The following is a 54,813-nucleotide window of genomic DNA, read 5'->3' as shown; positions in this document are numbered from 1 at the left end:
GGCTGGCTGATCGGTTACTATGCCTACGACACGATAGCACGGCCGATGCTGGAGCACTTTGGCGGCCTTGACGCGTTCGAGAGGTGGCAGTCGGCCGGCACCGGGCTGATGCTGGTGCTGCTTGTCACATCGGGTGCCGCCCACTTGCCGCCGATCAAGGTGGTCACCATTCTGGCAGGCGCCCTCCACGTCAATCTTGTCGTCTTCATCGTCTCCGCCATCCTGGCGCGTGGCGCTCGTTTCCTGCTTCTTGCCTGGCTGCTGCGCCGCTATGGCGAAGAGATCAAGGAATTCATCGAGAAGCGTTTGGGATTGATCGTCGGCGCCGGCGCCGCCGCCCTGATTTTGCTCTATATCGTCGTCAAATACGCCTTCTGACCGCCCAAGGCGGGCGGTGGTTTCAGGACTATGCCGGCGGACGGCGAATTCAACGGACGAAACATGACAGCCACGATGACAGCCGATACCGGACGCCAGCGCACGCGCACCGCTTTGTTTCTCGCCGTCGCCATGGCCGCCACGGTCGGCTCCGCGCTCGCCTTCCAGCACATAGGCGGCTACATCCCCTGCCATCTCTGCCTGGAGCAGCGCACGCCCTATTATATCGGCGCCCCGCTGATGCTGCTGGCGGTGATCGCCTCGATGTTCAGCGCACCCGCATGGCTGACGCGCGGCCTGCTTGCCGTCGGCGGCCTGCTGATGCTCTATGGCCTCTATCTCGGCGTCTATCATTCGGGCGTCGAATGGGCCTGGTGGCAGGGCCCGGCCGATTGCACGGCCGGCGCCGGCCCGGTCGACACCGGCGGCAAGGGCGTGCTCGACGCGCTCGACAAATTCGTGCCGCCATCCTGCGATAAGGCAGCCCTTCGTATCCTCGGCCTGTCGCTGGCCGGGTGGAACGCCATCGCCAGCTTCATCCTCGCCGCCGTCGCCTTTCGCGGGGCAATGGCGCGCGATTGAGCTAATTCGATCGAGCGCCACGACGCAGAGTTCGAGCAAAAATTCTGCAGACTGGTTCGCGTGGCGCGGCTTTCGACGTCCGAGCCAGGTCGACCCCCACTCCGTCTCGGCTTCGCCGAACCACCTCTCCCCCGATCGACGGGGTAGAGGAAAGGCGCGAGCCTATTACAGCCGGCGCTACTCTACAGCCAGCGCTCCTCCAGCGGGGCTCCCTTCCTCTCCCTCCGGAGGGGGGAGAGGTGGCGCTGCGAAGCAGCGACGGAGTGGGGGAAGCCGGTCCTTAAAGGCGATGCCGCCGATAAGTGAGCGCAGCCGAGCTGTTCCGATATGGTCTGGCAGGCGTGTGAGCATCGGAAGCGCAAAATCGCTTCAGGCGGCCAGCCTTGCGAATTCTCGAACGATCCCTACGGTTCGAGTTCCACATCCCAGTAGAGATAATCCATCCAGCTTTCATGCAGATGGTTGGGCGGGAACAGCCGGCCATTGTTGTGCAGGTCGTGCACGGTCGGCTGGTAGGGCTTCTGCAACGGCCACATCTTGGCGTGCGCCGGCATCATGCCGCCCTTCCTCAGATTGCAGGGTGAACAGGCGGCCACGACATTCTCCCACGTCGTCGCCCCGCCGCGATGGCGCGGGATGACGTGGTCAAAGGTCAGATCCTCGGGCGTGCCGCAATACTGGCACTGGAAGCGGTCGCGCAGGAACACGTTGAAGCGGGTGAATGCCGGGTGCCTCGACGGCTTCACATAGGCCTTCAGGCTGACGACGCTGGGCAGCTTCATCGAAAAGGTCGGCGAAGACACCGCATGCTCGTATTCGGCGACGATGTTGACCCGGTCGAGGAACACCGCCTTGATGGCATCCTGCCAGGACCAGAGCGACAAGGGGTAATAGCTGAGCGGACGGTAATCCGCATTCAGCACCAGCGCAGGAAGCCCATCCGGAGATACGGCAACCGTCACCTTGTTGACCTCCTCGTTTTAAAACCGATCGGCGTGGATACTGTAAGCCCGACATGACAGGGATGTGAAGCGGATTGTCATCAGCCAAACGCGGCAAAAATGCAGGGTTTTCATGCTTTTTTGCGGTTTCAGGCCGGAGGTGCCGCGTCCCGGCCCCTGGTTTCGCGATAATAGGACCAGAAAAGCCGCGATGCGACACCTCGCCACGGGCTCCATGATTCGGCCAGGGCGATCAGCGTTTTCTCCGGCGGACGCGGCTCGATACCGAGCGCGTGGCCGACCGCGCTCTGCAGCGCGACGTCGCGCGCGGGGAAAATATCGGGGTGGCCGGCGGCAAACAGGAGATAGACTTCCGCCGTCCACGGGCCGATGCCCGGCACCGCGATCATAGCCGCGATCGCCTCTTCGGCGTCGAGCAAACAGAGGTGATGCAGGTCGAGCCCCTCAACCACGGCCTGCGCAACCGCGATCAGACCGCGCTGCTTCGGCCGCGACAGCCCGGCCTCGCGAAACATGTCCTCGCCGGCGGCAAGGATCGCCTGCGGCGTTAGCGGATCGACCAGTTTCATCAGCCGGCCGAAAATCGCATCGGCGCTCGCACGGGATACTTGTTGCGAAACGATAATGGAGGCCAGGCTTCGAAAACCGGGTTCCGACAGCCGCAGCGGCACCTCGCCAGCCATGCCGCGCACCTTTTCCAGGCGCGGATCGATTGCGCAAAGCGCATCCAACCCGCGCGCAATATCGTCCAGTGTCGCGATGCGTTGCATGTTTTCTTGTTCCTGAACCGACCGCACGGTAGCAATTGGCAAAACCGCTGCACAACCCGATTGCCGCTTGTGAGATGACGCTCCTGACATTCCGCTTCGCGCCGAGCCCGAATGGCGAACTGCATCTCGGCCATGCCTATTCGGCACTGCTCAACCAGCAACTGGCGCGTGCGGCCGGCGGCCGCCTGCTGCTGCGCATCGAGGACATCGACACGATCCGCTGCACGCCTGAATTCGAGGCCGGCATCTTTCGCGACCTCGAATGGTTAGGTCTCGAATGGGAACAGCCGGTGCGGCGCCAGGCCGAGCATTTCTCCGACTATCAGGCCGTGCTCGACCGGCTGGTCCGCGAAGAACTCGTCTACCCTGCCTTCATGAGCCGTGGCGAGATCAGGGCCTTCATCGCCGACAGCGAAAAGCGCGGCCGCGGCTGGCCGCGCGACCCGGACGGCGTGCCGCTTTATCCCGCCGCCGACAAGGCGCTGCCGGTCAGCGAACGCAACCGCCGCATCGCCGAAAATGCGCCCTTCGCCTGGCGCCTCGACATCGATGCAGCGCTGGCGCGCGTCGGCACGGATTTGTCCTGGCGCGAATTCACCAACGAGACGCTTTCGGCGACGCAGCGAGTCGAGGCGCGTCCGCAGGACTGGGGCGACGTCATTCTGGCGCGCCGCGACATCCCGACCAGCTATCACCTGGCCGTCGTCGTCGACGACGCTCTGCAAGGCGTCAGCCATGTCGTGCGTGGCCGCGACCTTTATTCCGCGACCGGCATCCAGCGCCTGCTGCAGGAACTGCTCGGCCTCGGCCAGCCGCAGTATTTCCACCACCGTCTCATACTCGGACCGGATGGGCGCAAACTGTCGAAGAGTTTTGCTGATACCGGCCTTGCCGCGCTGAGGCCGGCAGGCATGTCGCCGGACGATGTCAGGCGGCTGGTCGGGCTCTGACTAAAGCCGGGCCAGCCCCGCCTTGAGCAGCGCCAACGCGCCTATAAACGCGAAGGCGCCGCCCAGTCCCCAGGCAACCGCGAGCTTCAGATCTCTCAGGACGATGCCATGTTCGTTCGCGGCCATGACCGCGGCGAAAAAGCCGAGCGTGAACAGCAATGTGTTGCCGGTCGACCCAAAACCGTCCTCCTGCATGATGGCGTCGAGCGCTGAACCGAAGAAGAAGCCGAACACGGCCACACTGGCCACCGTCATCAAAAGCCAGCTTGTGTCGAGATGCAACAGCATGCGCGCTCCCTGTCGAAGCCAAAACGCCATGTCGCCGGATCCATCGACAGAAGTCGATTGCCCTGACGCCGCCCTTTGAATTCGGCCACCTCCTACATCAGGATGAGCTTATGTACCAATTGTTTCGCTTTGCTTGCCGGATTGAACCGCATTAGAGCAATTGCCGTATTTGTCTCTTCACCGAATCGGACCTCTCCACCGGAAACGGCTTCCCCGAAAATGCACAGTCTCAAGCGGTTCATCCCCGCCTCGTTTGTCGTCCTGTGGGCGACAGGTTTCATCGGCGCGCGCTACGCCATGCCCTGGGCGGAGCCCTTCACCTTTCTGGCGGCCCGCTTTGTCATCGCCGCCTTGCTGCTTGCCGGGCTGATGCTCGTGCTTGGCTCGAAGCGAGCCACAAGGGCAGAAGCGCTTCACGCCACGGTCGCCGGCATCCTCATGCATGGCATCTATCTCGGCGCCGTGTTCTGGGCGATCCACAGGGGCATGCCCGCCGGGCTTTCGGCGCTGATCGTCGGCCTGCAGCCACTGATCACCGCCGTGCTTGCCGGCCGATTCCTCGGCGAGGCCATCCTGCCGCGCCACTGGGCCGGCCTTACCGTCGGCCTTGTGGGGGTGATCATCGTGCTGTGGCCGAAGCTCGGCGCTCTCGGCGGCGGCGTTACGCCCGAAACCCTGTCGGCGTCGCTGGTCTCGGTGCTGGGCATGAGCGCCGGGACCATCTGGCAGAAGCGCTATGCCTCGGGTGGCGACCTGGTGGCGGCGACGATGTGGCAATATATCGGCGGCGGCTCGCTGATGATCCTGGCTTCGCTGGCACTGGAGACCCACACGGTGATCATCAACGGCGAACTGATCTTCGCCATGGCCTGGCTGGTCCTGGTGCTGTCGATCGGCGCCATCTTCCTGCTGATGGTGATGATCCGCGACGGCGAGATGTCGAAGGTCGCGTCGCTGTTCTACCTGGTGCCGGCCGTCACCGCTGTCATCGCCTGGGCGCTGTTCGGCGAACAGCTCAGCCTCGTGCAGATCGTCGGCATGGCAATCGCGACGCTCGGCGTCGGGCTGGCCACGGCTCGGCCAGCCAAAACCTAGCTGCCGACACGTGCGCGCGCTTCGAGAAAGCGGCTGATCGCCGCATTGAGTTCGCCGCCGAGGATGAAGATCGCCGACAGCATATAGAGGAAAACCACGGCGATCATGATCGAGGCGAGGCCGGCATAGGTCGTCACATAGGACGAGAAATGGTCGAGGTAGGTCGCGAACATCGTCGAGCCGACAAGCCACGCAGCCAGAGTGAAGATGATGCCAGGCACCAGCGAGACAAAGCGGCGCTTGCCCGCCGGCAGCCAGTAGTGGACGGCAAACAAGCCACCAATGATGACGGTTGAGGCGATGACGTAGCGCCACAGCGTGATCGTGCCCGTATAGGGTTTGATCCACTCGAAATGAGCTTCCGCCAGCCGCGCCAGCAAAGGCGCAAAGACCAGGAGCACGCTGATCGCCAGGAAACCGGCCGTCGCGATCAGCACGAAGAAAATGCTCTGCACCCGGCGGTAGATGATGCCGCGCGTTTCGGCGACGCGGTAGGCGCGGTTGAGCGAGGTGCGCAGCGCCTCGATGCCGTTGGAGGCGAAATAGGCCGCCAGAAGCACGCCGTAGGTCAAAAGATCGGTGCGCCGCACGGTCAGCACGTTGAGCACTTCGCGCGCGATAGGCTTGGCGATCTGTTCGGGCCAGGTGTCGAAGACCAGGTGCACGGCAGTATCGGCGAACGCCTGCGCACCGAGGAAGCTCGCCAGCGTGGTGGCGAAGATCAGGAACGGGAACAGCGCCATGAGCGAAGTGATCGCCAGATGGCTGGCCATGGCCCAGCCGTCATCGGTGTTGAAATGGCCAAGCGCGTCATAGAGCACGCGGCGCAGCACGACGATATTCCGCATCAAGAGCCGCGTTCCCTTCGATTGTCTCGACGCCGCGAATATGGGAAGGGATTGTGGCAAATGGCAACCCTTGCTCAAACCACGATGCCGCCTGCCAAAGAGTTGCGCACCATCATCGTCACCGGCGCCTCGTCCGGGATAGGCGCCTACTGCGCCCGTGCACTGAAGGCGGATGGCTGGCGCGTGTTTGCAACGGCGCGCAAGCCGGATGACATAGCCGCACTTGAAGCCGACGGCATCGAGGCCTTTTATCTCGACTACCGTGAGCCGGATTCCATCGCAGCACTTGCGGCATCGGTGCTGGAGCGGACAGGCGGACGCCTCGACGCCCTGTTCAACAACGGCGCCCATGCACAGCCCGGCGCCGTGGAAGACCTGCCGGTTGCGGCATTGCGCGAGCAGTTCGAGGCCAATTTCTTCGGCTGGCACGACCTCACCCGACGCATCGTACCGGTAATGCGTCGCCAGGGACATGGCCGCCTCGTTCATTGTTCCTCGATCCTTGGGCTAGCGCCGGTGCCTTTTCGCGGCGCCTACTCAGCCTCCAAGCACGCGCTCGAAGGCCTGATGCTGTGCATGCAGCAGGAACTCAGGGGCAGCGGCATCCATGTCTCGCTGATCGAACCGGGGCCGGTGACCTCGAAAATCGCCAGCAACGGGCTGTTCTGGTTCCTGAAAAACATCGACCGCGAGAATTCCGTCCACCACGTCGCCTATGCCGCGCAGTTGGCGCGGCTTCGGGCCGGCGGCAGCTCATCACGGCTGAAAAAGGGGCCGGAGGTGGTCTATGCGGCCTTGCGCCATGCACTTCTGTCGCGGCGCCCGCGCCCGCACTATGTGGTAACAGTGCCGGCCAGGATTGGCGTGATGCTCAAGCGCATCCTGCCGGCATCGATGCTCTACCGCGTTCTGGCCGGACGCGCCTGATCGCAACAGAACTGGGAACAGATCATGGCAACCGTCATCAAAGTCCTCCTCGTCCTCGTCATGGTCGCCGTGGTGATCGTGCTTGTCCGCGGCCTCATCAACATGATGCGCGGCGGCTCCGGTGTGAGCTCGAACAAGCTGATGCAGGCACGCGTGCTGCTGCAGGCGCTGGCGTTGGCACTGATCCTGCTGGTGGTGTATTTCACCCGCAAGTGACGGCCGTTCGGGAGGCGACGTGGTCAAGCTCAACAAGATCTACACCCGCACCGGCGATGACGGCACCACTGGCCTCGGCACCGGTGAACGCAGGCTGAAATCCGACCTGCGCGTCGATGCCTACGGCACCGTCGATGAAGCCAATGCCTGCATCGGCATCGCCCGCCTGCACACAGCGGCAAGTTATCCCGCCATCAACGCCATGCTGTCCCGCATCCAGAACGATCTGTTCGACCTCGGCGCCGATCTCGCCGTGCCCGACGACGGCAAGCCGCTCGGCTACGAGCCGCTGCGCATCATCGCCTCGCAGACCGAGCGCGTCGAAAAGGATATCGACCTTCTCAACAAGGATCTGCAGCCGCTCAAATCCTTCGTGCTCAATGGCGGCACGCCGGCGGCGGCAGCCCTTCATCTTGCCCGCACCGTGGCGCGACGGGCCGAGCGGATCATGGTGGCACTGGCGCAGAACCCGGCCGAACATGTCAATCGCGAGGGGCTGAAATACATAAACCGCGTCTCCGACTTTCTGTTCGTCGCCGCTCGTGCGGTCAATGACAACGGAAATGCCGACGTGTTATGGGTGCCCGGCAAGAACCGCTGAATTTTCTCGAAGGCGGGAAAGGGCTTGGGGCATGTTCATCCCGCTTTACGACTCCAACAGGTTGCGCCACATCCGGCTGCAATATGTGACGATCGGCCTGATCGCGGCCAACGCGTTGGTCTTTCTCATCACCACGATCGGCGGCGAAAATTTCAACAACGCCGCCGTGCTCGGCCTCGGCTTCATCCCTTCGGTTGTCCACGACACGGCAGAACTCTCGCCCCAATTCGTCGTCATTCCGGAGAGCCTGAGTTACCTCACCTATGCCTTCCTGCATGCCGATATCTTTCATCTCGGCGGCAACATGCTGTTCCTGTGGGTGTTCGGCGATAATGTCGAGGACGCACTCGGCCACATCCGCTACCTTATCTTCTACCTGCTTTGCGCCATCGCCGGCGCCTTCTTCCAAGGGCTCGTCGCCTGGAGTTCGGAGGTGCCGCTGATCGGCGCCTCCGGCGCCATTGCCGGCGTCGTCGCCGCCTATCTGGTCCTCTACCCCCGGGTGAAAGTGTGGGTGCTGGTCTTTGCCCGCATTCCGCTGCGTATCCCGGCCTTCATCCCGCTGATCCTGTGGATCGGCTTCCAGGTGGTGATGTTTGCCGCCGGCGGCGAAAACCAGATATCCTGGGCCTGCCATGTTGGCGGCATCATTGCCGGTGGCGTGCTGGTGCTCATCATGCGCAGCCGCGGCGTGCCGCTGCTCGCCGGTGACGACGGCGAGCCGGAACCCGCCGATCAGCCAGCCGCTTCTACTGGGCCGGCGCCAGCCGGTCCCGCTCCCGTGCAACCTGAGACGCGTTGGGGCCGGGGTGGCGCTTCCGGTCACAAGTGAACCGATTTGGGTGGTTTGGCCGCTGCCGTGGCATATTGACGTGTTGCGTCGCCACAACTACGGAGAGCGCCACCGCTAGGCGGCAGAAGACCAGAATTCGTCCGGCCAGGATTCCGTTTGGCCGGAATTCAGTCAGGAATGTCGGCTTTCGACAACTCTGCGGAGGCGCACGCTGCTATAGCGCGCCCGGATATCTCAGGAGAGGTGACAGACAATGAAGATCCTTGTGCCCGTGAAGCGGGTTGTGGATGCGAACGTCAAGGTTCGCGTCAAGGCCGATGGTTCGGCGGTGGAACTCGCCAACGTCAAGATGGCGATGAACCCGTTCGACGAGATCGCGGTGGAAGAGGCGCTCCGGCTGAAGGAAGCCGGCAAGGCCGAAGAGATCATCGTCGTTTCGGTCGGCCCGCAGCAGGCGCAGGAAACGCTCCGCACCGCGCTCGCCATGGGCGCCGACCGCGCCATCCTGGTCAAGACCGACGAGCAGACCGAGCCGCTCGGCGTCGCCAAGGTGCTGAAGGGCGTCGTTGACGCCGAACAGCCCGGTCTCGTGATCCTCGGCAAGCAGGCGATCGATGATGACTCGAACCAGACCGGCCAGATGCTGGCCGCCCTGCTCGGCTGGGCACAGGGCACTTTCGCCTCCAAGGTCGTGCTCGACGGCGACAAGGCCAAGGTGACGCGCGAAGTCGACGGCGGCCTGCAGACGGTGGAACTGAAGATGCCGGCGATCATCACCGCCGATCTTCGCCTCAACCAGCCGCGCTATGCCTCGCTGCCCAACATCATGAAGGCCAAGAAGAAGCCGCTCGACGAAAAGAGCCCGGCCGATTACGGCGCCGACGTCAGGCCGCGCCTGAAGGTGCTCAAGACCGAGGAGCCCAGCGGCCGCAAGGCAGGCGTGAAGGTCAACAGTGTCGCCGAACTGGTCGACAAGCTCAAGAACGAAGCCGGCGTGCTCTGAGACTGGAAGGAACAGATAAAATGACCATTCTCCTCATCGCAGAACACGACAACGCCAGCCTTTCCGACCAGACCGCGAAGGCGCTCTCGGCGGCGCTGCAGATCGGTTCGGACGTGCATGTGCTGGTCGCCGGCAAAGGCGCCAAGGGCGCGGCCGACGCCGCTGCCAAGCTCGAGGGCGTGAGCAAGGTGCTGCTGGCCGAGGCCGACGAACTGGCCGAGCGCCTCGCCGAACCGCTCGCCGCACTCGTTGTCTCGCTGGCCGGCGCCTACGACACCATAATCGCGCCGGCGACCTCGTCGGGCAAGAATGTCGCGCCGCGCGTGGCGGCCCTGCTCGATGTCGCGCAAGTCTCCGAGATCATCGAAGTGGTTTCACCAGACACGTTCAAACGGCCGATCTATGCCGGCAACGCCATCCAGATGGTGCAGTCGAGCGACGCCAAGAAGGTCATCACTGTGCGCACCGCCTCCTTCCAGGCTGCCCCGGAGGGCGGCTCGGCAGCTGTCGAGACGGTCAAGGCCGCGGCCAATCCCGGCCTCTCCACTTTCGTCGAGAACAAACTCTCGGAAACCGACCGTCCGGAGCTGACCTCGGCCAAGATCATCATTTCGGGCGGCCGCGCGCTCGGTTCCTCGGAAAAGTTCCAGGAAGTCATCCTGCCGGTCGCCGACAAGCTCGGTGCAGCCGTCGGCGCCTCGCGCGCTGCCGTCGACGCCGGCTACGCCCCGAATGACTGGCAGGTCGGCCAGACCGGCAAGGTCGTGGCGCCTGACCTCTATATTGCCGTCGGCATTTCCGGCGCCATCCAGCACCTTGCCGGCATGAAGGATTCGAAGGTCATCGTCGCCATCAACAAGGACGAAGAGGCGCCGATCTTCCAGGTTGCCGATTATGGCCTGGTCGGCGACCTGTTCGTCATCCTGCCGGAACTGCAAAAGGCGCTTTGACGCTTTCTGCCAAAGCGTATTAAATTGTGAAAGGGTGGGGTAGACGAAGCTGCCCCACCCTTTTAGTTTGCACTGCACAAAAAGCAGGCCGCAAAGGCCTTTTCGACGGGATCGCTGCAAATGGCCAAGATCGAGACGATCGGCATCATCGGCGCCGGCCAGATGGGCGGCGGCATCGCGCATGTATCAGCACTTTCGGGTTTCAAGGTGCTGATCTACGACGTCTCGCCCGACCGTATCGAGAAGGGCATTGCCACGGTCAGCGGCAACATGGCCCGCCAGGTCGGCTCCGGCAAGCTTGAGGAAAAGCTGCGTAACGAAGCGATGGCGCGCATTTCCGCAGCCCCCACCATGGCTGATCTCGCCGGTGCCGATCTGGTTATCGAGGCGGCGACCGAGGACGAGACGGTCAAGCGCAAGATTTACGCGCAGCTCTGTCCCCAGCTCAACCCGGAAGCCATTCTGGCGACCAACACCTCGTCGATTTCGATCACCCGGCTTGCCGCGCAGACCGACCGTCCTGAGCGTTTCATCGGCATACATTTCATGAACCCCGTGCCGCTGATGAAGCTGGTCGAACTGGTGCGCGGCATCGCTACCGAGGATCAGACCTTCGAGGCGGCCAAGGCCTATGTGAAACAGCTCGACAAGACCATCACCGTCTCTGAAGATTTTCCGGCCTTCATCGTCAACCGCATTCTGTTGCCGATGATCAACGAGGCGATCTACACGCTCTATGAGGGGGTCGGCTCGGTCGATGCCATCGACACCGCCATGCGGCTCGGCGCCAACCATCCGATGGGACCGCTGCAGCTCGCCGATTTCATCGGCCTCGACACCTGCCTGTCGATTATGCAGGTGCTGCATGACGGCCTGTCGGATTCGAAATATCGCCCCTGCCCGCTGCTGGTGAAATATGTCGAGGCCGGCTGGCTCGGCCGCAAGACCGGGCGCGGCTTCTACGACTATCGCGGCGAGCATCCGGTTCCGACGCGCTAACCACCAGAACGAAAGTTCCGTGCTCCCTCAGGACGCCGCTGCAAGCGGCGGCTCTGCTTGGCCTCTTGACCCGGTATCGTCAGGCGCCACGGAAACACAGCCGCGGCCGGCGGCCTTGGCCGCATAGCAGGCAGCATCGGCCCGGGCGATGATCTCGTCGACTTCACCGCTGTTGCTGTGGATTGGCGCCAGCCCGATGCTGGCATCGATCGCATGCGGCCGGCCGTCCCAGCTGAACTGCAGGCCGCGGATGGCGTCGATGACAGAGCGTGCGGCAATCCTGGCGCCGGCGCTCGGCCCGGCTTTCAGGATGACCGCGAATTCGTCGCCGCCGAGGCGGGCCACGATATCCTCCGGCCCAAGCGCACCGCGAATGGCCTCGGCAACCCGCTTCAGCAAGGCGTCGCCGGCGGCGTGCCCGCCAGTGTCGTTGACCAGCTTGAAATGGTCCAGATCGATGAACATGAAATGATGTTCGCCCGCCGACCTGGCTGTGCCGGCCTTGCGGCTCCGGTCGACCAGTTCCTCCATGGTGCGGATAAAGCTCGAACGGTTGGCAAGGCCGGTCAGCGCATCATGCGCGGCGGCATAGGCGAGCTGGCGCTGCAAGGCGCGCGCATCGGTGAAGTCCTGGAAGACGATGACAAGACCGCAGAACTCCTGGCGGTCGTTCATGATCGGCGACACCACCTGGCGGATGCTGCAGCGTGTGTCGTCGCGACGGATGAGGACGGCGCGACTGTTCTGGTCGGCAGGGCTGGCGCTGCCGAGCGCCGGCCGCGTCATGCCGATCCTTTGCCCGGTTTCTTCGTCCACCGCCCAGTAGACATGGCCAAGCGTCTTGCCGAGCGCCTCCGCGCCAACAACGCCGGTGAGCTTTTCGGCGACCGGGTTCATGAAGGTGATGCGGTTGGCGGCATCGGTGCAGATGACGGCGTCGCCGATCGACTGCAGCGTCACCCTCAGCCGCTCCTTCTCGTCGGCCAGCATTGCCGCCGATACGATGAGGCTTTCCTCGGTTTGCTTGCGCTGGGTGATATCGGTCAGGCTGCCGATGGCCCTGACCAGCCGTCCGTCCTTGTCGCGTTCGAGCGTCTTGCCGCGGTCGAGGATCCAGACCCAGTGGCCATCCTTGTGGCGCATCCGGAACTCGGCTTCGAAGAACGGTGTCCTGCCCTCCAGATGGGCACGATCGGCTTCGGCGACGTTTTCGCGATCGTCGGGGTGGATCATCGCCAGCCAGCGGTCGGGGTCGCCGTCCAGTTCGCCATCGGCATAGCCCAGCATCTTCACCCAGGTGGCGGAGTAGGTGGTGCCGCCCTTCCGCATATCAAGATCCCAGACGCCTTGTCCGGCGCTGGCCAGGGCAAAATTCCAGCGCGTTTCGGCTTCGGCTATGCGCGCCTCGGATTGCTTGCGCGCATCGATATCCTCGATCTGGGAGACCAGGTAGAGCGGGCTCCCGCTCTTCTCGTCGCGAATGACGGAACCGGCAAGATGGGCCCATACCGGCGTGCCGTCCTTCCTGAGGTAGCGCTTTTCGAAGTGGAAGGCGTTGACGGTGCCCGCCCGCATGCCGTCCATCGTCTCACGGCCGATCTGCACATCGTCGGGATGGGTGATCTGAAAGAAGGTCAGCGCCTCGATCTCCTGCTTGCTATAGCCGAGCATGGCGGCGAAGGCCGGGTTGGTTTCATGGATGCGGCCGTCGAGGCCGACAATGGCGATGCCGATCGCCGAATCCTCCATGGCGCGGCGGAAACGCTGCTCGCTTTCGGCGATCTGCCGGCGGTCGTCCAGTATCCGGTAAATGAACAGGGCGGCGAGAATCAGCGCAACGGCGGCGACCGGCACCGATATCTGCAGGCAGAGTTTCAGCACTTCGGCGCTGACATCGAGCCGCGACAGCAGGAGCGCGACCACGGCAGCGCAAAGCCCTCCGGCCGCAAGCACCAAAGCCACGTGACTGTCAGCCCGCAGGCTTTTTCGCTCTCGTCGCATCACTGTGCATGCCACCCCATGCGCAACACATTTCTGCAAAAAACACTGGATGATCGATTTTAAGGAAAGGTTGCGCCGGAGCCACCGGCAACACGGTGAACCCGCAAACAATTCCCGGCATGATTAAGGATCGGTGATTATTGGGCGATCTTGGACGGCCCGGTCACCAGCGCACGAAGAACCGTCCCCCGAGCGCGCCCAGACCGGCGAGGACGGCGATGGCGAGCGTGTACCAGGTGGCGACGAAAAGCGGCGAATCGTCGAAGCAGTGCGCGGCGTAGAAGGTCGCCGCCAGGCCGCCGGCGAGCAGTCCCGCGACCGCCCCGGCCAACACCGGCCGCGTCGGCGCTCCATAGCGCAGCATCCACAGGAAGACGGCAAGCGGGCCGATTCCGATCAGCGGGATGAAGCCCATGCAGATCATCATGTTGGAGCCGACCATGCGCGTGCTCCACATCGGCTCCGGCACCATGAACAGTTCGAGAGCCACCGCCACGGCCACCAGCAGCGGCGCCGCCAGCATCCAGGCCGCGGCTCTTGCCGTCGAAGCGCCCGGCGTCGACAACGCCCGGACCAGGCCAAAGGCGGTGACGGCGAGCACGATGGTGAACACGAACTTCGCCAGGAATCGCATCGTGTGCATGGCGGTCATGATGTCGGGACGCGGGCCGATGGTGAGAAAGAAGACCAGAGCCGCGATCACCGCCGCGGCTGCTGCCGCCATCAACCAGGCCGAGCGCAGCGGCATCGCCTTGCTGCTTGTGTCGGCGTCGAGTGCCTTGATGAGATCCTCCGTCCTCATGTCACTGCCGCCCGAAGCGCCCCTGCCCAAATCGCTTGGCGATCGCGGCAAGCCCGCGATGCAGCGACACCCGCACCGCCGTCTCGCTGACGCCGAGCCTGGCCGCCGTCTCGCCGATGGAGCGGCCGTCGACCGAGATCGAAGAAACGACGGAACGCTGCGCAGCCGGCAGTCCGTCCAGCGCCCGGTTGATGTCGCGTTCGCTGACGGTCTCGGTTTCCGGCTCGGCAAAGGTCTCGGCGATCTCGTCGATCTCGATTTCGATGCGCCGTCCGCGCCGCCGGAAAGCATCGATCAGCTTGAAGCGGGCTATCGCATAGATCCATGGCAACACCGGCGCGTCCTGGCGCCAGGTATGCCGTTTCACATGAATGGCCAGCAAGGTTTCCTGCACGACATCCTCGGGATCGACCCCGCCCTGTACGATCTTGCGCCTCGCAAAGCCGCGAACCAGCGCGGCGATCCGGTGCAAAAAGTCGGCGTAGGCCCTTTCATCTCCCGCGATCGCGGCCCGCATCAGCCGGGAAAGCTCGGCCTCATCCTTGCCGCTCACAAGAGTTCACTCCCCGATCTTCGCGCCTCGGCACCGATTTGTTACGTGTCCGGCGAAATAATGTCCAAGCCAAAGTGCCGCAAAATCACGAAAGTTTGCGGGAGCGGCGACCGATTGAAGCAGCCGAGCAATGTTGACTACTGCTGTCAGGTATCGATAGGTGCAGCCTGCGAAACCAGAACCACCGAGATTGAGGATGACGCCGTGAGATACACGCTCTCCACCCTAGCGGGGGCCACAGCGCTGGCCGTTAGCATGATCGCCGGGCCGGCGATGGCCGCGGATGCCGGCATCATCGTCTACAACGCCCAGCATGAGAGCCTGGCCAAGGAATGGGTCGAAGGTTTCACCAAGGAAACCGGCATCAAGGTCACGCTGCGCAATGGCGGCGACAGCGATTTCTCCAACCAGATCGTCGCCGAGGGCGCTTCTTCACCGGCCGACGTGTTCCTGACCGAGAACTCGCCGGCCATGACTCTGGTCGAAGCGGCGGGCCTTTTCGCGCCGGTCGACGCCGACACGCTGGCGCAAGTCCCGGCCGAATTCCAGCCGAGCAGCGGCAAATGGGTGGGTGTCGCGGCGCGCAGCACCGTCTTTGCCTACAACAAGACCAAGCTCACGGCCGAAAAGCTGCCCAAATCGATGCTCGATCTCGCCGATCCCGCCTGGAAAGGCCGCTGGGCAGCCTCGCCTTCCGGCGCCGATTTTCAGGCCATCGTCAGCGCGCTGCTCGAGCTCAAGGGCGAAGCCGCAACCGCCGACTGGCTGAAGGCCATGAAGGAGAATTTCACCGCCTACAAGGGCAACGGCACGGTGATGAAGGCGGTCAATGCCGGCGAGATCGAAGGCGGAATCATCTACCACTATTACTATTTCGGCGATCAGGCAAAGACCGGCGAAAACAGCAAGAACGTCGAACTGCATTATTTCAAGAACCAGGATCCCGGCGCTTTCGTCTCGATCTCCGGCGGCGGCGTGCTGGCCTCGAGCAAGCACCCGAAGGAAGCCCGGGCGTTTCTCAAATGGGTGACCGGCAAAGGCGGCCAGGACGTGCTGAAGACCGGCACATCCTTCGAATACGCTATCGGCAAGGGCGCGCAGTCCAATCCCAGGCTGGTGCCGCTGGCCGACCTGCAGGCGCCGAAGGTCGATCCGGCGACACTGAATTCCAAAAAGGTGACGGACCTGATGACGGCAGCCGGCTTGCTTTAGGCTGGGTTCGTCCTAAAAGGGCAACGATTGCGCTCCTGCCGGACTTTCCGCAGGAGCGCTCTGTTTTCGAGATGGCATTGTCCATGACGACACATTGCGTTTCCGGCCGCGCCTGCGGCGCCCCCGCCCCGGCGGCAGTGGCGCGGTCGAGCTGATGCAAACTGCGGTCGATCTCGCACGTTCAGGCCAGACAGTCGGGCGGTCCCGCCGGAAGCCCATGTCCTGGATCGCGCTTGCCGCCATAATCGTCTCGCTGCTGTCGCTGCTGCCGCTGGCGTTCATCATCTGGATCGGTGTGCAGACGGGCTGGGACACCGTCTCGGCTCTGATCTTTCGGCCGCGCGTCGGTGAACTCCTGGTCAACACCGTGCTTCTGGTGGCGCTCACCGTACCGATTGCCGCTGTGCTGTCGATAGCGCTGGCCTGGCTGACCGAACGCAGCGACCTGCCCGGCGCCCGCCTCTGGGCCTGGCTGTCGGTCGCGCCGCTCGCCATCCCCGCCTTCGTGCACTCTTATGCCTGGATTACCCTGGTGCCGGGGCTGCACGGCCTGTGGGCCGGCGTGCTGGTGTCGGTCCTTGCCTATTTCCCGTTCCTCTATCTGCCACTAGCGGCCGCATTGCGCCGGCTGGATCCCGCCCTGGAAGATGCGGCCGCAGCGCTTGGCCTCGGACCATGGCGCGTGTTTTGGCGCGTCGTGCTGCCGCAGCTCAGGCTCGCCATTTGCGGCGGTGCGCTGCTGGTTGGACTTCATCTGCTGGCCGAATACGGCCTCTATGTCTTCATCCGCTTCGACACTTTCACCACCGCGATCGTCGACCAGTTCCAGTCGACCTTCAACGGCCCAGCCGCCAACATGCTGGCCGGTGTCCTGGTGACATGCTGCTTCGTGCTGCTCGCTCTGGAGGTGCTGGTGCGCGGCGAAGAGCGCTATGCCCGCGTCGGCTCAGGCGCGGCGCGCCACCGGCAGCGCTCGAGGCTCGGGCGCGCCACGCTGGCTTGCCTAGCTCTGCCTACCGTCACCACGCTGCTCGCCATCGGCGTGCCCTTCGTAACCGTCGGCCGCTGGCTGGTCGCCGGCGGGGCCGATGTCTGGCGTTTGGACGAGATCGGCCTGGCGCTGGGCCAGACGCTGTTCCTGGCGCTGGCCGGCGCCTTGCTTGCGACCATCGCCGCCATGCCGATGGCCTGGATCTCGATCCGCGCGCCGGGACCGCTGCAGCGGCTGCTCGAAGGCTGCAACTACATTGTCGGTTCGCTGCCCGGCGTGGTCATCGCGCTGGCCTTGGTCACCATTACCGTGCGCATCGCCATGCCGCTCTACCAGACGCTGTTCACAATCCTGGTCGCCTATGCCCTGATGTTCCTGCCGCGCGCCTTGATCAGCCTCAGAGCCTCGATCGCACAGGCGCCGGTCGAGCTCGAACGCGCCGCCGCCAGCCTTGGCCGGCCGCCGCTGAAGGCGCTTTGGTCGACAACGATTCGCCTGTCGGCGCCGGGGGCTGCGGCCGGCATGGCGCTGGTCGCGCTCGGCATCATGAACGAGCTGACCGCCACCCAGATGCTGGCGCCCAACGGCACGCGCACGCTGGCCATGGCGTTCTGGTCCTATAGCGGCGAGATCGACTATGCGTCGGCCGCCCCTTACGCCTTCATCATGGTGACGATGTCGCTGCCGCTGACCTGGCTGCTCTATGTCCAGTCGAAACGGATGGCCGGGCGATGAGCTTTCTCGAAATCAGTGGCCTCACCAAGCACTACGGCCCGGTCGCAGCCCTTGCCGGCATCGAGCTCAGCGCCGCAAGCGGCAGTCGCACCGCGATCGTCGGCCCGTCCGGCTGCGGCAAGACGACGTTGCTGCGGCTGATCGCCGGCTTCGAGGCGCCCGACCAGGGCCGCGTCGTGCTCGACGGCGAGGTGCTGGCCAATGGCGGCCAAGCGGTGCCGGCGCACCGCCGCGGCATCGGCCTGGTGGCGCAGGACGGCGCCCTGTTCCCGCATCTCAGCATCGGCGACAATATCGGCTTTGGCATGGCCCGCGGCGAGGACCAGCGCGCCGAGCGCATCGCCGAGCTCGCCTATACCGTCGGGCTGGACAAGGCGATCCTCAAGCGCCGCCCGCACCAGCTCTCCGGCGGCCAGCAGCAGCGCGTGGCGCTGGCCCGCGCCATGGCGATGAAGCCCAGGCTGATGCTTCTCGACGAACCGTTCTCGGCGCTCGACACCGGTCTGCGCGCCTCGATGCGCAAGGCGGTCGCCGAACTACTCGAAGCCGCCGGCATCACCACCATCCTGGTCACCCACGACCAGGCCGAGGCGCTGTCCTTCGCCAGCCAGGTGGCGGTCATGCGCGACGGAAAGTTCTCTCAGATCGGCACACCGCGAGAACTCTATCTGCAGCCGAAAGACCGCATGGTTGCCGAGTTTCTTGGCGACGCCATCATCTTGCCGGCAAAGATTTCAGGCGGCTTCGCCACCTCCTCGCTTGGTCGCATAGCCGTCGACTCGAAGGAGCGGCGCGACATCGCCCGCATCATGCTGCGACCGGAGCAGGTGCAGGTAAAGCGCACGTCGCGCGAAGGCATGTCGGGTCCTGCGGGCACGATATTCGCCGAGGTGACGGACTCGGAATTCGCAGGCTCGATGTGCACCATTGCCGTGCGGCTGTTGAACAACCCCGATCCGCCGGACGCCGCGGCGATCGGCAGCACACCGCTGACCTTACGCAAGCCGGGAATCGACGCGCCTTCCGTCGGCGAGATCGTGCGCCTGACAGTTTCCGGCAAGGCGCATGTCTTCGCCTGAACTGCCGATGCGTCGGATTGGCGCGAGCGGCTGCGTCAATCGACTCGTTTCCCAGCATTGTCGAACCAATGCAGCTTCTCGGCCCTGGCCACGACGCGCAGTTGATCGCCGGGTTTGGCCGTGGCGCGGCCGGCCACACGCACGACGATGCGGTTGCCGCCGGCGGCACAGTGAAGAAAGCTTTCGGCTCCCACAGGTTCGACCGCCTCGACCGCCGCAGGCAGAATAAGCGCGCCGGATGATGCCTCGGCACTGAAGGTGACGTCGGCATCCTCAGGGCGGAAGCCAAGCGTGGCGGCGTTCGTAGGCGCGAAGTCAACCGTCTTGCCGTCGGTCAGCGCCGGACCAGCCGGTCCTTGCGAAAGAGGCAGAAGGTTCATCGGCGGCGCTCCGATGAAGGAGGCGACGAAGGTCGATGCCGGCTTCTCGTAGATGTCGAGCGGCGCGCCCGTCTGCTCGACCAACCCGCCATTCATGACGACGAGAATATCGGCCAGCGTCATCGCCTCAAGCTGGTCGTGGGTGACGTAGACCGAGGTGACACCGAGCGAGCGCTGCAAATTCTTGATTTCGACCCGCATCTGGCCGCGCAGTTTGGCGTCGAGGTTGGAAAGCGGTTCGTCGAACAGAAAGACTTTCGGATTGCGCACGATTGCGCGACCCATGGCCACGCGCTGGCGCTGGCCGCCGGAAAGCTCGCGCGGGCGCCGGTCGAGCAGCGCCGTGAGCTCCAGCACCTTGGCGGTCGAGCGAACCCTGCTGTCGATCTCGTCCTTGGGAGTACCCCGGTTGCGCAACCCGTAGGCCATGTTGTCGTAGACCTTCATATGTGGATAGAGCGCATAGTTCTGGAACACCATGGCGATATCGCGCTCGGTCGGACCGATCGTGTTGACGATCTTGCCGTCGATGGCGACGGTGCCGGAAGAAATGGTCTCAAGCCCGGCGATCATCCGCAGCAGCGTGGACTTGCCGCAGCCGGACGGCCCAACCAGCACGCAAAGCTCCTTGTCGGGAATGGCGATGGAGACACCCCTCACCGCCTCGACGCCGCTGGGATAGACCTTCTTCACATCCTTCAGATCGACGGTCGCCATCGGCTTCTCACTTTTCGGAATCGACAAGTCCGCGCACGAACCAGCGTTGCATCAGCACCACGATCAGGATCGGCGGCAGGATGGCCAGCATCGCGGTGACCATGACCAGATGCCATTGCGTATCGGCATCGGCGAAGGAAACCATCTTTCTAAGGGCGATGACGATGGTGTTCATGTCGTTGCTGTTGGTGACGAGCAGCGGCCACAGATACTGCGTCCAGCCATAAATGAAGAGGATGACGAACAGCGCCGCGATGTTGGTGCGCGACAGCGGCAGCAGGATGTCGAAAAAGAAGCGCCATGGTCCGGCGCCGTCGACACGCGCCGCTTCCACCAACTCACCTGGAATGGTCATGAAGAACTGGCGAAACAGAAGCGTGGCGGTGGCCGAGGCGATCAGCGGGACGATTAAGCCGGCATAGGTGTCGATCATGCCGAGATCGACCATCACCTTGTAGGTCGGCAGGATGCGCACCTCGACGGGAAGCATCAGCGTGATGAAGATCAGCCAGAAGAAGACCATCCGAAGCGGAAAACGGAAGAACACGATCGCATAGGCCGAAAGGATCGAGATGAAAATCTTCCCCACCGCGATGCCGAGCGCCATGATCGTGGTGTTGAGCAGCAATCGGCCGACACTGACGCCGCCGATGCGGCCGACACCGCCGAACAGCGCCTCGCTGTAATTGTTCCAGACCTGGTCGCCGGGCAAAAGAGGCAATGGCGGCTTGAGGATGGTCTGCAGCGTCTGCGTGGAGGCAACGAAGGTGTAGTAGATCGGGAAAGCGACGATCAGGATGCCCAGGATGAGCACGGCGTGGGCGATGAGGGCGCGAAGCGGGGACTGACCAATCATCGCCTGCGCTCAACCGTAGTGGACTTTGCGTTCCACATAGCGGAACTGGATGGCCGTGAGTGAGATGACGATGACCATCAGGATGACCGACTGCGCGGCCGAATCGCCGAGGATCAAATTGACGAAACCGTCATTGTAGACCTTGTAGACCAGCGTCTCGGTGGCCTTGCCTGGCCCGCCGCCGGTGACGGCATGAACGATACCGAAAGTGTCGAACAGCGCATAGACAGTGTTGACGACCAGCAGGAAGAAGGTCGTCGGTGCGAGCAGCGGGAAGACGATGGTCCAGAAGCGCTTCGTCTCCCCGGCGCCGTCCATGGCCGCCGCCTCTATCAACGTCTTCGGCACCGCCTGCAGCCCGGCGACGAAGAACAGGAAATTGTAGCTGATCTGCTTCCAGGCAGCCGCAGATACCAGCAGGATCATGGCTTGGTTTCCGTTAAGCAAGGGATCCCAGGCGATGCCGAGACCTCTCAAGGCGTAGGCCAGCGAACCGATCGAGGGGTTGAACAGAAACAGCCACAACATGCCGGCAATCGCCGGCGCCACCGCATACGGCCAGATCAGCAGCGTGCGATAAAGGCCTTTGCCGCGCACCACCTTCTCGGCCATGACGGCAAGCAACAGGGCCACACCCATGGCGACCATCGCGGTCGCCAGAGAGAACACCAGCGTAACTTTGATCGAGTTGAGGTAGGCCGGGTCGGCCAGCACCTTGCGAAAATTGGCGAGCCCGACGAACTTGCTCTTCAGCCCGAACGGGTCTTCCCTAAGCATCGACTGGTAGAGCGCCTGCCCGGTCGGCCAGTAGAAAAAGATCAGCGTAATGGCGAGTTGCGGCGCCACCAGCAGGTAAGGCAGGGTCTTGTTGGGAAAGACGACGCGTGGAGACAGGGTGATTTCCTCGCTATTCAGGAAATCGTCCACGCGGGTCCGCGTGGACGACGTTCAACTGACAATCGCTTCAGTTTCCGATCGCTTCCTGAATCGCCTTGTTGCCGCGTGCGACCGCGTTGTCGAGCGCCTGCTGCGCAGTCTGCTGGCCGGCCAGCATCTTCTCGAACTCCTCATTCTCGATGTCGCGCACCTGCGGCAGGTTGACGAGGCGCACGCCCTTCGAGTTTTCGGTCGGCGCCTTGCCCAGCATCTGCAGGATCGGCGTCTCACGGCCCGGGTTCTTGTCATAGAAGCCGGACTTCTTGGTCGCCTCATAGGCAGCGAGCGTCACCGGCAGATAACCCGACTTCTGATGCAGATACTCCTGCACTTCGGTCTTGGACAGGTAGGAGAAGAACGCCGCGACGCCCTTGTATTCCTCGTCCGATTTGTTGCCGAACACCCACAGGCTGGCGCCGCCCGGCGTGGTGTTCTGGGGCGCGCCCTTGGCGTCACTATCATAGGGAAGCTGGCCGATGCCGTAGTTCATGCCCGACTTGACGATGTCACCGAGACCCCCCGACGATTCGGTGAAGATGCCGCATTCTCCGGCAAGAAAGATCTGCTTGGCTTCGGATGTACGGCCGCCATATTTGAAGGTGCCGTCCTTGGCCAGGTCGGCGAGCGCCTGGAAATGATTGACGAAGATCGGCGCATTGATCTTGAGCTCGACGTCGGTTCCGGCAAGTCCGTTCTGGTTGGTGCCATAGGAAACGTCGTTCCAGGCCGCGAAGGCCTCAAGGTGGATCCAGGTCAACCACGTCGAGGTATAGCCGCAGGAAGCGGCGCCGCTCGCCTTGATCTTCTTGGCGGCTTCCCACACCTCGTTCCAGGTCTTTGGCGGGTTGTTCACATCAAGCCCGGCCTTCTGGAAAATATCCTTGTTGTAGTAGAGGATGGGCGACGAGGAATTATAGGGGAAGGACAGCATGGTCCCGTCCGGCTTCGAATAGTAGCCGACGATGCCGGGCAAATACTGGCTCTTGTCGAAGGTCACGCCGGCGCTGGTCAGCACATCGGCCACCGGCTTGATCGCACCTTCGGCGGCCATCATGACGCCGGTACCCACGTCGAACACCTGGATGATATCGGGCGCTTGCCCCGCACGAAAGGCAGCGATGCCGGCATTCAGCGTTTCGGGATAGGTGCCCTTGAAAACAGGGAGAATTTCATAGTCGCTCTGGCTGGCATTGAAATCCTTGGCGATCTTGTCGACCACCTCGGCATTGGCGCCGGTCATTGCATGCCACCAACTGATCTGGGTGGCGGCGAAGGCGGAGGTGGTGGAAAGCAGGGTCAAGGTGGCGGCAACACCGGCCGCAAAGCCGAACAACTTCATGTTTCATCTCCCGTTTGTCATTGGCGAAAGGGGCACTCCCGCAAAGGCAATATGTGTCGCTGATGACAATCGGACAACGGATTTGTTGCTGTTTCGTGAATTTCATACCCGGCTAACTTCGCGCCCCCTCGCCTTGCAACGAGGACAGAGAGAAATGCCAAGCCGGCTCAGCGATAGAATGGGGCATGGTGGGCCTGCAAGGATCGCCGACCGCCCAGCGATGCGTGAAGGGCCCGCGTGACAGCGCCACGCACCTGCACCGTGAGGCCGCCAAACCGGCGCTCGGCCAGATCGAGATCGGCCGAGCGGCATCGCGCCAGGCGCTGCTGTAACCGTGCGTCTGGAATGAGACAGGATCGCCGCAACGTACAACCCGAAAAACCCGCTGTAGTTGTAGTTCGCATAACCGATTCTTCGTCAAGCGTGGCATACTAATCAAGTGGACGGCTTGATTGCTGTGGGAGAGCAGGTGGGCGAGATGCTGACGGTCTATAATTGTATCGTGCATGAGCACGATCTGAGACTGGTCGCACTGGCAGCGCTCATTTGCGGTATTTCTTCCTTCTCGGCGGTCAACCTGCTTCGCCATGTCGACCGCTCGAGCGAGCGCAACCGCTATACCTGGCTGATGATAGCAGCCACTTCCACCGGCTTCGGTATCTGGGCGACGCACTTCATCGCAATGCTTGCCTTTTCTCCCGGAATCCCCAACGCCTACAATACGGAAATGTCGGCGCTTTCGCTCGCCGGTTCCGTCGCCCTGACCGCTGCGGGCATGTGGATCGCCACCTTGCGCCGGGGCATCGACTACCCTCTGGTCGGCGGCGCGGTCCTCGGCGCTGGTATCGCCGCCATGCACTATATCGGCATGGCCGCTTTCGAGGTCGAAGGGCGCATCGTCTGGAACCCGCTGCTGGTCGGCGTCTCGGTGCTGGCAGGCGTGACCCTCGCCGCGCTGGCGCTGCTGGTCGTGTTGCGACGGCCGTCCATGCAGGCCACAATCGCCGCCGCCATCCTGTTGACGCTGGCGATCTGCAGCCTGCACTTCATCGCCATGGGCGCGGTGTCGATCTTCCCGGACTCCTCCATCGAGATATCGCAGTTCACGGTCGAACCGGTGTCGCAGGCCTTCGCCGCCGCTGCAGTCAGCATGGCTATCCTGGTGCTTTCAGCCGCAGCATTGTGGATCGACCTTCGCTTCCGGCGTCACAAGCTCGAGGCCGAGCGCATGCACGGCCTCGCCAACGCCGCCGTCGAGGGGCTGATCGTCTGCGACGGCGCCCGCATCGTCAGCGCCAATGACAGCATCGCCGCGCTAACCGGCATTGCGCCGGAAGTGCTGAACGCGATGCTGCTTGGCGACCTCTTCGGCGAACGCACCGCGGCCGGCATGTCCGACTGCAGCGGACAGGCACAGGAAGCCGAACTCAGAGCCCATGACGGCGCCACCATCCCCGTCGAACTTATCGCCAGGAGCATCGATTATTGCGGCAAGCGGCACAGCGTGGTCGCCGTGCGCGACATCCGCGAACGCAGGAAGGCCGAGCAGGAGATCCTGCGCCTCGCCCATTTCGACCCGCTGACCGGGCTCCCCAACCGCCGCAGTTTCTCCGGCCGGCTCGAGGCCGAAATTGCCGCAATGGACCGCGGCGGCAAGGGTGGGCATCTTGCGCTGCTGCTGCTCGACCTCGACCGCTTCAAGGAAGTGAACGACCTGTTCGGGCATGGCGCCGGCGATGCCATGCTGCAGAAGGTGGCGCTGTGCGCCTCCGCCGTGCTCCGCCACGGACAGATGCTGGCGCGTCTCGGCGGCGACGAGTTCGCCATCATCGCTCCGAACCTTCCCGATCCGCAGGCGGCCGGCCGCATCGCCGAGGCGGTGCTGGCGGCCATGCGCGAGGAAAACCGGCTGTCGGTCGGTGGCGGGCTGGTGTCGGCCAGCATCGGCATTGCACTTTATCCGCTCGACGCCGATGAGCCGACACTCCTGGTCAGCCACGCCGACACCGCGCTCTACCGCGCCAAGGCCGAGGGCAAGGACACCTACCGTTACTTCGAGGCCTCGATGGGCGCCGAGGCGCGAGACCGGCGCGTGATGGAGCACGAACTGCGCCAGGCCATGGCGCGCGATGAGTTTCGCCTCGTCTACCAGCCACAAAAGGAGATCAGCAGCGGGCGGATGGTCGGGTTCGAAGCGCTGATCCGCTGGCGCCATCCACAGCGCGGCGACGTGTCGCCGGCGACCTTCATCCCGGTGGCCGAAGACAGCGGCGTCATCATCCAGATCGGCGAATGGGTGCTGGCGACGGCCTGCGCCGAGGCAGCGCGCTGGAAGAACCCTCTCACCGTCGCGGTCAATGTCTCGGCGGTGCAGCTCCACAATCCGAATTTCAGCCGCAAGGTGCATGAAGTCCTGCTCGGCTCCGGCCTGACGCCCGGCAGGCTCGAACTCGAGATCACCGAAACGGCGCTGGTCAAGGACATGCCGCGCGCGCTGGCGACCTTGCGCCAGGTGAAGGCGCTTGGCGTGCGTGTGGCGATGGACGATTTCGGCACCGGCTACTCCTCGCTGTCCAATCTCCGCGCCTTCCCCTTCGACAAGATCAAGATCGACGGCTCATTCATCAAATCAGTCGACAGCAACGGCCAGGTGGCAGCCATCGTGCGCGCCGTTCTGGGGCTTGGCCGCGGTCTCGGCCTGCCGGTTCTGGCCGAGGGCGTCGAGACGCTGGGCGAGCTGAAATTCCTCGACGCCGAGGCCTGCGAGATCGGCCAGGGCTACTATCTAGGCCGGCCGAGCCCGATCGAGGCGTTCAGCGAACTGACCGGCGTCGCGGCGCCGGCGGCACACGACGACGCCAGCGTCAAACAACGCGGCGGCAGCATCTTGATGCTGCCGCCGGCGGCGGCCCTGCGCTCATCCTAAGGGGCGAGTGCGGCCTCGACCAGGCGCTTGGCATCCGGTCCCGACCATTCGGCCGGTCCGTTCATATGCGCGATCAGGCAGCCTTCGCCGTCGATCAGCATGGTGACGGGGAGGCCTAGCGCCAAGCCACGCGTCTTGACGTCGTTGAACAGCGCCAGCGTCGAATCGCGGTAGTAGCCGAGCGACCCGATGCCGATATCGGCTAGGAACTTCTTCGGCTTCACATCGTCGCCGGCATCGACATTGACCGCGACCACTTCGAAGGCATCGCTGCCCTTTTCCTTCTGCAGCGTATCGAGCGCCGGCATTTCGGCGCGGCAGGGCGCGCACCACGTCGCCCACAGGTTGAGCAGCACGGTCTTGCCGACATGATCGGCGATCGTCATCGGCTTGCCGTCTGGGCCGTTGAAGGCGAGGCTTTTCAGCGATTGCGGCGGATCGGCGGGCAGCAATGCCGCCACCTGGCCGGTGGCCGCGGCGGCAACCTTTTTGGCGCGGTCGCTCTTGGCGGCGCAGGCGACATCGTCCTTGCTGTTGCCCGCGCCGGCCGCAGGTGCGCTGCCGGTGGCTGCGTTGTTGCCAGACCCGCTCTCGCTGACATATACCGCGACCGCGCCGGCCAGCACGCCCGCCAGCAAAGCGGCGAGGATCAGGCGCGGGGCCGGGAAGTATCTGTTACCGTCTGCCATTTTCTAAGACTGCTCCGGAACACGGGTTATAGCCATGAGCGACAAGAAGGCCAGCAACCAGATGTGGGGCGGACGTTTTGCCTCGGGTCCGGCCGCGATCATGGAAGCGATCAACGCGTCGATTTCGTTCGACCGCAAACTCTATGCCCAAGACATAAGAGGTTCGATCGCCCACAGCGAGATGTTGGCTGAAACGGGCATTATTTCGGCGGCCGATCAAGAAAAAATCGCTCACGGGCTGAACACGATCCTGAAAGAGATCGAGGCCGGCACGTTCGAGTTCTCGACCCGGCTGGAAGACATTCACATGAACATCGAGGCCCGCCTTGCCGATCTGATCGGCCCGGCCGCCGGCCGCCTGCACACGGCGCGGTCACGCAACGACCAGGTGGCGGTGGATCTCCGGCTCTGGGTCAAGGACGAGTGCTTTCGCGTCGCCGAGGCGCTGAAGGGGCTGATCTCAGCCTTGCTCGATCGCGCCGAGGAGCATGCGGCGACCGTGATGCCCGGCTTCACCCACATGCAGGCGGCGCAGCCGGTGACCTTCGGCCACCATTGCATGGCCTATGTCGAGATGTTTTCGCGCGACCTGTCGCGCGTCCGCGACGCCATCGAGCGGATGGATGAAAGCCCGCTCGGCGCGGCAGCGCTTGCCGGCACCAGTTTTCCGATCGATCGCCACAAGACCGCCAAGGCGCTCGGCTTCCGCGAGCCGATGCGCAATTCGTTGGACAGCGTCTCCGACCGCGATTTCGCGCTGGAGTTTTTGAGCCTGGTGGCGATCTCCGCCACGCATCTGTCGCGGCTCGCCGAAGAAATCATCATCTGGTCGACGCCGCAATTCGGCTTTGTCAGACTGTCGGACAGTTTCTCCACCGGCTCCTCAATCATGCCGCAGAAGAAGAACCCGGACGCCGCCGAACTGGTGCGCGGCAAGACCGGCCGCGTCACCGGCCATCTCGTCGGGCTGCTGACGGTGATGAAGGGCATGCCGCTGACCTATGGCAAGGACATGCAGGAAGACAAGGAATCGGTCTTCGACGCCGCCGAGACGCTCGATCTGATGCTGGCGGCGATGACCGGCATGGTGCGCGACATGACGGTCAATGCCGCCGCCATGAAAAAGGCCGCCGGCTCGGGCCACGCGACCGCGACCGACCTCGCCGACTGGCTGGTGCGCACGCTGGGCCTGCCCTTCCGTGAGGCACACCATGTCACCGGCGGCGCGGTGGCGTTGGCCGAAGAGAAGAAGGTGAGCCTTGAAAAGCTGTCGCTGGAGGATCTGCAGTCGATCAACCCCGGCATCACGGCAGACATCTTCTCGGTTCTGGCGGTGCAGAATTCGGTGAAGAGCCGCACCAGTTTCGGCGGCACCGCGCCGTCGGAGGTCAGGAAGCAGATCCGCAGCTGGAAAAAGCGCATCGCCAAGGCATGATGCTGGGGTGCAATGCGCCTAAAACTCGGTTAAAAGCGCAGCACATAAAGTTTCGGACGGATGGATCGATGACCGCGAGCAGGATTTTGGTGACGCTGACGCTGCTGACGGCGATGGCTGCCGTGACCGCTTGCGGCCGTAAGGCTGGTCTCGACACGCCCTATGAAGCGGCCGTCCAGGCCCGCAAGGACGCCGAGCGCGCCAAACAGCCGGTGCCGCCGGAGCCGGAAAAACCGGTCGTGGACAAGAAGTTCATCCTCGACCCGCTGATCTAGAGCCGATGAGACCGGCTTGGTCTTTCTGGCCAGGTCTCGTGCTAACCAGGTCTCGTGCTCCAACTTCCGGAAACACTCTCGTGAACCATTTCGACTACCGCGACGGCGTGCTCCATGCCGAGGACGTGGCGATACCAGACATCGCCGCAAGCGTCGGCACACCGTTCTATTGTTATTCGACGGCAACCTTGACGAGGCACTACCGGGTGTTCGCCGGGGCTTTTGCCGGTCTCGACACGCTGGTCTGTTACGCCTTGAAGGCGAATTCCAACCAGGCGGTGCTGCGGACGCTGGCAAAGCTCGGCGCCGGCGCCGATACCGTCTCGGAAGGCGAAATGCGCCGCGCGCTCGCCGCCGGCATCCCGGCCAGCAAGATCGTATTCTCGGGCGTCGGCAAGACCGCGCGCGAAATGGATTTTGCGCTCGAGGCCGGCATTCTCTGCTTCAATGTCGAATCCGAGCCGGAGCTGGAGTTGCTGTCGGCCCGCGCCACCGCGCTCGGCAAGGTGGCGCCGGTCTCGCTGCGCATCAACCCGGATGTCGACGCCAGGACGCACAGGAAGATCTCCACCGGCAAGGCCGAGAACAAGTTCGGCATTCCATGGCAAAGGGCGCGCCAGGTCTATGCCCGCGCGGCCGGTTTGCCGGGCACCAAGCCCATCGGCATCGATACCCATATCGGCAGCCAGATCACCGAATTGCAGCCCTTTGACGATGCTTTCGCGCTTCTGGCGGAACTGGTCGGCGCGCTGCGCGCCGATGGCCACGCCGTCGAGCATGTCGATCTCGGCGGCGGCCTCGGCATCCCCTACCGCACCGACAACAGCCCGCCGCCTCAGCCCGATGCCTATGCCGATATCGTCAGGAAGCATCTGACAAAGCTTGGGGTGAAGGTGATGTTCGAGCCGGGCCGGCTGATCGTCGGCAATGCCGGCATCCTGGTCTCGGAAGTGATATTCGTGAAGGAAGGCGACGCCAAGAACTTCCTCGTCGTCGACGCCGCCATGAACGATCTGATCCGGCCGACGCTCTACGATGCCTTCCACGACATCAAGCCGGTGGTGCAGCCGCCGGCCGACACGCCGCGCATGGCGGTCGACGTCGTCGGCCCGGTCTGCGAGACCGGCGACTATCTCGGCCTCGACCGTGACCTGCCCCGGCTCAAGTCTGGCGACCTCATTGCCGTCACCACCGCCGGCGCCTATGGCGCGGTGCAATCCGGCACCTACAACACCCGCCTACTTGTGCCTGAGGTTCTGGTCGACGGCGACCGTTTCCACGTCGTGCGCCGGCGCCAGACCTATGACGAGCTGATCGGCCTGGATTCGGTGCCCGACTGGCTTGCATAGGAGCCGCAGCGCCGGCTGCGCTACAGCCGGTTCTGGATGAGCAACCTTGCGTCGGCGATCCTGTCCTCGTCGCGGCGGTAGAACGTCCATTGCTTGATGCGCTTGGGCCGCAGCAGGCCGGCCTGGGTAAGCACGCGCATATGTTCGGAGAGCGTCGCCTGCGTAATGCCGAGCTTCTCCGCGATCAGCAGCGCGCAAACGCCATCCTCGACCAGATCGCCGTCTGCCTGGGCCGGGAAATGCGCCTGCGGATCCTTCAGCCAGTCGAGGATCTGCAGCCTGCGTTCATTGGCGATCGCCTTGAAGACATCAACCTCTTGCATTTAGCCATTTTGCCAAGTTACTAATTGCTGTCAATCCCAAGGAGATGGTCATGACGAACGGCAACACCGTCACGCGCGAACGCATTGCCGCGATGGAACCGCGCATCCGCCGCTATATCAGGCACACGCCGGTGCTGCGCGTCGACATGGCCGATTTCGACCGGCCGCCGCTGGCGGTTGACCTCAAGCTCGAATGCCTGCAGCATTCCGGTTCGTTCAAAGCGCGCGGCGCCTTCACCAATCTGCTCGAACGGCCGGTGCCTGCGGCCGGCGTGGTTGCGGCTTCGGGCGGCAATCATGGCGCCGCGGTCGCCTATGCCGCCATGCGGCTTGGCCACAAGGCGACGATCTTCGTTCCCGAAGTCAGCCCACCGGCCAAGCTGCAGCGCATCCGCGGCTACGGCGCCGAACTGATGGTCGGCGGCGCCCGCTATGCCGAGGCGCTGGCCGCCAGCGAGGCTTTTGCCGAAAAGACCGGCGCGCTGCAGATCCATGCCTTCAACCAGGAGGAAACATTGGTCGGCCAGGGCACGCTCGGCCTCGAAATCGAAACCGATCTGCCAGACATCGACACGCTGCTGGTCGCTGTCGGCGGCGGCGGCCTGATCGGCGGCATCGCCGCCTGGTTTGCCGGCCGCATCAGGATCATCGCCATCGAGCCCGAAGGCGCGCCGACGCTGCATCGCGCCTTCGAGGCCGGCCACCCCGTCGATGCGCCGGCCGAAGGCGTCGCCGCCGATTCGCTGGCGCCCAAACGCGTCGGCGAGATGATGTTCCCGATCGCCGAGGCCTTCGTCGAACGCTCCATCCTGGTCACCGACGACGCCATCATTGCCGCGCAGAAGGCGCTGTGGGAGCGGGTGCGTATCATCGCCGAGCCGGGTGGCGCCGCAGCCTTTGCGGCTCTCTTGTCCGGCCGCTACACACCGGCGCGGGGCGAGCGGATTGCCGTCCTTGTCTGCGGCTCGAATACCGATCCGGCGAAATTCTAAACCTTGCTTCGACTGAAGTGGGACGCAAACCCGTCAAAGCTTTTCAAGTTTTCCGGAACCGCCTCGCCTTTGCCGTGTTTGCTGGTAAACTTCTGCTTGTTGAGTCCGGGCTATCCCGCCCGGGCAGGAAGGGCCGATGACGGAACGCCCCATTTCCAGTGGCGATCGCAGCCTGGCCGGGCGGCTTGCCCTGAGCCGGCTGGCGACACGGGTCTCGATGACGGTCGAGCGCGGCTGGCCGCTGCTTCTGCCGCTGCTCATCATCGCCAGCCTGTTTCTCAGCCTCTCCTGGCTCGGCCTTTTCCCCCGGCTGCCTGACATTGCGCGCATTATCCTGGTCACTGCGTTCGGTATTGCCACGCTGGCGGCGCTCTATCCGCTGCGTTTCTTCAAGCTTCCATCCGCCGCTGAAATCGACCGCCGTATCGAGGCCGCCAACCAGCTGCAGCACAGCCCGGTGCTGGTGCAGACCGACCGTCCCAGCGGCAAGGAAAGCATCTTTTCCCAGGCGTTGTGGCGCGAACACCAAAAGCGCATGGCCGACAAGCTCGGCAGCCTTGGCGCCGACCTGCCGCGTACCCGCGTGCCGGAGCGCGATCCGTGGGCATTGCGTGCCGTGGCGGCGCTGCTGTTGGTCACGGCTTTTGCCTTTTCCTTCGGACCGTCCGGCGGCAGGCTGTCCGATGGTTTCAGTGCCCATGCGGCGCGCGACATCGTACCGCCGCGCATCGATGCCTGGGTGACCCCGCCGGCCTATACCGGCAAGCCGCCCATCTTCTTGACCGCGCCAGTCATCGATGGCAACGCCAAGCAGGCGGTTGCCACCTTCACCGTGCCGCAAGGCAGCGACGTCTCGCTGCGCGTGACCGGCGGCTCCGGCGAGGAAACGCTAAGCTTTGCCGACAAGGGCGGCAATGCTCGCGCCATCGACCCGTCGGGACCACAGGTGGCGGCCGTCAAGGCAGCGGCGGTCAACCCCGCGACCCCCAAGCTGCGCCAGTTCACCGGCAAGCTGACCGCCGACGGGACACTGACGCTGAAGTCGGGCGAAGCCGATCTCGGTCGCTGGGCCTTCGCGGTGATCCCCGACAAGCCGCCGACGATCCGCTTCGTCGGCGAGCCCAAGCGCGCCGTCAACGGCGCCTTCGAGCTCAACTACCAGATCGACGACGACTATGGCGCGGCCACCGCCAAGGCGGTTTTCGCGCTGGCCGATCCGGCGGCGCCCGATGCGCATCCGCTCTACGGCCCGCCTGACCTGCCGCTGGCGCTGCCGCGCCGCGGCGGCAAGGCGAACGCCGCCAAGACCACCAAGGACCTCACCGAGCACGTCTGGGCCGGCGCCAGCATCAAGCTGTCGCTTGTCGCCACCGACGATGCCGGACACACCGCGACCAGCGAAACCAAGACTATTGTGATGCCGGAGCGGCCCTTCGCCAACCCGCTGGCGCGGGCCGTGGTCGAGCAGCGCCGCCTACTGGCGCTCGACGCCAATGCCAAGCCGCGCGTGCTCGACCTGATGGACGCCATCACGCTGCGGCCCGAGGACACGTTCGACAACATGTCGCATTACCTCGCCATCATGAGCGCCCGCAGCCGGCTGAAGATGTCGGACAGCGACGATCAGTTGCGCAACGAGGTTGCCTATCTCTGGGAAATCGCGCTCGGCATCGAGGAAGGCAATCTCTCGTCCGCCGAAAAGCGGCTCCGCCAAGCCCAGCAGGCGCTGCAGGACGCCATCAAGCGCGGCGCCAGCGACGAAGAGATCGAAAAGGCGATGAAGGAACTGCGCGAGGCGATGAACGAATTCCTGCAGGAATTCGCCGAGCGCGCCAAGCAGAACCCGAACGCGCCGCAGATGCAACAGAATGGTCGCGAGCTGCGTCAGAGTGATATCGACCGCATGATGGACCAGATCGAGAACCTGGCGAAGTCGGGCGACCGCGACAAGGCGCAGGAGCTGCTGTCGCAGCTGGAAAACATGATGAACAACCTGCAGGCCGGCCGTCAGCAGCAGGGCGGCGAGCAGGACAGCGAGATGCGCCAGCAGATGGACAAGCTGGGCGAGATCATGCGCCGCCAGCAGGAGATGATGAACGACACCTACCGCATGGACCAGATGCAGCGCGGAGATAATCAGCAGCCCGGCGAAGGCAATGGCGACGACCCGGACCAGCCGGGCGTCGGCAAGGATCGCGATCCTCTCGCCCGGCCGAAGTCGATGACACCGCAGGAATTCGCCGATGCGATGAAGCAGCTGCAGGAAGGCCAGGGCCAGTTGCAGAGCGAACTCGACAAGCTGAAGAAGGGCCTGGAAGGCATGGGCATGCAACCCAATGAGGGGTTTGGCGACGCTGGCAAATCCATGGGCAATGCCGAAAAGTCGCTTGGCGAAGGCGAAGGCGACCAGGCAGTCGGCCACCAGGGTCGCGCGCTGGAAGCGCTGCGCAAGGGCGCCAAGGAGATGATGAAGCAGCTGCAGGCGATGCAGGGCGACCAGGGCGGCAGCCAGGAAGGCGGCCGCCAACAGGACGCCGGCCGCGATCCGCTGGGCCGACCACGCGCCAGCCGCGGACCCGATTTCGGCGATTCGGTGAAGGTGCCCGACGAGATCGACGTGCAGCGCGCCCGCCAGATTCTCGAGGCGATTCGCAAGCGGCTCGGCAACGCGCTCAGCCCCGACATCGAGCGCAGCTACCTCGAGCGGCTGCTGGAGCTGAAGTAGCCTCCAAGGCAACATCCGTCGAACTGAATGGTATCAGCGCCATGCCGAAACTCGGTGCCGTCACGCCCATCCTGCGCATCTTCGACATCGCCAAGGCACGCGAATTCTATGTCGACTTTCTCGGCTTCAAGGTCGAGTTCGAGCACCGCTTCGACGACAATGCGCCGCTCTACATGGGTGTAATCCGCGATGGCTGTGTCCTGCATCTGAGCGAACATCATGGCGACGGCGCGCCGGGTATAGCCATGCGCATCAAGGTCGAGGACATCGCGGCATTGCACCGCGAACTGATCGGCAAGAGATACCGCTACGCCCGGCCGGGCCTCGAAACCACGTCGTGGCAGACCCGTGAAGTGTCGGTCGGCGACCCCTTCGGCAATCGGCTGCATTTCTACGAGGATGCAACAGACTAAGCCGGCCGGTTGACGAACGCCTCGCGGATCGCCTCCTGCATGCCGTCGATAGCTTCGCCTGAGGCATTTGGGCTGCGGTGCATCACCACATTCGAGGAATCGATATGGCCGAACCCGTCAGCGGCGGTGAGTTCACGACAGCCATCCGGAATATTGCTGTGCGAGATCGGCGCGATCGCCAGGCCAGAGGTGACGGCGAGCTTCAGGCCGCCGGTGGTGTCGCTGGTATAGGCGACACGGTAGGCCAGCCCACGCTGCTCCAGCGATTTGATGGCGAAGTCCTTGCACCATCCGGCTCTGTTGTAGAGCGCGATCGGCACCGGCCGCTCCTCATGCATGTGATGCAGGCTCGATGTCACCCACACGGTCGGATCGTGCATCAGCACCTCGCCGCCGGAAGGATCCTGCCATTCGAACACCACGGCGAGGTCGAGTTCACCGGCCGCCAACGCTGCCAGCTGGGCGCCCGAATGTGCATAGCGCACGGTGACCTCGACCTTGGTGTGACGCTTCGAGAAGGCGCCGAGCGCGCGCGACAGGATGGCGTGACCATATTCCTCGGGAATGCCGATGCGCACAGGCCCGCCAAGCGGTGCCGCCGCCATCGATGCCGCCGTCTCGTCGAGCAGAGAGACGATGCGGCGGGCATTGACGATCAGCTCGCCGCCACGGCGCGTCAGCGCCACGCCGCGCGAGCCGCGTTCGAACAGGCTGTCGCCGACCAGCTCCTCGAGCTTCTTCATCTGCATCGACACCGCCGACTGGGTGCGCCCGGCCTGCTCCGCCGCCCGGGTGAAATTGCCCGCTTCGGCAATGGCGACAAAGGTGCGCAGGAGATCGCTGTCGAGGGCTGGCCGCATCGAATCCGTCATAAGCAAATTTGATCGCTGGTATCATTCCAATTCGTTTGCAACATGTCAAACGCCGCAGCATAGTCCGCTCACCCATTGGATATGCCGCCGCGAAACCGGCTGCGGACCAATCAAAGAGTCCTCACTCATACCCGCTGCCCGAAACGGTGGCGGGTTCTTTTTACCCCATGGCCGGGCGGCTGCGGGCAGTCAAGGCAAGGGCCGGCAGAACAACATGCGCAACCGGATCGTTCTCGGCATCATCAGCCTGTGCCTTGGCGTGCTGGTGTTCTCGCTCCAGGACCCGCTGGTCAAGGCGGTGTCGGCCGGCTATCCCGTGACCGAGGTGATGTGGATCCGCTCGATCGTCGCTTTGCCGATCCTGATCTTTCTCGTTCGCGCCGACGTCGGCCTGCGGGCCATCGCCTCGAAGCGGTTCGGCCTGCTGACGATACGCGCCTTCATCCAGTTCTCCTCCTATACGGTTTACTATCTGGCCATCGCTGCCTTGCCGCTCGCCGACGCGGTGGCGCTCTATTTCATGGCGCCGCTGTTCATCATGGCGATGGCCGGGCCCTATCTCGGCGAGCGCGTCTCCTGGCAGGCTCTCGCCACCGTGCTGACCGGCATGCTGGGCGTGGTCGTGATGCTGCGCCCGGGCGCCGGCCTGTTCGACTGGGCGGCGCTGCTTTCGTTGGGCTCGGCTTTGCTCTACGGCTTTTCACAGCTGATGGCGCGCAAGATCGGCGACACCGAATCCTCCACCGTCATGGCCTTCTACCAGAACGGCGCCTATCTGGTCGGCGCCGCTGCGGTTGCCGGCACATTCTGGCTTGCCGGCATAACCCATGCTGTCCACCCCAGCCTCGAATTCCTGGTGCGGCCGTGGGTCTGGCCGACGACCCCGGATTTCCTCAAGATGGCGGCCTGCGGCTTCGTCGCTTCGGCCGGCATGATTCTGCTGTCGCAGGCCTACAGGCTGGCGCCCGCCAACCGCGTCGCCACCTTCGAATACACCGGGATTATCTGGTCGCCGCTGTGGGGCTTCCTGTTCTTCGACGAGGTGCCGCGCTCGACCACCGCCATCGGTGCGGCGCTGATCATCGGCGCCGGTCTGCTGGCGCTCAACACCGAACGGCGCCGGAGCGCTGCGCCTGTCCTCGCCGCGTCTCAGGATGCCGCCTGAAGCGTGTCAGGCGAAGCAGGCGAGCGCCTGGTCGACCCGCGAGCGGATTTCGGCCAGCGTGAAAGGCTTTTGCACGACGTCGATAATGATGCCGTTCAATTCCTCGGCGCGCTCGCGCTGGTCGGCATAGCCGGTCATCAGCAGGATCTTCATGTCAGGGAAAAGCCTGGCTGCGGCGATCGCCATCTCGATGCCATCCATTTCCGGCATGCGGATATCGGAGACGACGAGGTCGTAACCGCCGCCTGCAGCACTGACCATCGCCAGCCCCTGCGCGCCGTCGGCGGCGATATCGATCGAGTGCCCGGCGCGTTCGAGCGCGCGGGCGGCGAGGGTGCGGACGGACTCATCGTCCTCGACGATCAGAAGCTTTGCCATGGGCCGGAATTTGGCGGGCAAAAGTTGACTTTTTCTGAAAATTTGAAGCGTCGGGCCCTTTTCTCAGGCATCGCCTTTGACCACACCGACAAACGGCAGTTCGCGAAAAGCGTGAGCGACGTCCATGCCGTAGCCGACGACGAAGTAATCGGGACAGTCGAAGCCGACATAGTCGGCGTTCAGCTCCGTCTGGCGGCGCATGCGCTTGTCCAACAGCACCGCGATGGCGCAGCTTTTGGCGCCGCGCGACAGCATCAGGTTGCGGGTGAAGGAGAGCGTCTTGCCCGACTCCAGGATATCGTCGATCAGCAGCACGTCGCGGCCGGCGACCTCATTGTCGATGTCGCGCAGCACCCTCACCTCGCCGCTGGTGGTGCCGGCGCCATAGCTGGAAATGAAGATGAACTCGACCTCCGGCGACAGCCCGACATCGTGCATGGCGCGGATCAGATCGGCGGCGAAGATGAACGAGCCCTTCAGCACCGAAATCACCAGCAGGTCGTGATAGTCGTGCTCGGCGATCTCCTTGGCGAGTTCGAGATTGCGCCGCGCGATCGCGGACGCCGAAAACAGGACCTCGATGTCCTTGCCGCGCACAACTGGCATCAACAACCTTTCCAGAGAACCGACTAGCCGGCGAAGGTGACCGCCACGGCCTTGACGCCGTTTCTAGGCACATCGAGGCGGCTGGAAAAGCCGAATCTTTCGCCGGGCGCCAGAGAACGGTTGGATGTCCCCAGAGTATAACGGGTGATGCGGCTGTCATTGCCGGTGACACGTATCTCCAGCGGCGGCAATTGTCCCGCCTTCAAACCGTCATTGACGGCCTCGCCATCCACGAACAGCACCGGGGCGGGTCCTGAGGCGTCGACACGCGACGTGACGCCGGCAATGCTGAGTACGGCGCCCTCCGGCTGTTCGACTGACCAGAACGGCGTCTGGCGCACCAGCGCGTGGCCACCCGAGACCCAGAAGGCGGCAAGCGCCGCACCGATGCCGGCAATCCAGAAGATCGGCCCGCCACGCGATGCCGGCCGCCCGGCTGACGCATCTGATTTGCGCAGCATCTCCATGCCTTCCATCGACGGCGTCGCGATGTCGCGCGCCGGCGTCGGCATGGCTTCTATCAGTGGGATCAGCTGCGGCAGCACCTCATAATCCGCATCGACGATGTCGGTCGCCACAGGCCGCGATTCCGGTGCGACACTTGTCCCGGTCATGATTTCGCCGGAAACCGGGCGCGCGGTTCGTTGCTCAGCCATCATGGCCCCGCTGTTGCCTCTTCGTTTCTTTTGCGTAAATGGAAATGGTTAACGCTTCCCCACCGGAACCCTTGTGACGCACTCAAAAACAGCGAAAATTAACCGACGGTTAACCATGGCGGCCGATGGTCGTTGGACAGAAAGGGCTGGCACGCCGCCGCCACACACCTCAGGTCGTCGCACGTGATCCGCTTCGAAAATGTCGGCCTCCGCTATGGCATGGGTCCGGAAATCCTCCGCGACATCTCCCTGCACATTCCGGAGAGCTCCTTCCAGTTCCTGAGCGGGCCCTCCGGCGCCGGCAAGACGACGCTGCTGCGCCTTCTGTTCATGTCGCTGAAGCCGACACGCGGGCTGATCACCATCTTCGGCAAGGACCGCTCGCGCATCTCGCGCGCTGAACTGCCGCATCTCAGGCGCCGCATCGGCGTGGTGTTCCAGGATTTCCGCCTGCTCGACCACATGACCACCTATGAGAATGTCGCTCTGCCGCTGCGCGTGCGCGGCCGCGAGGAAGCGAGCTACCGCACCGACGTCACCGAACTTTTGAAATGGGTTGGCCTGGGCGAGCGCATGCATGTGCTGCCGCCGGTCCTTTCGGGCGGCGAAAAGCAGCGCGCGGCAATCGCCCGGGCCTTGATCGAACAGCCCGAAATCCTGCTTGCCGACGAGCCGACCGGCAATGTCGACCCGCCGCTGGCGCGCCGGTTGCTCAGGCTGTTCATTGAGCTCAACCGGCTCGGCACCGCGGTGGTGATCGCCACTCACGATCTCGGCCTGATGGAGCAGGTCGACGCGCGCCGCATGATCCTGGCCGGCGGAAGGCTGGATATTTATGACTGAGCTATCGGCCGAACAGCTGCATGAAGACGCCGCCGAGCCCGCGACGACGACGCAGCGCGTCCACCGCCGCATGGCGCCGATCGTGCCGGCGCAGAATATTGCCGGCCGCGCCTTGGTGCTGGTCATCGCCATCATGACCTTCCTGTCCTGCCTGACTTTCGGCGCCGTCACGCTGGTGCGCGACACTGCCTCGGTCTGGGAAAACCAGATCTCGCGCGAGGCGACGATTCAGATCAAACCGGTCGACGGCCTCGACATGGAGGCAGCCCTTGCCCAGGCCTCGCAGATCGTCGGCGAATTCCCCGGCGTGAAGGAAACCCGGATCATCGATCGCGACGCCACCGCGCGTCTGTTGGAGCCATGGCTGGGCTCGGGCCTGAATATCGACGAATTGCCGGTGCCGCGCCTGATCATCGTCACCATCGACGAGACCAGTCCGCCCGACTTTAGCGCCATCCGTGCGGCGCTCACGCCCAAGCTGCCGAGTGCTTCGCTCGACGATCACCGTACATGGGTCGACCGGCTGGTCGCCATGGCCCGCACCACGGTCACCATCGGCATCGCCGTGCTGGTCCTGATGCTGTCGGCGACGGTGCTGACCGTAGTGTTTGCGACGCGCGGCGCTATGGCGGGTAACGGCCATATCATCGAAGTGCTGCATTTCGTCGGCGCCGAGGCGCGCTTCATCGCGCGCGAATTCCGCTGGCATTTCCTGGTCACCGGCATGAAGGGCGCGGCCGCCGGCGGCGCAGCCGCGATCCTGGTTTTCATCGTCTTTTCCTGGTGGTCGTCGCGCAACATGGCAACGCCGCAGGCCGACCAGGCCACCGCTTTGTTCGGCAATTTCGCCATCGGATCGGCAGGCTATCTCGGCGTCGGCCTGATGGTGCTGGTGATCGGCGGACTGACGGCGGCGACCTCGCACGCCACCGTCGTCGCCTATCTCAGCGACATCGATGTCCGCCAGCCGGATGCGGGGTGAACCGTGAGGGCAGAAGCGAAAACAGTTCGGGGGCAAGGACAGGAATGGAAGGGACGATCACGGATCGAAAACCGACGTAACGCAATGTGCGCTTTTTTCCTTACCAAAAAGGCATTTCAGGATTAACCATAGGATGATGAACGCGCGGGAGTCGACCGGAACGGCTGGACAGATGCCAGTGGTGCGTTTGCGTGTGCGTACCGGGCTGGGCCGTTTGCGCACCGCCCTGCGTCTCGCCTCCCTCTGTCTACTGCTGCTGGTGGCCCTGTTTGCCGGTGGCTTCGGCTGGTTCGCCAGCAAGGTCAGCCACATGACGACCCCGACCAACCCAGCCAAGGCCGATGCGATCATCGTCTTGACCGGCGGTCAGGCCCGCCTCGACGCAGCACTCGATCTGCTTGCCTCCGGCAAGGGCGAGCGGCTGCTGATCTCAGGCGTGCATCCCTCTGCCAGCCGCCGCCAATTGCAGGCTGCTACCGGCGGCGACAAGGCGCTGTTTTCCTGCTGTGTCGACATCGACCGCGCCGCGCTCGACACGATCGGCAATGCCGAGGAAAGCGCTAAATGGGTGGAGAGCCACGCCTATGGCAGCGTCATCCTCGTCACCAACAATTACCACATGCCGCGCAGCCTGCTCGAGATGGGCCGCCTGCTGCATGGCGCCAGGCTTGAACCCTATCCGGTGGTCAACACCAATCTGGACAATGGCGACTGGCTGACCAAGCCGGAAGCGCTACGCGTGCTTCTGACCGAATACAGCAAATACCTGCTGGCGCTTGCGCGCGGCGTCGTCCCGGTCCGCCAGACTGCCGACAGCGTCGCACTGGCCGAGGTTTCGACCGCCAAGGACTAAAGCAATTCCAGGAAAAGTGTGTAGCGGTTTCCCCGGGAAAAGCACGTACGCTTTCCCTTGGGAATTGCGTCCAGACAGACGACTCTGACGGCGCTCGATTACCCCTTGGCCGTGCCGTCTTCCGCGCCACGCAGCCGCGCAATCTCCTGTTCGAGGCTTTCAATCCGCTTGTCGCGTTCGGCGAGTGCGGCCGCGACATCGGCGGCCTCGAATCGCTGCGGAATGTGTTGCGGGCAATTGGCATCCCAGGCCGAGACGGTGAACAAGATGACCTGCTCGGGGCGCGCCTTGTAGTCCTGCGGCATCAGCCTTGCCAGAAGCTCGGCATCGTCCTCGACGACGCGCGCCGTGCCCCAGATCTTGACGCGCTGGCGATGCGCATAGTCGATCAGGAACAGGAATGCCTGGTTGTTGTCGGCGAGATTCCCCTGCGTGATGAACTGCCTGTTCCCGGAGAAATCGGCAAAGCCGATGGTCTTCTCGTCCAGCACCTTGAGGAAGCCGGCTGGCCCGCCGCGATGCTGGATGTAGGGCTGACCCTCGCCATTTGCCGTCGACAGGAAGACGCTGGTCTGCGCCGCGATGAAGTCGGCGAGGTCGGGCGTCATATGGGCGCGCCATCCGCCGCGCTCCTCGGCGCTGGCATAGCCCTTGCGCGAACCTTTGCGGGTCTGGATCGCCTTGACCGTCGGCGTGAAGGCGACATCGCTGGTGAAAGTGTGAGCATTCATGGAAGCCTCCGCGAGGCCGAAACACGGCCATTGTACGCGAAGAGGTAGATCCTTCCATGTTTTGGATGTAGATGGCATAGTTGCAAGCTATCCTTCCAATTTCCGGAAGAAAGTATGGATCGTCTCGAAGCCATGTCGCTGTTCGTCGCCGCGGTGGAAGCGGGCAGCCTTTCCGCTGCCGGCCGCCATTTCGGCATTCCACTGGCAACGGTCAGCCGCAAGGTTTCCGACCTCGAAAAGCACCTTCAGGCGCGCCTGCTGAACCGTTCGACCCGGCAGCTCACGCTGACCGATGCCGGCCAGGCCTATCTCGCCGCCTGCCGCCGCATCCTCGGCGAGGTCGGCGAAGCCGAACGCACCGCTGCCGGCGAATACAGCACGCCGACCGGCGACCTGTTCATCACCGCGCCGGTCGTCTTTGGTCGCCTGCACGTGCTGCCTGTCGTCACCGAATTCCTGGCGGCTTATCCTCAAGTCAACATTCGCCTGACGCTGGCTGACCGGATAACCCAACTGGCGGAGGAACATCTCGACCTTGCCATCCGCATCGGCGAGCTTGCGCCTTCGAGCCTCATTGCCATCCGCGTCGGCGCGATCCGTCGCGTCGTGTGCGCCAGCCCCGCCTATATCGCCGCGCATGGCATGCCGCGGACGCCGGACGATCTGGCCGCGCATGAATGCATCAGTTTCGAAGGGCCTGCAGCGCTCGCCAGCTGGAGCTTTGCCGGCGACAAGGGCGAACTGATCGTGCCGATCCACTCACGGCTGCGCGTCAACACGGCGGAAGCTGCAATCGATGCCGCGATTGCAGGCGCCGGGATGACGCGGGTGCTCTCCTACCAGATCGCGGACGCAGTACGTTCCGGCGTGCTCGTCCCGGTCTTGCGACCCTTCGAGCCGCAGCCGTGGCCGGTGAGCCTCGTCCATGCCGGCCAAGGCCTGCTGGCGGTGAAACTAAGGGCGTTCCTCGATTTCGCCGCTCCGCGGCTGAAGCAGCGGCTGTTGCAGGCGACGTGGTGAGTTGAGACTGGCTTGAGTCAGTGGCGAGCCGGCCTATGTCAGGCCATTGCGGCGTTTCCTTTTTGCCCGCGCTTGGTGTAACCAACGCACACCTCCTCAACGGGCCCTTCCCCGCATGCTCTATATCCGCTCGCTGGCGTTCAACTTCGTCTTCTATGTCAATCTGATCGTCCAGATGGTCCTCTGGACCCCTTACTACTTCCTCTCGCCACGCCATCGCGCCTGGTTCGTGCCGAAATTCTGGTCGCGCACCAGCCTGTGGCTCTACGACAAGATCGCCGGCACCAGGAGCGACATCACCGGCGTCGAGAACCTGCCGGAGGGCTCTTTCATCCTGGCGCCGAAACACCAGTCGTTTTGGGACGCGATCGCTTTCTTTCCCTTCCTCCACGATCCGCTTTATATCCTGAAGCGCGAGCTGACCTGGATCCCCTTCTTCGGCTGGTACATCCTGAAGATGCGGATGATCCCGGTTCACCGCGGCAGCCGCTCCAAGGCGTTGAAGCAGGTCGTTGCATCGACAAAGCAGGAGATGGGGCGCAATCCGCGCCAGCTGATTATCTACCCCGAAGGCACGCGCCGAGCGCCAGGCGACGAGCCGGCTTACAAATACGGCATTGTCGAGCTCTATACGCAGCTTGGCGTCCCGGTGGTACCGGTCGCCCATGTCGCCGGCCTCTATTGGCCTCGCCGCAAATTTTTGCGCTTTCCCGGCACCATCAAGGCCCGCTTCCTGCCGCCGATCCCGCCCGGGCTCGGCAAGGACGAATTCATGGACCGGCTGATCGGCGATACGGAAGCCGCCTGCGACCAGCTGCTGATCGAGGCATCGCAGGCTCCTAACCCGCCGCAAATGCCGCCGACGGCGGTCAAGCGGCTGGCCGAACTCGCCGCGGCCGCCAAAGCAATTCCAGGAAAAGTGTGAGCGGTTTTTTCCGTCCTGAATCGCGCCAAAACAAAAAAGACCAAAGCTTGATCTCTTCTGCGGGCCGGCTCAAGGCCACGCCGCCAGCGCCGTGGTCAGCACCAGCGTCGCCGCGAAGGCCAGATTGATGATCCGCGACGTCAGCGGCTGGCGCAGGGTGCGGGCGAAGGCCGCGCCGGCCAGCAGCCACAGCACATGGATGGCTACGATCATCAGGGTGAGAACCGCCAGCCTGGCCGGGATGCCGAGAGCTGCGGTCGCGGAGCCAGCAAGGACCGCAGCAATCGCCAGATAGGCTTTCGGGTTGGCAACGGCGAGCAGGAAGCCGCCGAGGAAGGTCGGCAGAACCGCGCTGCTGTCACGCGCGGCCAGCGGCGGCGCTGTCGCTATTCTGTAGGCGAGGTAGAGAATATAGGCGGCTGAAGCGACCGCCAGCACCGGCGCTACGCCCGGCATCGAGGTGAGGATAGCCTTGATGCCGGTGGCCACGACCAGCAGCACCGCGACCGTGCCTAAAATGATCCCCGATGTGTAGTGAAGCGAATTGCGCAGGCCGAAGGCGGCCCCTATCGCCGTGACGCTGATCGTCGCCGGGCCAGGACTGCCCATGACGACGGTTGCCGCCAGCACCAGCGCCAGCAATTGCTGCCAGGGCTGCGCCTGCGAAAGAATGTCTGCGGCCATGCTGCCTCTTCTCCACAATAATGGAGAACAGTGTGGCAAGGCGGACAGCCGTCGTCTTGAACGATCGTGCCGAACCTGCGCGGCTAGGCGCTGGCCTTGTCCAGCGCCACGAGATCCTCCGCGCTGAGCTTCAGCGATGCGGCGCGCACCAGGCTGTCGACCTGGTCCAGCGTCGTGGCGCTGGCGATCGGCGCAGTGATGCCGGGCTGCGCCATCACCCATGCGAGTGCTACTTCCGCCTGCTTGGCCGAATGGCGCGCCGCCACAGTGTCGAGTGCGGCCAGAATGCGCATGCCGCGCGCATTGAGATAAGCCTTCACGCCGCCGCCGCGTTCACTTTTGCCGAGATCGGCCTCGCTACGGTATTTGCCGCTCAAAAACCCCTTGGCGAGACTGAAATAGGTGATGACGCCGATATCCTCGGCCACGCACACATCATGCAGCGGCCCGTCGAAGGATGAGCGATCGTAGAGATTGTATTCCGGCTGCAGCACGCTGTAGCGCGGCAGCCCGCGCAGGCTGGCAACATCGAGCGCGGCGCGCAGCTGGCCGGCGTCGAGATTCGAGGCGCCGATATGGCGGACCTTGCCGGCAGCGAGCAGCTTCTGGTAGGCGCCGAGCGTCTCTTCATAAGGCGTGGTCGGGTCCGGCCAGTGCGACAAATAGAGGTCGATGACATCGGTCTGCAGTCGCTTGAGCGACGCCTCGACTGCCCTTTCGATATGGGCAGCGGACAGATCCTTCTTGCCTTGTCCCATATCCGAGCCGACTTTGGTGATGACGATGATCTTGTCACGGTTGCCGCGGCTTTTCATCCATTTGCCGATGATGGTCTCGGACTCGCCGCCCGCGTGGCCGGGCACCCAGCGCGAATAGGCATCGGCCGTATCGATAGCGTTGAGGCCGGCGCCGCCGAACCGGTCGAGCAGGTCGAAGGAGGTCTTCTCGTCCGCGGTCCAGCCGAAGACATTGCCGCCCAGGACCAGCGGCGCGATGGAAAGGTCGGTTTGACCGAGACGGCGTTTTTGCAAGACGGGGCTCCGTGGGCTGGCGGCGGGCGACCCGAATGCTTCGGGCCGCAGCTAAGCTAGGTCTCGCCGCGCCGAGGTCAAAGGCCTCAGCCAATTTTCCAGCGGGCCAGCGCTTCACAAAGGCGCGAGCGCTTCGCCTGCAGGCTCGCCGTGGTCCACTGGCTCACGAGGCGATCCGCTTCGCCACCTCTTCCAGCCAGTGGTCGCTGATACCCAGCGCCGCGAGATGCTGCAGCGTGTTGAGCACATAGTCCTCGTTGTTTCCGGACTGGCCGACGGCGCCACGGATAACACCTGCCGCATGCGCGGGGTCGAGCCCGCCGGCATACTGCTCATGCTGGCGGTCGACGATATAGGCAACCGCTTTCACTCTCTCTCCCGCGGCCGCCCCATTCCCGTCGAGGCTGATATCGAGCACACGCTCGAGGTAGACGCTGGTCACCAATTCGCGCTCGCGCAGATAGGTCAGCACCTCATCGCGCAGCTCGCCGGGCACGCGAAAGGCCAGCCCGATGCAGGAGCCGCCACGGTCGAGGCCTAGCACCAGGCCCGGCCGCTGGCGCGTGCCGCGATGCACGAAGGAATAGACGCAGAGCGACCGGCGGTAGCCGTAAAGCCGCGCGCGCCGTGTCTCGACATGGGCGAATCCCGGTCGCCAGATCAGCGAGCCGTAGCCAAAAACCCAAAAATCGCCCATATCGCCAAGCCTGATTGTACGAGAGTGACGCCGCCGCATCGGAATCGGTGCTCTTCTGTTCTTTTTGCTTTTGCGTAAGCCACAGTCCACCCGCAACACGCCCGCGTTAATGAAAGCCGCAGCATGACGTCAAGTGACGAGCGTCCGTCGAAGTTTCGCCGCCGGCTGATGTGGCTCGCTGCCTTGCTCGTTATGCTGTTCGGCGTCTACAGCGCAGTCTGGTTCTATGTCGCCGGTCGCGTCAGCAGCGAAGCCGACAAGGCGGTGGCCTCGCTCAAGGACAAAGGCATCGAGGCCGGCTGCGCCAACCTCACCGTCAGCGGCTACCCCCTGAGTTTTGCCATCTCCTGTGACAATCTGGCTTACGAGGACGACGCCAGGAACGTTGCCGCCTCGGCAGGCAGCTTCAACTTCGTTGCAGAGCTCATCCGGCCTTTGTCGCCTGCCGCCGAGTTGCGTGGGCCGCTGCGCACCTCGGTGCCGGGGATGGCGCCGCTATGGATCGACTGGGACAATCTGCAGGCCAATGCCAAGCTCTTCTGGCCCCTGCCCCGGAGCATTTCGCTGCAGGCGGAGAGCTTGTCCGGCCAGACGGATCCGGCCGACGACACTGATCCGGTTTCACTGTTCAGCGCCGGAACCGCGGCGGGCGAGTTGCGGCCCGACGGCCAGGACATCGGCTACGTCGGCAGCTTCACCGATCTTGAGATCGACGCCGACGCGATCGGCGGGCGCGTGCTGCCGCCGCTCGACGGCAGCGGCGACGCGACGCTGAAGAACGGCGTCGCGCTGATGAAGACGCAGGCCAGGAGCCTGCGCGGCCAGGCGGCCGACATCCACAAGCTCGATCTGTCGTCGGGAACCGCGCGCATCACCGTCTCCGGCCCGGTGTCGGTCGACGCCAACGGCCTGGTCAATGCCGACCTGACGATCAAGCTGCAGGATCCCAAAGCCGTGGCGGCAATCCTCGCCACCGCAATCCCCGAGCAGAAGAGCCAGATCGAGCAAGGCTTTGCCGGTCTGGCGCTGCTCGGCAACGAACCGTCGATGCCGCTCAAGGTGGTGAAGGGCAAGGTCTCGCTCGGCTTCATTCCGCTGGGCAAGATCAAGCCGCTCGATTAGAGCAATTCCAAGAAAAGTGTGAGCGGTTTTCCGTCCGGAATTCCGTTAAAACAAAGAGATAGAGCATGATCGCAAAGAGCGGGAACGGCTTTTGGGGAGAGATCATGCTCGAGCAAGCCGACGCATGAACCGACCGGTGAAACTGCTGAGCGTTGGCGCGCTGACGCTGGATACCATCCTGCGCGTCGAAACCCTGCCCACGCATCAGGGCAAGTTCATCGCCTCGGACGGCATCCAGATCGCCTCGGGCATGGCGACAAGTGCTGCCTGCGCCGCCCGCCGTCTCGGCGCCGAGGTGTTCCTGTGGGCAAGTGCAGGTGACGATGCCGTCGGCGACCAATTGCTGGCCGGCATCGAGGCCGAGGGCGTCGATTGCGGCTTTGTCCGCCGCGTCGAAGGCGCCCGCTCGGCGCTGGCCGCGATCCTGGTCGACGCTCATGGCGAGCGCATCATCGTGCCCTTCTACGACCCAAAGGCGCAGGCCGACCCCGAGGCGGTGCCTGTCGCCGATCTTTCCGGCTTCGATGCCGTGCTGGTCGATGTGCGCTGGCCGGGCGCCGCCGCTCTTGCCTTGACCGCCGCGCGCGACGCCGGTTGCCCGGCAATCCTCGACGCCGACACGGCGCCGCTGGAGGTGCTGGAGCATCTGTTGCCGCTGGCGTCGCACATCGTCGCTTCGGAGACGGCTGCACGCATTGTCTGCGGCCACGCGCTGAATCCCGAAACCGCCTGCGCCGACCTCGCCAGCCGCACAGACGCCTTTGTCGCGGTTACCGGCGGCGCCTCGGGAAGCTGGTGGCATGACCGGTCCGCCGGATGCGTGCGCCACATCGCGGCGCCGAAGATCAAGGCGGTCGACACGCTTGCCGCCGGCGACGTGTTTCACGGTGCCTTTGCCGTCGGGCTTGCCGAAGCCATGCCTATCGAGCAGGCCTTGCGCTTTGCCAGCGCGGCGGCCGCGCTCAAATGCCAGCGCTTCGGCGGCCGGCTGGGCGCGCCGGACCGGGCCGAGACAATGGCCATGGTCGCGGCGACCTGGCCCGTCTGAAACAGATTTAACTTTTCACCGGGTGCTCGACCGCCTGCCGGCCGAAATCCGGCACGTCGATATCCTGGCCGGCCTCGATGATCGAACGGCGAACGGCCCGGGTGCGGGTGAACAGGTCGAACAGCTTGTCGCCGTCGCCCCAGCGGATCGCCCGCTGCAGCGAGGCGAGGTCCTCCGAAAAGCGCGCCAGCATTTCCAGGATGGCATCCTTGTTGTGCAGGCACACGTCGCGCCACATGGTCGGGTCGGAGGCGGCCAGACGGGTGAAGTCGCGGAAACCGGAAGCCGAATATTTGATCACTTCCGACTTGGTCACCGATTCCAGATCGTCGGCCGTGCCGACGATGTTGTAGGCAATGATGTGCGGAAGATGCGAAACGATGGCCAGCGTCATGTCATGATGCTGCGGGTCCATCGTGTCGATGTTGGAGCCGCAGCGCCGCCAGAATTCCGACAGCTTTTCCAGCGCGGCCGGATCGGTTCCCGGCAGCGGCGTGAAGATGCACCAGCGGTGTTCGAACAGCTCGGCGAAACCCGCATCCGGGCCCGATTTCTCCGTACCCGCCAGCGGGTGTCCCGGAATGAAGTGCACGCCGTCCGGCACATAGGGCTGCATTTGCGCAATGACGGAGGCCTTGGTCGAACCGACATCGGTGAGGATGGCGCCTTTTTTCAGCGCCGCTGCGATCTCTTGCGCCACCTCGCCCGACGACCCCACTGGCACCGAGACGATGATCAGGTCGGCGTCGAGGACCGCTTCCCTGGCGTCGGTGGTGTAGCTCTCGCCAAGACCGAGCTCCTTCGCCCGCGCCAGCGTGGCCGGGCTGCGCGTCGCGATGGCGACATGGCGGGCCAGGCCCTCGCGGCGGATGATGCGGGCCAGCGACGAGCCGATCAGGCCGATGCCGACCAGCGCGATCTTTTCAAACATCGGTGCTGTCATTGTTTCAGCTTTTCAGGAATGTCGTGAGGGCATCGATGACGCCGCGATTTGCTTCTTCGGTGCCGACGCTCATGCGCAGCGCATTGGGGAAGCCATAGCCGGTAACGCGCCGCAATATATAGCCGCGCTGGGTGAGGTAATCGTCCGCCGCCTCAGCCGAATGCCTCTTGTCGTCGGGAAAGTGGATGAGGACGAAATTGCCGACGCTGGGCGTCACGCGCAGCCCAAGCTTCGTCAGTTCTTCATTCAGCCAGGTAAGCCAGGTCTCGTTGTGCAACGAACTGCGCTCGACATGGGCGCGGTCGCGGATGGCGGCAATGCCGGCCTCGATCGCTGTTGCGTTAACGTTGAAAGGGCCGCGGATGCGGTTGATGGCATCGACGATGTGCAGTGGGCCATACATCCAGCCGATGCGCGCGCCGCCAAGGCCGAGCTTGGAGAAGGTGCGGGTCATGACCACATTCTGTGCGCTGCCCGCCAGCTCGATGCCGGCCTCATAGTCATTGCGCCTGACATATTCGGCATAGGCCGCGTCCAGCACCAGAAGCACGTTGCCCGGGAGCGCGGAATGCAGGCGGCGGACCTCCTGGAACGGCAGATAGGTTCCGGTCGGATTGTTGGGATTGGCGAGGAAGATGATTTTGGTCCGCGGCGTCACCGCGGCCAGGATCGCGTCGACGTCGGCGCGTTCCTCGGTTTCCTTCACAGCAACCGGCTTGGCCCCCGCCGACTGAATGTAGATCTTGTAGACCATGAAGGCATGTTCGGTAAAAATCGCCTCATCGCCTGGCGCAAGATAGGTCTGCGCCAGCAGGCCAAGTATCTCGTCGGAACCGTTGGAGCAGATGATGTTTGCCGGGTTGAGGCCATGCACCTCGGCGATCGCCTCGCGCAGCCGGCGGGCGGTGCCGTCGGGATAGACATCGAGCTTGGCAGCCACTTCACGCGCGGCCTCGATCGCCTTCGGCGACGGGCCGAGCGGGTTCTCGTTCGACGATAGTTTATGGACCTTGGCGACGCCGGCCGGTGCTGTGCTCTTGCCCGGCACATAGGCGTCGATGTCCATAATGCCCGCGCGGGGCGTCGGTCGTGCCTTGTCCGCTGTCTTGTCCATGTCGCAAATCCATCGAGAATGCCTCCGTCCGGAGGCCGCAGCGGAAATACAAGCCGTAGCCGCGAATGTCGAGAGGCGGGCAATAGCTGGCCGTTGACGCCGGGCCGCACGAGTTCTAGAAGAACGCAACAGTTCCGTGGTGATTTGGCCGGTCGGCTTGCAGCCACGTTAAACAACTCGCTAAAGGGCCGTTTGCGTGACGTAACCGGCTTTGCGATCGCATTGCCGGTTTTTTATTGCCTGACGGCGGGCAAGGAGAGTCACATGGCCGCGCTCCGCGCTACAAAAACCAACAACGAGGCCGACAACCCGTCGAGCCCTGTGTTGCGTTTTGGCCCTGACAAGCCGCTGAAGCTTGACGCCGGCACGCTTTTGTCGCCGTTCCAGATCGCCTACCAGACATATGGCGCCCTCAACGATGCCCGCACCAACGCCATCCTGGTCTGCCACGCGCTGACCGGCGACCAGCATGTCGCCAGCACCAATCCGGTGACCGGCAAGCCCGGCTGGTGGGAAGTGCTGATCGGTCCCGGCAAGATCATCGACACCAACCGCTTCTTCGTCATTTGCTCCAACGTCATCGGCGGCTGCCTCGGCTCCACCGGTCCGGCCTCGACCAATCCCGCCACCGGCAAGCCCTACGGCCTCGACCTGCCAATCATCACCATCCGCGACATGGTCCGGGCGCAACTGATGCTGGTCGACCATTTCGGCATCGAAAAGCTGTTTTGCGTGCTCGGCGGCTCGATGGGCGGCATGCAGGTGCTGGAATGGGCGTCATGCTATTCCGAGCGCGTCTTCTCGGCCCTGCCGATCGCCACAGGCGCACGCCATTCCTCGCAGAACATCGCCTTCCACGAGGTCGGCCGCCAGGCTGTCATGGCTGATCCGGACTGGCATGGCGGCAAATATTTCGAGCACGGCAAGCGCCCGGAAAAGGGGCTCGCCGTGGCGCGCATGGCCGCCCACATCACCTATCTGTCGGAAGCCGCCCTGCATCGGAAATTCGGCCGCAATCTGCAGGACCGCGAAGCGCTGACCTTCGGTTTCGACGCAGATTTCCAGATCGAAAGCTATCTGCGCCACCAGGGCATGACATTCGTCGACCGCTTCGACGCCAACTCCTACCTCTACATGACCCGTTCGATGGATTATTTCGACCTCGCCGCCGACCATGGCGGCCGGTTGGCAGATGCCTTTGCCGGGACCAAGACCCGCTTCTGCCTGGTGTCCTTCACCTCGGACTGGCTGTTCCCGACCGAGGAGAGCCGCTCGATCGTGCATGCGCTCAACGCCGCCGGCGCCTCCGTCTCCTTCGTCGAGATCGACACCGACCGCGGCCATGATGCCTTCCTGCTCGATGAACCCGAACTGTTTGCCGCCATCAAGGGCTTCATCGGCTCGGCGGCCCGCGCAAGGGGGCTCGCCTCATGAGCGTCAATGGCAGCCAGCGCGTCGACCTCGAAGTCGTGGCCAACCTGATACCGCCGCAGTCGCGGGTGCTCGATGTCGGCTCCGGCGACGGCCTGCTGCTCGAACTCCTGCAGGAGACCAAGCAGGTCGACGGCCGCGGGCTGGAGCTGTCACAGCGCGGCGTCAATGAATGCGTGGCGCGCGGTCTCTCGGTCATCCAGGGCGATGCCGATACCGACCTCGAATTCTATCCGGACAAGGGTTTTGACTTCGTCGTCCTGTCTCAGACGCTGCAGGCGACCCGCAACCCGAAGCTGGTGCTCGACGAGCTGCTGCGAATCGGCAACCGCGCCATCGTCTCCTTCCCCAATTTCGGCCACTGGCGGGTGCGGCTGTCGCTGTTCGTCAATGGCCGGATGCCGGTGACCGCGGACCTGCCCTATTCCTGGTACGACACGCCCAACATCCATTTCTGCACCATCCGCGACTTCGTCAATCTGGTCGAGGAACTCGGCGCTTCGGTCGAGAAAGCCACCGCGCTCGACGGCAACGGCCAGAAGATCGGCCTGTCGATGCCATGGTGGTTCTGGAATTTCTTCGGCCAGCAAGCGGTGTTCTTGCTGAAGCGGTAGTTTGCCCCTATTCCAGCACGTCCGTCGCCTTGTGCGGGTGCTGAACGCCATCGGCGATGATCACATCGGCGTGGGAGTTGTGGGTGCGCAAGGCCAGAATCTCGCGATAGGCTGATGAATCGTACCAGCCCCACGCATGCGCCCTGTCCGGAAACTCGATGACGATCAGATGCCCGGGCCATTCGTTTTCGACCACCTCCATGTCGCCGCCGTGGACAAGGAAGCGGCCGCCGAAAGGCTCCAATGTGGCGTCGATCCTCTGCAGATACTCGACAATCTGCGGGCCCATTGTGACTTGACGCATATGGGCGACGGCGTAGGCGGCCATGGCTGAACTCCCTGTGAGATCGAAGCCCGACGACCGGCTTCGTTGGCGCAATCTGCAGACATGATGGCCATCGGTCGATTACGTCTGGGGTAATCGGCCGGCTTACCGGCGTCCTGGCTCAACAGTTTGTGATGACATTGCCGCTGGTTTTTTGTAGCGTCGAAGCGAATGCCATCCCGGGGTAAGGCTTGGACGGCGACCATCAAAACCTCCGGCCTCCAGGCATTTCGGGGCACAATCGAAGCAACATGTCCAAGGCAACCGACCTCGCTCCGCTGATCTCGGTGATCACACCGACGCACAATCGCCGCAGCAAGGTGGTGCGCGCCGTGGAGAGCGTGCTGGCGCAGAATTTTCCCCGGTTCGAACACATTGTCGTCGATGACGGCTCGACCGACGGTACGGCAGCCGCACTTGCCGAAATCCGCGATCCACGGCTGATCTATGTTGGCTCGAAATGGCGCGGCGCCAATGCCGCCCGCAATGCCGGCATCGAGCGGGCGCAGGCGCCGGTGGTGACATTCCTCGATTCCGACGACGTCTATTTGCCGGATCGCCTGGCGCGGACGCTGGAGCAGTTCGACAACAATCCCTCGCTCGAAGTGCTGATCAGTTCCTTCGTGTCGCTGAAGGGCAATCGCCGCACCAACTGCGTCAACCGCGAGGCGCTGCTGAGCCGCGACTCGCTGGAGCGGGCCCTTGTCGCGCAGACCATCTTCATTGCCGGGTCGGCAATCACCGCCCGGCGCGAGTCGCTGCTGGCCATCGGCGGCTACGACAGTGACGTCACGCGCATGCAGGATCGCGAATTGTTGCTGCGCTTTGCCCGTCGCAGCGGCGCGCAGCTGTCCGAAGTGATCGACTGGAAAAAGTACAACTCGGAGAATTCGATCTCCGGTCGCCGGGACGGCTATGTCGAAGCCTATGCGAGCTTGATCGACAAGCACCCCTATATCGCCGACCGCTACCCCTACATTCCGCCTTACATGATCGCCCGGCAGCTCATCGCCGATGCACTCAAGGGCAGGGTTTCGCAGGCGTTCTCCGGCTATATGGCCAACCGGTCGTCGAAGGCGCTTGGCTATTCGCTGCCGCAGCTGTTGCGTGGCTATGTCGGCGGCCGGCGCTGGCGCCGCGATCTCTATGCCGAATTTCGCGACAAATACGGTGCACGGCCGGCCTGAAGTTTGCCGACAAGCCGAGCAGCGGCTTTCCCCTCCGAACTGCCTCAAACCTCATTTGTCGAGTTCCGGCAGATATGGGTCGGAATATAGCCGCCGGTCGCGTTCGCCCTGCAGGCAGTCCATGGGTGCGGCGGCATCGATCGGGACCACGGTCGCATCGGCGATGCCGCTCACCTCCAGGATCAGCTTGCGGCGTATGGCGGTGGCGAACTCCGAGGCCGCATAGATCGGCAACACGAAGGAGCCGGGCCCACCGGTGACGCACTCGTCATAATACTGGTCGAGATGGCTGAAGGTCGGCGACGGGCTGATCAGGATCGGCAGGCCGTTGATGACGATGCCCTTGGCCACCGCCGCATCGCGTGTCGTGGCGACGGGCAGCCCGGTGTTGTTGGGACCGTCGCCGGAAATGTCGATGACGCTGCGTGGCGCATCGAACCCCGTGCCCTCGAACAGCCCGGCGCCGAAGGCAAGCGCACCGGAAATCGAGGTGCCGCGAAAGCTGCGGAACGGCCGCGCTTCTATTCTGTCGGCGAAGGCGTTGGCGCTCTCTGCGCTGTCGATCACCTGCCAGGCGATGACGCCATCCTCGCGCACGACGCCCGCCCATTCGAAATAGGCAAGCGCGATGCGCCCGGTGGTTCCCGAGCGCACGGCCTTGATGAAATCGGGATGCCTGAGCGCCTCGACATAGCCAGCGCGCTGCAGCGCGAACTCCCTCTCGTCCATCGACTGTGAGATGTCGACGGCCAGCACCAGTTCGACATCCACGGCAACGGCCGGGGCAGCCACGGGCGTGGTGCAGGCAAGGCAGGCAAGCAGGCTGAGCGCATCGAGCATGGCCGCACCACGGATGTTTCGACCCGTGAATCTTCGCCGCGATCGCGGCGAAATAAAGCCCCTTCTACTTCTTTCGCCGCACGGCCGCTTTCGGCGGCGGGTCGATGGCGCCGGTCCTGACTCGGGCGGGTTTCAGTGGCGCAGCACCCGTATCCTTCACGATGTTCAATGCGCGTGGAAAGAAATGACCATTGTGCAGTCCGCGCCCGATGTTGAGGATCGCGGTTTCCGGCAGGCGTTTCTCCAGCATGGACAGTACCCTTCGCAGCGAAGGACCATCGAACGCGTCCATCGCTTCGTCGATGATCACCCATTTCGGCTGCCGCAAGGCCAGCCTGGCGAAGGCCAGCGACCGCTGTTCGTCATCGTTGAGTTCACGCTCCCAGCGTGCGGAACGGTCGAGCGAGGATGACAGCCGCTCGAGGCCGACCTCGGCCAGCACCGCCCCAAAATCAGCATCGCCAGCCGGCGCCGAGCCATTTGGATGCAGCACTTCGCGTAACGTGCCGGCAGGAAAATACGGAACACGCGGCACGAAAATCGGCGTTTCTCCGGCCGGCAAGCCGATCCGCCCGCTGCCCCAGGGCCAAAGGCCGGCAATGGCGCGGAAGAACAATGTCTTGCCGGCGCCTGGGTCGCCGGTGATCATGACGCGC

General features: G+C 63.9%; 59 protein-coding genes and 1 riboswitch (1 of these 60 only partly in view). Of the genes, 33 read left to right on the top strand and 26 right to left on the bottom strand.

Annotated elements, in window-relative coordinates; genetic code table 11:
- Both NKI96_RS26450 and NKI96_RS26445 read left to right on the top strand, forming a co-directional pair.
- On the top strand, positions 1 to 378 hold the 3' portion of the coding sequence (locus NKI96_RS26450) for a YqaA family protein (protein WP_023685316.1). 207 nt of this gene lie to the left of the window's left edge; the window shows 378 of its 585 coding nt (coding positions 208-585); its start codon lies beyond the left edge, outside the window; its stop codon occupies positions 376 to 378.
- Between the two features lie 63 nt (positions 379 to 441).
- Positions 442 to 960: a disulfide bond formation protein B gene (locus NKI96_RS26445; RefSeq protein ID WP_352806948.1), complete on the top strand. Its 519-nt coding sequence runs from the start codon at positions 442 to 444 to the stop codon at positions 958 to 960.
- A gap of 404 nt (positions 961 to 1,364) precedes the next feature.
- On the opposite strand, the gene NKI96_RS26440 is transcribed toward NKI96_RS26445, so the two are convergent.
- Both NKI96_RS26440 and NKI96_RS26435 read right to left on the bottom strand, forming a co-directional pair.
- Complete coding sequence (locus NKI96_RS26440; protein ID WP_008874122.1) at positions 1,365 to 1,922, bottom strand: HNH endonuclease; 558 nt, start codon at positions 1,920 to 1,922, stop codon at positions 1,365 to 1,367.
- A 128-nt stretch (positions 1,923 to 2,050) separates the two neighbouring features.
- On the bottom strand, positions 2,051 to 2,692 hold the full coding sequence (locus NKI96_RS26435; protein ID WP_023671679.1) for a DNA-3-methyladenine glycosylase family protein: 642 nt from the start codon (positions 2,690 to 2,692) through the stop codon (positions 2,051 to 2,053).
- 74 nt (positions 2,693 to 2,766) lie between these two features.
- Here NKI96_RS26435 and gluQRS point away from each other — a divergent pair, with 74 nt between their 5' ends.
- Positions 2,767 to 3,642, top strand: a complete 876-nt coding sequence (gene gluQRS, locus NKI96_RS26430) for a tRNA glutamyl-Q(34) synthetase GluQRS (RefSeq protein ID WP_023671678.1) — start codon at positions 2,767 to 2,769, stop codon at positions 3,640 to 3,642.
- On the opposite strand, the gene NKI96_RS26425 is transcribed toward gluQRS, so the two are convergent.
- Positions 3,643 to 3,930 (bottom strand): hypothetical protein, encoded by a 288-nt coding sequence (locus tag NKI96_RS26425; protein ID WP_023671677.1) that lies wholly within the window; start codon positions 3,928 to 3,930, stop codon positions 3,643 to 3,645.
- A gap of 219 nt (positions 3,931 to 4,149) precedes the next feature.
- Here NKI96_RS26425 and NKI96_RS26420 point away from each other — a divergent pair, with 219 nt between their 5' ends.
- Complete coding sequence (locus NKI96_RS26420) at positions 4,150 to 5,025, top strand: DMT family transporter (RefSeq protein WP_352806944.1); 876 nt, start codon at positions 4,150 to 4,152, stop codon at positions 5,023 to 5,025.
- Here the strand turns inward: NKI96_RS26420 and NKI96_RS26415 are convergent.
- Positions 5,022 to 5,873, bottom strand: coding sequence for a YihY/virulence factor BrkB family protein (locus tag NKI96_RS26415; protein ID WP_023671675.1), 852 nt, complete (start codon positions 5,871 to 5,873; stop codon positions 5,022 to 5,024). The two genes, NKI96_RS26420 and NKI96_RS26415, sit on opposite strands and share 4 nt — an antisense overlap.
- Positions 5,874 to 5,933: 60 nt before the next feature.
- Between NKI96_RS26415 and NKI96_RS26410 the strand changes: the two genes are divergently transcribed.
- The 7 genes from NKI96_RS26410 to NKI96_RS26380 all read left to right on the top strand — a co-directional run bounded on the left by NKI96_RS26410 (position 5,934) and on the right by NKI96_RS26380 (position 11,362).
- Positions 5,934 to 6,800 carry an SDR family oxidoreductase gene (locus tag NKI96_RS26410; protein WP_352806941.1) on the top strand — a complete coding sequence of 289 codons (867 nt, stop codon included), beginning with the start codon at positions 5,934 to 5,936 and terminating at the stop codon, positions 6,798 to 6,800.
- 24 nt (positions 6,801 to 6,824) lie between these two features.
- Positions 6,825 to 7,016 carry a twin transmembrane helix small protein gene (locus NKI96_RS26405; RefSeq protein WP_023671673.1) on the top strand — a complete coding sequence of 64 codons (192 nt, stop codon included), beginning with the start codon at positions 6,825 to 6,827 and terminating at the stop codon, positions 7,014 to 7,016.
- 19 nt (positions 7,017 to 7,035) lie between these two features.
- Complete coding sequence (locus NKI96_RS26400; RefSeq protein ID WP_352806938.1) at positions 7,036 to 7,617, top strand: cob(I)yrinic acid a,c-diamide adenosyltransferase; 582 nt, start codon at positions 7,036 to 7,038, stop codon at positions 7,615 to 7,617.
- 31 nt (positions 7,618 to 7,648) lie between these two features.
- Entirely contained in the window at positions 7,649 to 8,449 is an 801-nt protein-coding gene (locus NKI96_RS26395; protein WP_352806935.1) for a rhomboid family intramembrane serine protease, read from the top strand.
- Between the two features lie 214 nt (positions 8,450 to 8,663).
- A complete protein-coding gene (locus tag NKI96_RS26390) occupies positions 8,664 to 9,413 on the top strand; it encodes an electron transfer flavoprotein subunit beta/FixA family protein (RefSeq protein ID WP_023694013.1) in 750 nt (249 codons plus the stop codon).
- Positions 9,414 to 9,433: 20 nt separating this feature from the next.
- Positions 9,434 to 10,363 (top strand): electron transfer flavoprotein subunit alpha/FixB family protein, encoded by a 930-nt coding sequence (locus NKI96_RS26385; RefSeq protein WP_352521797.1) that lies wholly within the window; start codon positions 9,434 to 9,436, stop codon positions 10,361 to 10,363.
- A gap of 120 nt (positions 10,364 to 10,483) precedes the next feature.
- The gene (locus NKI96_RS26380; RefSeq protein ID WP_023671668.1) at positions 10,484 to 11,362 is read left to right on the top strand and encodes a 3-hydroxybutyryl-CoA dehydrogenase; all 879 of its coding nucleotides are present in this window, start codon (positions 10,484 to 10,486) and stop codon (positions 11,360 to 11,362) included.
- Between the two features lie 27 nt (positions 11,363 to 11,389).
- Here the strand turns inward: NKI96_RS26380 and NKI96_RS26375 are convergent, their stop codons facing one another.
- From NKI96_RS26375 to NKI96_RS26365, 3 genes are all read right to left on the bottom strand, one after another.
- Positions 11,390 to 13,324, bottom strand: coding sequence for a PAS domain S-box protein (locus tag NKI96_RS26375; RefSeq protein ID WP_050587141.1), 1,935 nt, complete (start codon positions 13,322 to 13,324; stop codon positions 11,390 to 11,392).
- A gap of 202 nt (positions 13,325 to 13,526) precedes the next feature.
- Positions 13,527 to 14,165, bottom strand: a complete 639-nt coding sequence (locus tag NKI96_RS26370) for an NrsF family protein (RefSeq protein WP_023671666.1) — start codon at positions 14,163 to 14,165, stop codon at positions 13,527 to 13,529.
- 1 nt (position 14,166) lies between these two features.
- A complete protein-coding gene (locus NKI96_RS26365; protein ID WP_023671665.1) occupies positions 14,167 to 14,718 on the bottom strand; it encodes a sigma-70 family RNA polymerase sigma factor in 552 nt (183 codons plus the stop codon).
- A gap of 255 nt (positions 14,719 to 14,973) precedes the next feature.
- Between NKI96_RS26365 and NKI96_RS26360 the strand changes: the two genes are divergently transcribed.
- From NKI96_RS26360 to NKI96_RS26350, 3 genes are all read left to right on the top strand, one after another.
- On the top strand, positions 14,974 to 15,930 hold the full coding sequence (locus NKI96_RS26360; protein WP_502900305.1) for an iron ABC transporter substrate-binding protein: 957 nt from the start codon (positions 14,974 to 14,976) through the stop codon (positions 15,928 to 15,930).
- Positions 15,931 to 16,084: 154 nt separating this feature from the next.
- On the top strand, positions 16,085 to 17,656 hold the full coding sequence (locus NKI96_RS26355) for an ABC transporter permease (RefSeq protein ID WP_023748490.1): 1,572 nt from the start codon (positions 16,085 to 16,087) through the stop codon (positions 17,654 to 17,656).
- Complete coding sequence (locus NKI96_RS26350; protein ID WP_023826261.1) at positions 17,653 to 18,735, top strand: ABC transporter ATP-binding protein; 1,083 nt, start codon at positions 17,653 to 17,655, stop codon at positions 18,733 to 18,735. The genes NKI96_RS26355 and NKI96_RS26350 overlap by 4 nt, the downstream gene beginning before the upstream one ends.
- Positions 18,736 to 18,770: 35 nt before the next feature.
- Here the strand turns inward: NKI96_RS26350 and NKI96_RS26345 are convergent, their stop codons facing one another.
- The 4 genes from NKI96_RS26345 to ugpB form a co-directional block, all read right to left on the bottom strand.
- Positions 18,771 to 19,832, bottom strand: coding sequence for a sn-glycerol-3-phosphate import ATP-binding protein UgpC (locus NKI96_RS26345; protein WP_023698703.1), 1,062 nt, complete (start codon positions 19,830 to 19,832; stop codon positions 18,771 to 18,773).
- A 7-nt stretch (positions 19,833 to 19,839) separates the two neighbouring features.
- Positions 19,840 to 20,688: a sn-glycerol-3-phosphate ABC transporter permease UgpE gene (gene ugpE / locus NKI96_RS26340; RefSeq protein ID WP_352806930.1), complete on the bottom strand. Its 849-nt coding sequence runs from the start codon at positions 20,686 to 20,688 to the stop codon at positions 19,840 to 19,842.
- A 9-nt stretch (positions 20,689 to 20,697) separates the two neighbouring features.
- Complete coding sequence (gene ugpA / locus NKI96_RS26335; protein ID WP_023685330.1) at positions 20,698 to 21,582, bottom strand: sn-glycerol-3-phosphate ABC transporter permease UgpA; 885 nt, start codon at positions 21,580 to 21,582, stop codon at positions 20,698 to 20,700.
- A gap of 70 nt (positions 21,583 to 21,652) precedes the next feature.
- A complete protein-coding gene (gene ugpB / locus NKI96_RS26330) occupies positions 21,653 to 22,963 on the bottom strand; it encodes a sn-glycerol-3-phosphate ABC transporter substrate-binding protein UgpB (RefSeq protein WP_023685331.1) in 1,311 nt (436 codons plus the stop codon).
- Positions 22,964 to 23,148: 185 nt separating this feature from the next.
- Between ugpB and NKI96_RS26325 the strand changes: the two genes are divergently transcribed.
- On the top strand, positions 23,149 to 23,295 hold the full coding sequence (locus NKI96_RS26325) for a hypothetical protein (RefSeq protein ID WP_023694020.1): 147 nt from the start codon (positions 23,149 to 23,151) through the stop codon (positions 23,293 to 23,295).
- Positions 23,296 to 23,441: 146 nt separating this feature from the next.
- A complete protein-coding gene (locus tag NKI96_RS26320) occupies positions 23,442 to 25,889 on the top strand; it encodes a bifunctional diguanylate cyclase/phosphodiesterase (protein ID WP_352806972.1) in 2,448 nt (815 codons plus the stop codon).
- Here the strand turns inward: NKI96_RS26320 and tlpA are convergent.
- Positions 25,886 to 26,578: a thiol:disulfide interchange protein TlpA gene (tlpA, locus tag NKI96_RS26315; protein ID WP_023824696.1), complete on the bottom strand. Its 693-nt coding sequence runs from the start codon at positions 26,576 to 26,578 to the stop codon at positions 25,886 to 25,888. The genes NKI96_RS26320 and tlpA overlap by 4 nt on opposite strands.
- Positions 26,579 to 26,612: 34 nt before the next feature.
- On the opposite strand from tlpA, the gene argH reads away from it, so the two are divergent.
- The 3 genes from argH (at position 26,613) to lysA (ending at position 29,637) form a co-directional block, all read left to right on the top strand.
- Positions 26,613 to 28,013: an argininosuccinate lyase gene (gene argH / locus NKI96_RS26310; RefSeq protein WP_023824697.1), complete on the top strand. Its 1,401-nt coding sequence runs from the start codon at positions 26,613 to 26,615 to the stop codon at positions 28,011 to 28,013.
- A gap of 68 nt (positions 28,014 to 28,081) precedes the next feature.
- Positions 28,082 to 28,288 (top strand): hypothetical protein, encoded by a 207-nt coding sequence (locus NKI96_RS26305; protein WP_023673325.1) that lies wholly within the window; start codon positions 28,082 to 28,084, stop codon positions 28,286 to 28,288.
- 80 nt (positions 28,289 to 28,368) lie between these two features.
- Positions 28,369 to 29,637 (top strand): diaminopimelate decarboxylase, encoded by a 1,269-nt coding sequence (lysA, locus tag NKI96_RS26300; protein WP_023824698.1) that lies wholly within the window; start codon positions 28,369 to 28,371, stop codon positions 29,635 to 29,637.
- A gap of 20 nt (positions 29,638 to 29,657) precedes the next feature.
- On the opposite strand, the gene NKI96_RS26295 is transcribed toward lysA, so the two are convergent.
- Positions 29,658 to 29,960, bottom strand: coding sequence for an ArsR/SmtB family transcription factor (locus NKI96_RS26295; RefSeq protein WP_023824699.1), 303 nt, complete (start codon positions 29,958 to 29,960; stop codon positions 29,658 to 29,660).
- Positions 29,961 to 30,010: 50 nt separating this feature from the next.
- Between NKI96_RS26295 and NKI96_RS26290 the strand changes: the two genes are divergently transcribed.
- The 3 genes from NKI96_RS26290 to NKI96_RS26280 all read left to right on the top strand — a co-directional run bounded on the left by NKI96_RS26290 (position 30,011) and on the right by NKI96_RS26280 (position 34,090).
- Complete coding sequence (locus NKI96_RS26290) at positions 30,011 to 30,952, top strand: threonine/serine dehydratase (protein WP_352511814.1); 942 nt, start codon at positions 30,011 to 30,013, stop codon at positions 30,950 to 30,952.
- Positions 30,953 to 31,088: 136 nt separating this feature from the next.
- A complete protein-coding gene (locus NKI96_RS26285) occupies positions 31,089 to 33,677 on the top strand; it encodes a TIGR02302 family protein (RefSeq protein WP_023711721.1) in 2,589 nt (862 codons plus the stop codon).
- Between the two features lie 41 nt (positions 33,678 to 33,718).
- A complete protein-coding gene (locus tag NKI96_RS26280; RefSeq protein WP_023685340.1) occupies positions 33,719 to 34,090 on the top strand; it encodes a glyoxalase superfamily protein in 372 nt (123 codons plus the stop codon).
- Here NKI96_RS26280 and NKI96_RS26275 read toward each other — a convergent pair.
- On the bottom strand, positions 34,087 to 34,950 hold the full coding sequence (locus tag NKI96_RS26275; RefSeq protein ID WP_023726969.1) for a LysR family transcriptional regulator: 864 nt from the start codon (positions 34,948 to 34,950) through the stop codon (positions 34,087 to 34,089). The genes NKI96_RS26280 and NKI96_RS26275 overlap by 4 nt on opposite strands.
- Positions 34,951 to 35,176: 226 nt before the next feature.
- Here NKI96_RS26275 and NKI96_RS26270 point away from each other — a divergent pair, with 226 nt between their 5' ends.
- Positions 35,177 to 36,127, top strand: coding sequence for a DMT family transporter (locus tag NKI96_RS26270; RefSeq protein WP_352806925.1), 951 nt, complete (start codon positions 35,177 to 35,179; stop codon positions 36,125 to 36,127).
- A 6-nt stretch (positions 36,128 to 36,133) separates the two neighbouring features.
- Here NKI96_RS26270 and NKI96_RS26265 read toward each other — a convergent pair whose 3' ends face one another.
- The 3 genes from NKI96_RS26265 to NKI96_RS26255 all read right to left on the bottom strand — a co-directional run bounded on the left by NKI96_RS26265 (position 36,134) and on the right by NKI96_RS26255 (position 37,770).
- Entirely contained in the window at positions 36,134 to 36,505 is a 372-nt protein-coding gene (locus NKI96_RS26265; RefSeq protein ID WP_023673316.1) for a response regulator, read from the bottom strand.
- A gap of 63 nt (positions 36,506 to 36,568) precedes the next feature.
- Positions 36,569 to 37,111 (bottom strand): hypoxanthine phosphoribosyltransferase, encoded by a 543-nt coding sequence (gene hpt / locus NKI96_RS26260; RefSeq protein WP_023673315.1) that lies wholly within the window; start codon positions 37,109 to 37,111, stop codon positions 36,569 to 36,571.
- 23 nt (positions 37,112 to 37,134) lie between these two features.
- A complete protein-coding gene (locus NKI96_RS26255; protein WP_023685343.1) occupies positions 37,135 to 37,770 on the bottom strand; it encodes a hypothetical protein in 636 nt (211 codons plus the stop codon).
- Between the two features lie 180 nt (positions 37,771 to 37,950).
- Here NKI96_RS26255 and ftsE point away from each other — a divergent pair, with 180 nt between their 5' ends.
- From ftsE to NKI96_RS26240, 3 genes are all read left to right on the top strand, one after another.
- Positions 37,951 to 38,610, top strand: a complete 660-nt coding sequence (ftsE, locus tag NKI96_RS26250) for a cell division ATP-binding protein FtsE (protein ID WP_023685344.1) — start codon at positions 37,951 to 37,953, stop codon at positions 38,608 to 38,610.
- A complete protein-coding gene (locus NKI96_RS26245) occupies positions 38,603 to 39,592 on the top strand; it encodes a cell division protein FtsX (protein WP_023704319.1) in 990 nt (329 codons plus the stop codon). The genes ftsE and NKI96_RS26245 overlap by 8 nt, the downstream gene beginning before the upstream one ends.
- 133 nt (positions 39,593 to 39,725) lie before the next feature.
- On the top strand, positions 39,726 to 40,445 hold the full coding sequence (locus NKI96_RS26240; RefSeq protein ID WP_023673311.1) for a YdcF family protein: 720 nt from the start codon (positions 39,726 to 39,728) through the stop codon (positions 40,443 to 40,445).
- Between the two features lie 98 nt (positions 40,446 to 40,543).
- Here the strand turns inward: NKI96_RS26240 and NKI96_RS26235 are convergent, their stop codons facing one another.
- Positions 40,544 to 41,176 (bottom strand): pyridoxamine 5'-phosphate oxidase family protein, encoded by a 633-nt coding sequence (locus NKI96_RS26235; protein WP_023673310.1) that lies wholly within the window; start codon positions 41,174 to 41,176, stop codon positions 40,544 to 40,546.
- 114 nt (positions 41,177 to 41,290) lie between these two features.
- Between NKI96_RS26235 and NKI96_RS26230 the strand changes: the two genes are divergently transcribed.
- Together NKI96_RS26230 and NKI96_RS26225 are read left to right on the top strand one after the other, a co-directional pair.
- A complete protein-coding gene (locus tag NKI96_RS26230; RefSeq protein ID WP_023685345.1) occupies positions 41,291 to 42,196 on the top strand; it encodes a LysR family transcriptional regulator in 906 nt (301 codons plus the stop codon).
- Between the two features lie 115 nt (positions 42,197 to 42,311).
- Positions 42,312 to 43,121 carry a lysophospholipid acyltransferase family protein gene (locus NKI96_RS26225; RefSeq protein WP_023673308.1) on the top strand — a complete coding sequence of 270 codons (810 nt, stop codon included), beginning with the start codon at positions 42,312 to 42,314 and terminating at the stop codon, positions 43,119 to 43,121.
- Between the two features lie 69 nt (positions 43,122 to 43,190).
- Here NKI96_RS26225 and NKI96_RS26220 read toward each other — a convergent pair whose 3' ends face one another.
- The 3 genes from NKI96_RS26220 to NKI96_RS26210 all read right to left on the bottom strand — a co-directional run bounded on the left by NKI96_RS26220 (position 43,191) and on the right by NKI96_RS26210 (position 45,533).
- A complete protein-coding gene (locus tag NKI96_RS26220; protein WP_023685346.1) occupies positions 43,191 to 43,805 on the bottom strand; it encodes a LysE family translocator in 615 nt (204 codons plus the stop codon).
- 83 nt (positions 43,806 to 43,888) lie between these two features.
- A complete protein-coding gene (locus NKI96_RS26215; RefSeq protein ID WP_023685347.1) occupies positions 43,889 to 44,836 on the bottom strand; it encodes an aldo/keto reductase in 948 nt (315 codons plus the stop codon).
- A gap of 163 nt (positions 44,837 to 44,999) precedes the next feature.
- Positions 45,000 to 45,533 carry a gamma-glutamylcyclotransferase gene (locus NKI96_RS26210; RefSeq protein ID WP_023673305.1) on the bottom strand — a complete coding sequence of 178 codons (534 nt, stop codon included), beginning with the start codon at positions 45,531 to 45,533 and terminating at the stop codon, positions 45,000 to 45,002.
- Between the two features lie 123 nt (positions 45,534 to 45,656).
- Between NKI96_RS26210 and NKI96_RS26205 the strand changes: the two genes are divergently transcribed.
- Positions 45,657 to 46,655 (top strand): DUF2125 domain-containing protein, encoded by a 999-nt coding sequence (locus NKI96_RS26205; protein ID WP_023685348.1) that lies wholly within the window; start codon positions 45,657 to 45,659, stop codon positions 46,653 to 46,655.
- A gap of 124 nt (positions 46,656 to 46,779) precedes the next feature.
- Complete coding sequence (locus NKI96_RS26200) at positions 46,780 to 47,703, top strand: sugar kinase (protein ID WP_352806922.1); 924 nt, start codon at positions 46,780 to 46,782, stop codon at positions 47,701 to 47,703.
- A gap of 7 nt (positions 47,704 to 47,710) precedes the next feature.
- On the opposite strand, the gene NKI96_RS26195 is transcribed toward NKI96_RS26200, so the two are convergent.
- Together NKI96_RS26195 and hisC are read right to left on the bottom strand one after the other, a co-directional pair.
- A complete protein-coding gene (locus NKI96_RS26195; RefSeq protein ID WP_352806919.1) occupies positions 47,711 to 48,646 on the bottom strand; it encodes a prephenate/arogenate dehydrogenase family protein in 936 nt (311 codons plus the stop codon).
- Positions 48,647 to 48,650: 4 nt separating this feature from the next.
- Positions 48,651 to 49,760: a histidinol-phosphate transaminase gene (gene hisC / locus NKI96_RS26190; RefSeq protein ID WP_023704330.1), complete on the bottom strand. Its 1,110-nt coding sequence runs from the start codon at positions 49,758 to 49,760 to the stop codon at positions 48,651 to 48,653.
- 126 nt (positions 49,761 to 49,886) lie between these two features.
- Positions 49,887 to 49,964, top strand: a riboswitch (SAM riboswitch).
- 60 nt (positions 49,965 to 50,024) lie between these two features.
- On the opposite strand from hisC, the gene metX reads away from it, so the two are divergent.
- Both metX and metW read left to right on the top strand, forming a co-directional pair.
- A complete protein-coding gene (gene metX, locus NKI96_RS26185; RefSeq protein ID WP_023685352.1) occupies positions 50,025 to 51,194 on the top strand; it encodes a homoserine O-acetyltransferase MetX in 1,170 nt (389 codons plus the stop codon).
- A complete protein-coding gene (gene metW, locus NKI96_RS26180) occupies positions 51,191 to 51,805 on the top strand; it encodes a methionine biosynthesis protein MetW (RefSeq protein WP_023673299.1) in 615 nt (204 codons plus the stop codon). Before metX ends, metW begins: the two co-directional genes overlap by 4 nt.
- Positions 51,806 to 51,812: 7 nt before the next feature.
- Here the strand turns inward: metW and NKI96_RS26175 are convergent, their stop codons facing one another.
- Complete coding sequence (locus tag NKI96_RS26175; protein WP_023673298.1) at positions 51,813 to 52,133, bottom strand: DUF1330 domain-containing protein; 321 nt, start codon at positions 52,131 to 52,133, stop codon at positions 51,813 to 51,815.
- Between the two features lie 248 nt (positions 52,134 to 52,381).
- Between NKI96_RS26175 and NKI96_RS26170 the strand changes: the two genes are divergently transcribed.
- Positions 52,382 to 53,317, top strand: coding sequence for a glycosyltransferase family 2 protein (locus NKI96_RS26170; protein ID WP_023673297.1), 936 nt, complete (start codon positions 52,382 to 52,384; stop codon positions 53,315 to 53,317).
- Between the two features lie 51 nt (positions 53,318 to 53,368).
- Here NKI96_RS26170 and NKI96_RS26165 read toward each other — a convergent pair whose 3' ends face one another.
- Both NKI96_RS26165 and NKI96_RS26160 read right to left on the bottom strand, forming a co-directional pair.
- Positions 53,369 to 54,157, bottom strand: coding sequence for a DUF1194 domain-containing protein (locus tag NKI96_RS26165; protein ID WP_352806916.1), 789 nt, complete (start codon positions 54,155 to 54,157; stop codon positions 53,369 to 53,371).
- Positions 54,158 to 54,221: 64 nt separating this feature from the next.
- The coding region (locus NKI96_RS26160; RefSeq protein WP_352806915.1) for an ATP-binding cassette domain-containing protein at positions 54,222 to 54,813 on the bottom strand (592 nt) is incomplete at its 5' end.

The sequence above is a fragment of the Mesorhizobium sp. M0292 genome (assembly GCF_040321695.1).
In the GTDB taxonomy this organism is placed as follows: Bacteria; Pseudomonadota; Alphaproteobacteria; order Rhizobiales; family Rhizobiaceae; genus Mesorhizobium.
The sequence above is the reverse complement of the archived record's forward strand: the minus strand, read 5'-3'. Positions and strand labels throughout refer to the sequence as shown.

Coding starts and splice junctions, on each gene's coding strand:
- NKI96_RS26445 (WP_352806948.1), top strand. CDS start 442: ATGACAGCCACGATGACAGCCGATACCGGACGCCAGCGCACGCGCACC.
- NKI96_RS26435 (WP_023671679.1), bottom strand. CDS start 2,692: ATGCAACGCATCGCGACACTGGACGATATTGCGCGCGGGTTGGATGCG.
- gluQRS (WP_023671678.1), top strand. CDS start 2,767: ATGACGCTCCTGACATTCCGCTTCGCGCCGAGCCCGAATGGCGAACTG.
- NKI96_RS26425 (WP_023671677.1), bottom strand. CDS start 3,930: ATGCTGTTGCATCTCGACACAAGCTGGCTTTTGATGACGGTGGCCAGT.
- NKI96_RS26420 (WP_352806944.1), top strand. CDS start 4,150: ATGCACAGTCTCAAGCGGTTCATCCCCGCCTCGTTTGTCGTCCTGTGG.
- NKI96_RS26415 (WP_023671675.1), bottom strand. CDS start 5,873: ATGCGGAATATCGTCGTGCTGCGCCGCGTGCTCTATGACGCGCTTGGC.
- NKI96_RS26410 (WP_352806941.1), top strand. CDS start 5,934: ATGGCAACCCTTGCTCAAACCACGATGCCGCCTGCCAAAGAGTTGCGC.
- NKI96_RS26405 (WP_023671673.1), top strand. CDS start 6,825: ATGGCAACCGTCATCAAAGTCCTCCTCGTCCTCGTCATGGTCGCCGTG.
- NKI96_RS26395 (WP_352806935.1), top strand. CDS start 7,649: ATGTTCATCCCGCTTTACGACTCCAACAGGTTGCGCCACATCCGGCTG.
- NKI96_RS26390 (WP_023694013.1), top strand. CDS start 8,664: ATGAAGATCCTTGTGCCCGTGAAGCGGGTTGTGGATGCGAACGTCAAG.
- NKI96_RS26385 (WP_352521797.1), top strand. CDS start 9,434: ATGACCATTCTCCTCATCGCAGAACACGACAACGCCAGCCTTTCCGAC.
- NKI96_RS26380 (WP_023671668.1), top strand. CDS start 10,484: ATGGCCAAGATCGAGACGATCGGCATCATCGGCGCCGGCCAGATGGGC.
- NKI96_RS26370 (WP_023671666.1), bottom strand. CDS start 14,165: ATGAGGACGGAGGATCTCATCAAGGCACTCGACGCCGACACAAGCAGC.
- NKI96_RS26360 (WP_502900305.1), top strand. CDS start 14,974: ATGATCGCCGGGCCGGCGATGGCCGCGGATGCCGGCATCATCGTCTAC.
- NKI96_RS26355 (WP_023748490.1), top strand. CDS start 16,085: ATGCAAACTGCGGTCGATCTCGCACGTTCAGGCCAGACAGTCGGGCGG.
- NKI96_RS26350 (WP_023826261.1), top strand. CDS start 17,653: ATGAGCTTTCTCGAAATCAGTGGCCTCACCAAGCACTACGGCCCGGTC.
- NKI96_RS26345 (WP_023698703.1), bottom strand. CDS start 19,832: ATGGCGACCGTCGATCTGAAGGATGTGAAGAAGGTCTATCCCAGCGGC.
- ugpE (WP_352806930.1), bottom strand. CDS start 20,688: ATGATTGGTCAGTCCCCGCTTCGCGCCCTCATCGCCCACGCCGTGCTC.
- ugpB (WP_023685331.1), bottom strand. CDS start 22,963: ATGAAGTTGTTCGGCTTTGCGGCCGGTGTTGCCGCCACCTTGACCCTG.
- NKI96_RS26325 (WP_023694020.1), top strand. CDS start 23,149: ATGGTGGGCCTGCAAGGATCGCCGACCGCCCAGCGATGCGTGAAGGGC.
- NKI96_RS26320 (WP_352806972.1), top strand. CDS start 23,442: ATGCTGACGGTCTATAATTGTATCGTGCATGAGCACGATCTGAGACTG.
- tlpA (WP_023824696.1), bottom strand. CDS start 26,578: ATGGCAGACGGTAACAGATACTTCCCGGCCCCGCGCCTGATCCTCGCC.
- argH (WP_023824697.1), top strand. CDS start 26,613: ATGAGCGACAAGAAGGCCAGCAACCAGATGTGGGGCGGACGTTTTGCC.
- NKI96_RS26305 (WP_023673325.1), top strand. CDS start 28,082: ATGACCGCGAGCAGGATTTTGGTGACGCTGACGCTGCTGACGGCGATG.
- NKI96_RS26295 (WP_023824699.1), bottom strand. CDS start 29,960: ATGCAAGAGGTTGATGTCTTCAAGGCGATCGCCAATGAACGCAGGCTG.
- NKI96_RS26290 (WP_352511814.1), top strand. CDS start 30,011: ATGACGAACGGCAACACCGTCACGCGCGAACGCATTGCCGCGATGGAA.
- NKI96_RS26285 (WP_023711721.1), top strand. CDS start 31,089: ATGACGGAACGCCCCATTTCCAGTGGCGATCGCAGCCTGGCCGGGCGG.
- NKI96_RS26280 (WP_023685340.1), top strand. CDS start 33,719: ATGCCGAAACTCGGTGCCGTCACGCCCATCCTGCGCATCTTCGACATC.
- NKI96_RS26275 (WP_023726969.1), bottom strand. CDS start 34,950: ATGCGGCCAGCCCTCGACAGCGATCTCCTGCGCACCTTTGTCGCCATT.
- NKI96_RS26270 (WP_352806925.1), top strand. CDS start 35,177: ATGCGCAACCGGATCGTTCTCGGCATCATCAGCCTGTGCCTTGGCGTG.
- NKI96_RS26265 (WP_023673316.1), bottom strand. CDS start 36,505: ATGGCAAAGCTTCTGATCGTCGAGGACGATGAGTCCGTCCGCACCCTC.
- hpt (WP_023673315.1), bottom strand. CDS start 37,111: ATGCCAGTTGTGCGCGGCAAGGACATCGAGGTCCTGTTTTCGGCGTCC.
- NKI96_RS26255 (WP_023685343.1), bottom strand. CDS start 37,770: ATGATGGCTGAGCAACGAACCGCGCGCCCGGTTTCCGGCGAAATCATG.
- NKI96_RS26245 (WP_023704319.1), top strand. CDS start 38,603: ATGACTGAGCTATCGGCCGAACAGCTGCATGAAGACGCCGCCGAGCCC.
- NKI96_RS26240 (WP_023673311.1), top strand. CDS start 39,726: ATGATGAACGCGCGGGAGTCGACCGGAACGGCTGGACAGATGCCAGTG.
- NKI96_RS26235 (WP_023673310.1), bottom strand. CDS start 41,176: ATGAATGCTCACACTTTCACCAGCGATGTCGCCTTCACGCCGACGGTC.
- NKI96_RS26230 (WP_023685345.1), top strand. CDS start 41,291: ATGGATCGTCTCGAAGCCATGTCGCTGTTCGTCGCCGCGGTGGAAGCG.
- NKI96_RS26225 (WP_023673308.1), top strand. CDS start 42,312: ATGCTCTATATCCGCTCGCTGGCGTTCAACTTCGTCTTCTATGTCAAT.
- NKI96_RS26220 (WP_023685346.1), bottom strand. CDS start 43,805: ATGGCCGCAGACATTCTTTCGCAGGCGCAGCCCTGGCAGCAATTGCTG.
- NKI96_RS26210 (WP_023673305.1), bottom strand. CDS start 45,533: ATGGGCGATTTTTGGGTTTTTGGCTACGGCTCGCTGATCTGGCGACCG.
- NKI96_RS26205 (WP_023685348.1), top strand. CDS start 45,657: ATGACGTCAAGTGACGAGCGTCCGTCGAAGTTTCGCCGCCGGCTGATG.
- NKI96_RS26200 (WP_352806922.1), top strand. CDS start 46,780: ATGAACCGACCGGTGAAACTGCTGAGCGTTGGCGCGCTGACGCTGGAT.
- NKI96_RS26195 (WP_352806919.1), bottom strand. CDS start 48,646: ATGACAGCACCGATGTTTGAAAAGATCGCGCTGGTCGGCATCGGCCTG.
- hisC (WP_023704330.1), bottom strand. CDS start 49,760: ATGGACAAGACAGCGGACAAGGCACGACCGACGCCCCGCGCGGGCATT.
- metX (WP_023685352.1), top strand. CDS start 50,025: ATGGCCGCGCTCCGCGCTACAAAAACCAACAACGAGGCCGACAACCCG.
- metW (WP_023673299.1), top strand. CDS start 51,191: ATGAGCGTCAATGGCAGCCAGCGCGTCGACCTCGAAGTCGTGGCCAAC.
- NKI96_RS26175 (WP_023673298.1), bottom strand. CDS start 52,133: ATGGCCGCCTACGCCGTCGCCCATATGCGTCAAGTCACAATGGGCCCG.
- NKI96_RS26170 (WP_023673297.1), top strand. CDS start 52,382: ATGTCCAAGGCAACCGACCTCGCTCCGCTGATCTCGGTGATCACACCG.
- NKI96_RS26165 (WP_352806916.1), bottom strand. CDS start 54,157: ATGCTCGATGCGCTCAGCCTGCTTGCCTGCCTTGCCTGCACCACGCCC.